Raw genomic sequence first — 57,671 nt, 5'->3', positions numbered from 1 at the left:
CAACTGGCTATGCCATTCTGATTCTTTCCATTGGTTATATTGGTTCGTTACTATCAGGGCTAATCGATCAAGAATTCATTCCAGATTTTTCTCCTTGGATACTGTTGTTATTATGTGTGATTTTCGCGCCCATTGCAGGTATTATTGGAACAGGATTCTCTGCCCTTTTAACATGGTTATTTGGTAAGCTTTTCAAAGGAACTGGTACAATCTCTGATTTATTCAGAAGCTTGAGCCTAACAGCCATACCTTTTATTGTTCTTATTCCATTTTATATTGTTTGGCTATTCACTTCACCTGAGTCCTTAATGGATCCAAATTTCATAGGCACCCTTCCTTGGATTTTCTGGCCAACAACGTTAGTGTCGTTTGTGGTTTTCATTTGGTCATTCGTGATTAGTGTAGGCGCTGTGGCAGAGGCACATCAAATCTCAAATTGGATGGCCTTCTTTACAATTTTAATTCCATCAATTATTTTATTTGTCATTTTCTTTGTACTTTTCTTTATCATCCTGATTGGCATCATTGGTGTTGGCATGATGTAAAAAAATCCCCCCTCTCTATTGAGAGTGGGGGATTTTTGCTTTAAAGTTTAAATTGTGAAACTAAGCCCTTCAATTTTAAGGCTAATTCCGATAATTGTTCAGATTTTCCTGTCATTTCTTCCATCGAACTACTTGTCTGCTCTGTTGTCGCAGTTGTTTGCTCAACACCAGCCGCTGATTCCTCTGCTACTGCAGCAATTTCCTGTATAGCGCTATTCATTTTTTGACCATCTTCTGATACAGCCGATAAATTTATTGAGATTAATTTAACACTTTCAACTACTTCATTGATGGATTCACTGATTGTGTTAAACGTTTCACTTGTAGCTTTTATTTGATTTGTTCCAGCTTGTACCTCTTGGTAACCACCCTCTAAAGAAGATGTTACAACATCAAAATCTTGCTGAATATTTGTGACAATACCTGTAATATCATTCACGGAAAACGCTACTTGCTCTGCTAATTTTCTAACCTCATCTGCAACCACTGCAAATCCTTTTCCATGCTCACCAGCTCTTGCTGCTTCAATTGCAGCATTTAACGCTAATAAATTAGTTTGATCCGCAATATCTTTAATAACAACGACTAATTTTGAAATTTCTTGCGCTTGAGCATCAAGTTTTTTTACTCTCACCACAGCGTTTTGCACAATGCTATCTATTTTAACCATCTGATTATTAGAAGTCGCCATCAATTGATTTCCCTCATCGGTTAGTGCCAACACCTCAACAGAAGATTGGTGTATGTGTCCACCATGTCGATTCGTTTCCAATAAATCTGAGGTGAAACGTTCCATCAATGATGTTAGTTCATTGGCATGGTGAGCTTGTCCCTCTGCACCAGATGCCAATTCATGCATCGTTATTGCTACCTGCTCGGTTCCCACCTTTACTTCTGTTGCAGATTGCGTTAATTCTTGACTGGAATGGTTAATCATATCTGAAGCTTGATAAATATGATGAATCATATCCTTTAGCTTTAGTTGCATTTGATTCATGGCACTCGCTAATTTTCCAATCTCATCTTTGGATTTAATTGTCATCAGCTCTTGAGATAAATCTCCTTCTGCAAAAAGTTCCATCGCTTCAGCTACTCGATTAATAGGCCTAGTCATGCTACTTGCGTACATCCAAATTACGAAAATACCAACAACAATTGCAATACCGATAACCACTAATGTTATTGTTAAAATACTATCTGCTGGTTTATTAAATTCGATTAAATATGTACTAGCACTAATCGTCCAACCCCAATTCGGTTCTGTTTCGGCATATATTTCTTTCTGCTCTAGTTTCTCTGAATCGGGCATTTTCCAGTCATATGTAACAAAGCCTCCACCTTTATTCCCAACTTTAATTGCATCTTGAATATATTTTACGCCATTACTATCCTGCTCTTCCCACACATTTGAGCCTTCTATACTGGGATGGGCAATTGATTTTCCCTCTTGGTCAACAATAAAAATATAACCGTTTTCACCTAATTTGATGTTTTTATTTATTGGCCGCTTTCCTTCGGCATCTTTCTCACCCAAAATTGCTACTTTCACTTTTTCTTGCGCTTCTGTTAACGGTATTTTCCCTGCCTGCACCTCTTTATTTAATTGCTCAATCATCACTATTGTCATTTCCACACTATTTTTCAAGTTTTCTTTCCCAACCATTTCCAGATTGGTCTTACTTTGTTGATAGCTGAAAAAGCCTAAAACAATTAAAGGAATCATTAAAAGAAGTAAAGAAAAAGCAATTAGTTTTGTTTTAATAGATTTGAATTTCATATTAATAAACCACTCTCCTTATCAAAAGACTAAAGACCTATTTTTCATTAAACTTTAAAATAAATAAATATTTTATACTTTCAAAACATAACTATAAATTATTACAATATACTCATATTTTATTACATCAAAAGACAAATAACAACATTTTTCGAGCGAGTTCTACGCATATTCCACAAATGCAAAAAACAGATGTGAAAAACGTATTGTTTTCCTACATCTGCTTTAAAGTTGTTACACAGTAAGCACTGTATTTTGTTGGAATAGCTCAGATACGCCAGATTCTACAGCAGCACCACTTACTGCACGTGATACTGTTTCAACAACACGATCGTCTAAGGATTTTGGGACGATATATTCTTCATGTATATCCTCATCACTTACAAGAGATGCAATTGCCTCTACTGCAGCTAGCTTCATTGCCTCATTAATATCTGTTGCACGTACATCTAAGGCTCCTCTGAAAATCCCAGGGAAAGCAAGTACATTGTTAATTTGGTTTGGATAATCAGAGCGTCCTGTTCCCATAACACGTACACCCCACGCCTTCGCATTTTCATACGTAATTTCTGGATTTGGATTCGCTAGTGCAAATACCACTGGATCATCATTCATTGAATTAATATGGGCTTCTGTTAACAAGTTAGCAACAGATACACCTATAAAGACATCTGCATCAACCAATGCATCATCCAAAGTACCATGTATTTTTTGAGGATTCGTTAAATGAGCAACCGTTTCCTTAATTGGATTCATGCCTTCAATGCGCCCTTCATAAATAATTCCTTTTGTATCACACATATAAATATTTTTATAGCCCATTTGCACAAGAATACGCAAAATAGCAATGCCCGCTGCCCCTGCACCGTTAATAACAACCTTCATTGTGGCCACATCTTTCTTTACAATTCGGTTGGCATTAATCATCCCTGCTCCTACAACAATGGCCGTTCCATGCTGATCATCGTGGAACACCGGAATTTCACATTCTTGACGTAGACGATCCTCAATTTCAAAACATCTTGGTGCCGAAATATCTTCTAAGTTAACAGCACCAAAGGTTGGAGCAAGCGCCTTCACAATGCTGACGATTTCATCCGTATTTTTCGTATCTAAACATATAGGAAAAGCATCAACATTGGCAAAACGCTTTAATAAAATTGCCTTCCCTTCCATTACTGGTAATGCTGCCTTTGGACCAATGTCCCCTAACCCTAAAACCGCCGTCCCATCTGACACAATCGCTACCATATTCCCCTTCATTGTATAGTCGTAAACAAGTGAAGGATTTCTCTCAATCTCTACGCATGGTGCAGCAACTCCTGGAGAATACGCCAAACTTAGATCATAGGAATCCTGTACAGGCACCTTTGAAATAACCTCTAATTTTCCATTATAGTGTGCATGCATTTCTAACGCCTTTTTCATAACATCCATTCTATCCCAACCTTTTCCCTGTGAATTTTTATTATATTTCAGAATCATAATACTTTGTGAAAATATAGTCAACGAAATTTTCTGTCAATTTTGAAATTTCTTTGAAACAGAAAGACTTACTATCATTTGTCACACTATTTAATCTTGTTATCAATTTCACAATCAATTATTTTTAAATAATTAATGTGTGAGGTACCTTTTTATTAAATGTATTTATACCGCGATTAAACCTGTTCAACTATTCACATAGTATTTTTCTTATGTAAATGAGAAATTTTTCACAAACTTATGTAAGCGCATCCATTACGAAATCTGGTTTTGTCACATTTTCTCCACATTTTTTCACAAACTTTTTTATTATTCTTTTTTAAGTATTCTGTTTTAAATTTAGAAGAGTGGCATGGATTTGAGTGGCTTTTATGGGAATAAGGGCAATTTTCGGTGGGACCTGAGCAGTTTTCTTTTGGATTTGAGCGCTTTTCGGTGGGACCTGAGCGACTTTCTCTTGAACCCGAGCGCTTTTCGGTGATACCTGAGCGACTTTCTCTTGGACCCGAGCGCTTTTCGATGGTACCTGAGCGCTTTTCGATGGTACCTGAGCGCTTTTCGATGGTACCTGAGCGATTTTCCCTTGAACCCGAGCGCTTTTCGACTGCACCTGAGCAGTTCTATCTTAAACCCGAGCGCTTTTCGCCATCACCTGAGCTACCCTCTCTTGAACCCGAGCGCTTTCTAGGGTTGAGAGCTTTTTTTCTCCATTAAAAAAAGAGCCCTATGTAAAGGACTCTTGCTTAAACTGCTGTATAAAAGCGGTAATGATATGCTTGGAAGACCACTGCTCCCCAGATACTTTTGTAATTGGATATTCGCGAGGGAAGATAGATTTAGTGATTTCTTCCACTGTATAACCTTGATTAAATAGTTGCTTAACTCGCCCTTCCATGTCCTCTAAATAAGCGATTTTATTTAGAATTTTCGATCGACCATCCGCAATATAGCCTGCATGGCAGCAATATATTGCCTCGAAATCATAGTTTAATAGCTTCTTTAATGATGCCAAGGTATGTACAATGTTTTCTTCATCCAGAACAACCTTGGTTTTTGTCTGTATAAATAAATCACCTGTGAACATGGCGCCGGTTTCTCGATTGTAAAACGAAACATGATCGGTTGTATGCCCAGGAGTTTCAATGACATCCCATATTGCTGATCTTGATTGTAAGGAGTCACCTAGTGGTTGAGCAACAAACGCAGGTCGTTCTCCCCATAGTGCCTGACGATAAAGTGGATACTCTCCATCTTCGGCACAAATTTGCACGGAATCACGATGAACAAAAATAGGGGCCTTCTTATACTGCTGAATCCATGCTGCATTTCCTGCATGATCCTCATGGGAATGTGTTAATGCTAATTGCTCAATCGGTATCTCTGAAAAGAAGGATTGAAACTCCTGTGATAGTGAGTATGAGCCTGCATCAATAAGTAAACCATCCACGAAAAAACTATAAACACTCATGCCAATGCCCTGTACTGCAACTTTACCTTGCGCACATTGAACATCCTGATTCTGTTGAATTTCTATACTTTTCTCTCGTTTAAACATCCATTTTCCCCCTTTGGCTTTCTGTAAAAAGAGTGTAACACAAAATGAATGGTCAGTCATTTTTACAAATATGTAACAACAAAAGATTTTTTCTTTACATGCTTTCTTAAAGATAAAACATGGAAGAATAGACGGATATTCACCACAAATAAAAGAAATGCCCCTAGCACCAACAATCCTATCTGCCAGTCTCTTGGTAAATTGCTTAACATTGTCCAACCTACAATAACAGCAAATACAACTATGACATATTTTTTTAGCACACGGGCAGTAGGACCATGAGCATCATAGCGCTGTTCTAAAGAAACTAATATTTTGCCAAACTCCATAATAATCAGTAAATCTATCCCTGCAATGAAAACAGTACTCCAATAGAACAACAGCTGCGGGGAAAAAAAATTACTTACTAATGCTAAAACAATAGCTATAACAATGTATTTTTTAATTGGTGTAACCTTTTTACAATATGAAAGACTCTTTAAATATGCCCCATAAACCAATATATCTTGAAGAATATTGATATACTTAAAACTATTGAGGTAAAGCAATTGTAAAAATAAAGCTATGGCAAACCATTGTAAAAGTTTAACATGTTCCTTTGTTTCATTCATTCATTTCACGCACCTTTTTCACCATACTTTCTGTAAAGTAGACTTGGGAAAATACTTTTGTTAATAAGTAACCATCTGGCCCACTTAAACCTACTGAAGCATTCATATCAAAAGGAGAATCCTTAAACTGAATAATCAGTTCAATACGTTGACCTTTTTTCAATGAAATCGGAAAATTTTTCGAAGTAAACGGTTGATTATTAACTATAAATTCCTTTAAGATGATTTGGTTTTCTAATAAGGATGGAACATAAAAATCATCAAATACAGCATCCTGCTCAAGTATAAAGGAAATCACATGCTCATCTTGGTCTCTAGAAGCACTAAAGCTTTGATGAGGTACCCCCTTGTCATTTTGATAAATATTTAGAGAAAGGGGAGCCTTTATTTTTGCATCATCACTTAGAATAAGATATACATTCTTACTTGCCATAATTTTTTCAATCTCTGATAAATCGGCTTGAAAATATGCGTCACGAATATACTGATAACGTAATGATTGGTAGGTATCGTATGGATAATAAAATCCATTAATAAGATTGTCTTGCTTTGATGTAAAATAAGCTATTGGTAGGATTACATCATCAGCCTGTAGAAATTTTACATAGCGATGGTCATTATGATTCGTTATATAACGTATCTCAAAACCATTTTGTTCATCTTTATTTACCTCTATTGATGTTGGAATAACTAAAGGGTTAACTAATTGATGTTGTAAAAATAGTGCACTGTTTCCGAGTAATAAAATCAATATTGCTGCAACGCCAAGCGTTTTTACTTTATCAGCTCCTGATCCTATTTTTCTTTTAGTTATTAACAATATTATCGATATACATAAAATAGTTATTCCCCAATATATATAGGAAGAAAATTGCTCTTGAACCAAGGTTGTACTTGCCTGATGATTGTTTGTCCCTCCCTGCTCTATGCTCAATGCAATAAAGCCCCCTGCGGCAAGTGTCACTGCAATCGTTATTATTTTTGGTAGCCAACGCTGAGACTTTTGCTGCTCTTTCCTTGCCTGTTCGATTCCTTGTAGACTACGCTTATGCAACGATTTGGGAATATCAATTTGATCCATCTGCTTTTTAAAATCGCTCATTCTTACCCCTCCTGTTCCAGCGCTTGTTTTAGTTTTTTTAATGCACGATACAAGATTGTTTTTGTAGTTCCTAATTTTAGCTGCAAAGCCTGCGACACTTGAAGTAATGTATAATCATTGTAAAATCGAAGTAATATCACGTCTTTTTCCTCTTTTGAAAGACTTGTTATGATATCCTCCATCACCCATTTTTGAGGAAGTTCCTCATGCGGCTCTTCACCTTGCTCTAGTTCCTCCATTTCAAATGGCAGGAATTGTCCCCGTTTTTTTAGTAAATCTGTTGCACAATTAATAGCAAACCTTATCAACCAAGTTTTTATATGAAACGAACTTTGCAAAGAGTGTATGTATTTAAAACTTCGGTAAGCTACCTCCTGCACGACATCCAGTGCATCTACCTCATTGCCCACGTATACATAGGCCATTTTATATAAATCAATTTCAAACTGTGAAAATAGCTGTGCGAACGCCTCAGCATCGCCCTTTTTCGCTCGTTGTATGAGAATTTCCTGCACTTGCTCACCTCCTCTATCTATTAGACCTGCATAGATGGAATTTGGCTTTCAAAAATAATTTTTTTCAAACATTATGTTTTTTCTTAGATATTCAATTTTAGAAAATATGGAATGGGTGCAAAGGGAACATAGAAGACGGATGAACCGTTGATGTATCAATGTTTTAGAATATAGCCTCCAATTTTGTATAATGCAGAATATTGCATATAAAGCTTTCTTGGGGTTGAAGGGGGCTAATAAAAGCTAGGCAAGCGTGTGGATAAGAATGTGTGAGTTGATTAAAGTCTTCATAAAAATCCTTAAAGATTTTGAAGAACTTTCGAAAGTATCTTTTCCTCATTTGTATTGTTATACCTGGGTAACAAATCATGTTATTTTGAGAACATCTTCTTAAAAGTAATTTAATGAAGATGATTAACTGAAATAAAAAAATCTTTACCATAAAAAAGACAGCAGTCTATGGTATAGAGTGAGTTGAAGCCCTGTAGAAGAGAGTCTACAAAAACCGCAGACTCTCACAGCACCTAATGCATGATTAAAAAGTCACCTTTTTACTACAATTGTAAAAACTTTAAAAGCTGATTCTAAAGTACTCGTTGGTTTACAAATTAAAATGGTTATTTCTCTCAATTAATAACTGATTTATCTTTGATTAATAATAAATAAACTGTCACTATGTTAGAACAATTTTCTCGGATAATCAATAATAAATCTAGGTCTCATTAATAAAAGAGCCATGTTACCCAATAATATAAAATGACTAACGTAAAGATGACTGTAGGTGGAATAACGATGATAGTAACTTTAATGTATTCCCACAATGTAATTTTTACCTTACCTTTCCTTATGATGTGCATCCACATTAGCGTTGCAAGGGTACCCATAGGAAGTAACAGTGCACCTATATCACTTCCAATAATATTTGCTAAATAAGCAACTTTCAGGGAAATAGGATCAAGCCCCATATTGGTTAACGTAATAGTTCCAACCATAAGCGCTGGATGGTTATTGAAAATATTGGATAGTACTGAGAGTAGAACACCCATTAAGACGCTTGTATTGAGTAGGTTTTCGGAAACCAGCGGACGCATAAATTTAATTAACCATTCCGTTAAGCCAATATTATTGAGACCATAGATAATGACATACATACCAAATGCAAAAACGATAATATACCAAGGTGTTTTTTTCAGCATATCACCTGGAGGTATTTTCAAATAAGCCCATCTCCATCCTAAAAGAACAAGGGATCCAATTACTGCCATAACGGAAATTGGAATTCCTAAAAACGATGCGAAGAACAGACTCAGCCTAACGCCAAGTACAAATAGAAGTACGAATAGCATGAACCTAGTACGCTTTTGCTTCGAATCTCCTAAAGCAATTTGTTTAAGTGGATGATAGGAAGGAAGTGACATCCCAGTTACATTTGTAGGAACAGTTTTAGGTATATTCTTTTTGAAATATAAAAACAGTAAGCCAACTAGTAGTAATAAACCGAGTGTTGCAGGAACAAACATCATCGCAGTATGTGAATACAAGCTCATATCGACAATTTTTAATGCAATTAGATTTACGATGTTACTTACCCCGATTGGAGCACTGGATGCTGTTGCAATTAATCCTCCGGAAAGTAAATATGGAATCTTTTGGTGATTTTCTAATCCCATATTGTTTAATAACATAATTAATATTGGTATTGCGATTAAAATGCTACCGTCATTATTAACGAAGAGTGTCATGAGAAAGCATAGGAGATTGACATACCAGAATAATCGAATACCAGATCCATTTGCTTTTTCAGCAAGTAGCTCTGCAACCCAGTTAAAGAACCCAAAGCTTTCTAATACAATTGCCATGACAATTGTAGCCATAATGGTAATCGCAGCATCACTGATAGTTTTTATAATTGTGAAGAGATCTGTCATGGTTACACTTCCACAAAGAATTACAATAATTGCACCGACCAAGGCAGGAATAGCTTCATTCATATTTCTTGGTCTCCAAAAAATGAAACCAAGAGTAACTAAAAATGTAATCACTGTTATTATATCTAATATTTGCATAGTAATTTCACCTTCATGAAATTTTATTTAACTCTGTAAAAATTTGTTGTAAGTCTATATTAGGTCCTTACCTCTCATTCATTAGGTTAGTGATGCTGTCGTAATATAAATATGTAAAAAATCAAAGTTCTCTTGGTTTTACACCTATTTTCTCTAATTTTTATACTAAATTATCCAAATATTAAAATAGTATATTGTAAAGAATTAGTCTTGATTTACTTATGTGAAGTTAAAAGCAAATCAATTTCGCCTTGGCGTAATTGTAGCTACCGCTGCCGCTACGCTTTCGCGCAAAAAACATCTGCCGCTTTGCTTTCGCTACAGATAAACATTGCTTCCGGATTTTGAATTGTGCCTAGACCTGCACGAGATCCGACATTATGTCGGTCATTTCGGTAATGGCACAGGACGTGGCGTTTTTACCGATGCAGGTCAGTTAGCCGTTTTCGCAGGATGCAAAGATTTTAGGCTAACACCCTTTTGTTCATTCCTTTGAAAATCCGGGACATCCGCCCAGGAGCTTTGGGCCAACAAATGTTTTTTATGCGAAAGCGTAGTGTTAACGTAGCGGCAGCAACATGATGTTGGTTACTCAGTCGTGTGTTGTTGTTGTTGTTCGTGTTGCTGTCGCTTCGCTTTCGCACCCACTGAAAAGAACGACCATCTTCGACATATCAAAAAATTTTTCCCTTTATAGGTATTTCCTCTTGAAAATTCAGAAAAAATTTTGTCGAAATATGTATAAAAAACAAGAGTAAAATCATATAAAAATTTTAATTACCATAGTAATCTTTTGTATCACCGGTCGGCAAAAAGAAGTATTAAATACCTACAAAAGTATTCTATCGTTATATTTTATTACATAATTTTCTAATTGGTGTTTACAAATGCATCTAGAGCATGAATGTCATTTTACGATGCGCTTTTAGTACAATGAAATTCTTCAAAAAATATCGACATAAAAGCAATTTGACATGAATAAGTTGTGTTGTGTTGATTGTAAAATATTCATTGGACTAATTTCTAACCAAGATGATGTACGTTGCGATTATGAATGTAGATATTTACAAGTTGAAATGTCTCGCAAATGTAAGTGAAGGAGGCATCAGGTACATTATTGATACTTATTGCCCCCTTGCAACAATAAAGTTGATGTTTATTTTTTATTTAAAAAAGTATGGAAAAGCCAAAATGGGGTTAACATTTTGTCATCTCAGTTAGCTTAATGGTTAACTTATTCAGTTAGTTTTTAGTGATAGTTTGAGTATTGAATAGAAAGCGAGGTAATTTTGATTATGTTATTGCGAAATCTAAATAAAGAAATTGTTGTAATTGGTCTCTCGGGCGGAAAAATACTGAAAGGTTCAGTAATTGATTCGAGTAGTGATATTATTGTGATTTATGATGGAAAAATGTTTGTCTATTTACCCATCGATCATATTCAAACTTTAGAAATAGATTATGACAATGAAGATAACGTTCAGGAACCTTCAGAAAGACCGATATTTACTTCTCAAGTATCTAATAATGATCTAACCCTTACAAATATACTTTCACATGCAAAAGGGGTACATGTGGAGATTTTGGTAACAAGAAACCATGCGCTACATGGGGTTATAGCGTCTGTTATGAATGATTATTTTGTATTTGAGTCTCCCATTTACAAAACAATGTTCATTTTAACAAAACATTTGAAATGGCTCATTCCATATTCAAAGGATCAGTTTCCTTATGGACTAAGTAAAAATGAGTTTTCTAGTCTGTTGCCTATTAAGAATCAATCACTAAACAATACATTCGAGTCCCAAATTGACCAACTCAGAAATCAACTGGTTGTATTAAATCTTGGAAAAGAATATTCCCATATAGGTAGAGTAATTAGTGTGAAAGATCAAATTATTGAGATACAAAATGGAAAATCTGATTCCATTTATTTTAACCTTTCTCATATTCAAACTGTTCATCAAGTGTAAGTTTTATGTACTCAGAAAAGTAGATTCTTCTAAGTCTCTTTTTCTGAGTATGTTTCTTTGTTGCTATGTAAATCACAATTTTTAAAGTAGGACATGATGTCAATAATGGCTTTGTCATGAGTAAAGCTATTGTTTTTTCGTTCCCTTTATCTAATTTCCCTCTGTTTGATAGTTGTCGTAAAACGGTAATTGGCAAAATAGTGATAAATGGAATAACAAAACAAGTTTTTAATTCTCGATGGAAGCATTTGCGATGAAAGAGCTAGGGGTGGCGGAGTATTACGGTTTGAAGGATGGCCAAATGAAGGAAAAGCAATTGGAAAAAGAGATACAAAAGAAGGATAAGGCTTGTGGAAGCTGCTACATTACTACTGCTTAAAAAGGCATTAGTGAGGATGACGTGGAAAAATGATTAGCTCGTTAAATCTAGAATCTAATCCAAGAAACCAATTAGAACGGTACATGATTAGCGAAAGCTAGGTTCGCTATAGGAGTTGGGCATTCAAATTTCGTCATGTGTAAGTAAAGATAACCTTTACTTAGAGGTTATGTTTCGGTCATTTGAATACCGATCAGATTTCCCACACAAAGGTTTTAAACACTTCGAAATGCAAGATTGGAAAAATCAACTTGTCCATTAATACAACGAGCTCCACCTACAATTAAATAATAGCGTTTAAAACGGAGCAATGAAAAAACTACTAAAGTCCCCATTTCCCTGGTGATTAAGCTTGAAAGCACACGTTTACTTTCAATCTTAATCACCAGGTCAGCAAGCTCAGTGTGATAGCCTTAACTGAACACGGGGATACACAGAAACTTTCATAATACTCAGGTAACTTTATATAAATAATTTATTATACAAAATTATTACCTTCTTCTATTATTCCTCACATTTCTTCCTCTGTTATTCATTGCCTTTTCATTATTTTGCATATCTTTGTTTCCTGTCTTATTATTTGAACTTTCATCGCCATCATTTGCCTCATTTTTGTTATTTTCATTAGTCTTTCCTTGTTCTTTCTTTTCTGCATCATTTTTTTCACTAGTCGTTCCTAAACTAATATTTCGAACATGATACATTGCTAGACGAATAATTTCTTCTTTAGAAAAGATAGTAATATAATCGTCCGAAACTTCATCCATTATTCCTTCTAACATTTCTGGACCACCACGATTCACTTTAACCCAATGGTGTCGTAGGCTACTTACTACTGTTTTAAAATCGGGTGCAAGTAAGTATGAATCTGCGGCTGGATCTTCAACACTAAATTCCATACCATCTCTTGAGTTAAGAGTAATGCTTTTAATGTGCTGTGTTTTGTAGTAAACAATCCCATCTTTTTCTGTTAATAATACAAAATGATCGTCTTCAGCAGCCATTAACTTCCCTATACGTGATTCAGGTCCTCCCCGATCCACCCTTATAACCTTATTCATTAACGTAAGTAGAAGATTTTTATTCATTCTTTTAGCCTCCTAATGGTATTGTCTTGTTATCTATATGTGTACTTGAGTAATGGATCTATGCAAAATGCCCATTTAGGTAAAAATAATACTTTTCATCGTCATGCATCTCTTTTTCTATATATTAAAGTCACGTCTAATCAGATGTATCGCATAATTTCTTTGAAGAAATGTGCAGCCACCAATAGTAATTGAGTAACTGAGAAAATTATGCTATACACCCCTTCCTGTTGAAAGAATACCCTTCCCTAAATCTACATAAAAAAACGCCCACCATCGTGAGCGCTTTTTCCATCATTTATTCATTTGTACCCTTCTCGATATCATATTGGGTAATCCAATCACTATAGCTTCCAACATATAATTGAATATTTTCGTAGCCTTCATCAGCTAGGACAGCATATAAAGGCGATGCCGTCACGCCACTTCCACAATAGACCACAACATGCTCGTCAGGTGACACTATACCTCGAAGGCTATCATTAGCATGCAATTGACCTTCTGATTTCAATTGCTCCCAGTCAAAGTTTTTGGCCGTTGGTATATGTCCTGCTACTTTATCTAACGGCTCCACCTCTCCCCGATAACGAGCTGCTGCACGAGCATCCAATAATGTTGCCTCTACCTCTCCATCTACAATCGCTTTTACTGCTTCACGTGGCGCATAGCGTTCTTCCTGCCAGTCAAACTCAATCGTAGTTGGCGGGTATTTAATAATATCCTTGGTGAAGGTTATCTTTTTCTCAAGGGCTGGTGCACCTCCATTGGCAATGACTACATTTGGAAAACCAGCGTATGTTAGCATCCACCATGCTCTTGCTGCAAATGGTGCAGCCCCTTGATCATATACGATAATCTGATCATCATAGCTTAATCCTAATCCTTGAAAAACGGCTGATAGCTTTTCTTTGTTTGGCATTGGATGACGGCCATTGTCAGACTCCATATCCGATAAATCCTGCTCAAGGTGAATATAAATAGCACCTGGTGCATGACCTTCATCAAATGCTTTTCTTCCCGCTTCACTATCTTGTAAATCAAAGCGAGCATCTACAAAACGAACACCCTCTAATGGAATTTCCTCTACTGATTTAAATACTTTCCCCATACGAATCACCTCATGCGTATTGTAATTGCGCGTAAATCGTTTTCCAAGAAGCCAATCGACTTTCTTCTTGCAGTACAAGTCTTTCTGTAGCAATTTGCTCAAGTGCCTGATGGTAAATATGCAGACGTAATCTCTCCGCTTCCTCAGCAATGTAGGAAATGGCCCATGTCATTAATGATACTTTCTGGGCATCCAGATAATTTTGTGCATCCGGCTTTGTTAAGGCCTCTAACGCCTCACTTAATTTTACCTTTTCATTTTTCTCAAAGAATGCTTTAGCATTACGGAAGTGCGTTTTTACGCTTGAATATTTTGCATTATCAGTAAACGGCCCCTCAAAATCAAGTAAATCTGGCTCAGCTGCCTCAAAGGCTAAAAATGAGAAGCTACGGTTTAATTCTTTTAACTCACGTACTTCGTCCTTAAAGCGCAATTGCATCTTCTTACTGATAAATTGTGATAAACGGAAGTTCGTGACACGCATTTCTTGTGTGAAATCAAATCGTAAGCTTTGTAAAACTTCCTTTAAAGCATGCTCCAATGCTTGCTGTGCTGGCATTGCTGCAAATGTTGAAGGATTATAGCCTTCTTTAAAGAACTCTGGATAACGATAGTATACGCGTTGTAGAACATAGTATAATAATTCATCCAGCTCTTGCTTTGTTTCACTTTCTACCATACTTGTATTAAGTGTATTGAACTTGGATTTGATATGCTGTTCAAGTGTTGTTAATTCCTCTAAACGTTCATCCTTGCGCTTTAAGTTTTCCTCAGTTTGCGCAATTAAATCGCCCAAACGTTGCTCCGTTTTATCAACTTCCTCTGCAAGTGCCTGCACCGCTAATGCACTTAACTCATCATTTAAAAAGGTATAGAAAGCGTCCTCAAATGGTGGCATACCAGAGGATAATTCAGCTTCTTCAACTTTTTCCTTTAACGCCAACAAACTGGAAACACCGTAAAGTCGAGGGAAGCGTATGCCAAAGCGCTGCAATTCTGAACGTACATAGCCCTTTACATCCTCTTGTTCTTCCTCTGTTGTTGCCAAATCAATGGCATTAACAATAAAGAACATCTTATCTAGCTCGAACGCATCTTTTACACGACCAAGCTGAATTAAAAATTCACGGTCTGCTTTTGCAAAGGCATGATTGTAATAAGTAATAAACAAGATTGCATCAGCATTTCGGATATACTCAAACGCAACACCTGTATGCCGTGCATTAATAGAGTCGGCTCCAGGCGTATCAACTAGTGTAACACCCATGCGTGTTAGTGGACTATCATAATAAAAATCAATATTATCAACAAAACATGATTTGTTTTCTTGCGCAACAAATTTTTCAAACTCTTCTCGGTTAACACGTAACACTTTGCCAAGTTCAGATTTAAATGTTGGGAACCCTTCTTTATATGCACGAATAAATGATTTATGGACATTTAAACGCTCATCAGAAAGCTGCACAGCAAGTCCTTCATCCGCACGGTTAAAGGCTTCTTCCAATGAGGAAACAGAAAGTCCGATTGCTGCATAGGAGCCTTTTATATCCTCTAGCATTTGCTCAGCATTTTTTAGCTGTACGTCAGCTGTTTCATGTGGATGGTCTGGAGTTACAGGACGTATTTTATTAATAGCCGCAGTTGTAGGGTTTGGTGAAACCGGTAAAACCTTTGCACCCATTAAGGCATTCGAGAATGAGGATTTCCCTGCACTAAATGCGCCAAACAATGCGATGGTAAAATCTTTCTTTTGCAATCGCTCTACCTTATTCTCTAAGTAACTTGCTACTTCGGCAAAGCCCTGAACCTCTTTTACGGCGTTCGCTGTATGCAAAGCTCGTTTAATAACACCTTCAATTGGAAGACTTGTTGTACTCACAGCTTGCTGTACCTCTTCTTGTTGAACAGCTTGCTCTTTTGGCTTCAGCATCGTTTCATCGAATAATCGAATTTCTGCTAAATCCTGCTTGAATGCGTTGTCCCAGTTTGTCAGTTGCTGATTCGCTTGTTTACGAATTTCATTGCTCGCCTGGTGCATAACACTTGCACTATATTGCTGGTAGCCTTCAATTTCAAGCACAGCCTGAATAGCATTTACCTTTGCCTGCATTCCTGCCATTTTTAATTTAGATGGTGCCGCTGTTTCTGTTGCTACTGACTCTAATAATGTTGCTTGTGCATCCTTCCATTGATCTGATTCTTGAATAAAGTAGCGCTTTGTTGCCTCCGCTACACGATTAGCAAAGTTTAATACGGCATCTCCTGTTAATAAAGCACCTACTTGCACCTGCTGTTCAATCAGTGAAAATGGTAAAGCAAATGGATAGGCATCAATTGCTGAAGCTCGCTCTTCATTTAGTGCACCAACATCCTTTAAAACCTTTTTCATTAAGGCCCTTAAATGGCCTGTAATTTGTGCATGTGCTACATTTTGATAGGCATTATAGGCATCTTCTTTACGGCGATTTCGTTCTTCTTCCGTTTTTTTCTTAGCCGTAAATAAGCCACCTACCTTAAAACCTTCCTGCTGGCTCTCTAAATACAAACGTAATTTATCTCGTAAATCGGCAGGCATAATGGCTGCATTTGCAAGTAACTCCTTACGCTCCTCTTCAAATGTCTCATTCCATGCCTCTACGGAAAATAACTCCACTTGACGGTTAAGCTTATTATATTGCTCTAAAATGTCCTTATGGTTTGCCCAGTCATCCGCACTTAATACATCTTCATCTATTTCTAAACGATCCTGTCTTTCTTCCATTAAATAAGTGTCATGCTCGCTTTGTAATAAACGCAGTGTATTTGTTGCAGTTAGTACAAGCTGATCCTGCCAATCATTCATACTATCCATCACAATTTTCTTCACAGCCTCAAAATCATTGTGAGGGTGCTCAGGCTCTCTTAAAGAAGTGAAAAACACACCTTTAGGAATAACTCCCCAAGCGGCAAATGATTGATGGACAGTAGCTTTAAATTCCTCAAAGCTTAATTCATTTTCCTTATGCTTATCAATCATATTAACGATTAAATAAACATTTGGATTGTACTTCATCAACTGCTTTGTAAATTGGAAATTTAATTCAGATTGCACGTGATTGTAGTCCATTGTATAAAATACGATATCAGCAATATGAAGAGCTGACTCTGTAGACATACGGTGTGCATCATCTGTGGAGTCCACTCCTGGTGTATCCATCACTGTGACACCGAATGGTAATGTCGATGCACTGTGCCCGATTTCAATTTGAGATACTAGATCCCCATTTTTACTTAGTTCTTTCACAGTTTTAAAATCATAGCCTGCTTCAAACTTGACAGGCTTTTCATTGTGCATATAGACAATCGCATAATCTTCCTCTGATTTATGGACCTTTACTATATTAGCGCTCGTTGGAATCGGGCTAGATGCAAGTAAATTTTCACCAGAAAGTGCATTAATCATACTCGACTTTCCTGCAGAGAAATGGCCTGCAAATCCAATAACATACTCTTTTTGCTGTAATTTCCGTGCAAAAAGTGAGGTTTTATCCATACGCTCTGTATCGCCATTATGCTGATATATTATGTATTGTAACGCTGCTTGTTTTAACAGCCCCTCCAATTGCTGATCAAAATCATTCATAAAACCAATATCCCCTTTATTTTTAATCAATTTCGCCTTGGCGCTTTCAACAATGCCGTCCGGTTTTGAATTGTGAGAGCACAAAACACTTCATTTAAAGTCTACGACATCCGCCAGAGGCTTGATCTTCATTCAATGGTGTTCGTCATGAAGATAAATTATTCATATTTAGTATTCTACCTTATTCGACAAGCAAAGTATAACACTAATTTACTTTAAAAAGCATATATATCAAGGTTTCAGACGTAATATTCGTCAACACAGGCATGTTTAACCATCGATATTAGGATGCTTAACAAAAACACTTAGAATTTATTTCATATTTTAAAGGGAATGTAATGATTTCAAGCACTTCTATTTTTGCTGTATGAACTAAATAGTAGATATAGGGGCATCAATAACTAAATGAAGGGATTAACATATGGTCAACAATGGGTATTACCAGAAAATTGAACAAACATGTGAATGTGGCTGTGAAGATCGATTTGTATGGCCCCGAATAAAAGCTAGTACAGCGTCTTCCATTACACCTCCAGTCATTATTCCTAGTGGAACGATTCTTCCAATAGTGAATAGATATTTTTATATTGTTACAGCTGATATTTATCTGACAAATGGAGCTACATTAAACGCTAATCTATTTTGGGACGATAATGGAAACCAAGTAACTGCATTTACAATTTTTCAACCAATTGGGTACGTCAATTTTTTTATTAATGGTGTCATGCAAGAGGGCGGGATTTATACTATAACCCCAGCCTCCTTAGTCCTAAATGCTGATAATGCAACCATCTATAGGGGAACGCCTATTATCATCGAATCGCTCGGTTTTATAAACCAAACGACCTAATATCCTTTGGAAGGAGGTGAATAGACGTGGCGCTTTCCATTATTAATATCAATGTGAATGTTTCAGGCACTTCAACACGATTTTTTAATATTTTAGCTACACCATTAGCAATTGTAGATGGAACAACTATTGCCGCTACTTCATTTTTAAATGATAGCGGTAGTATGGCAACTACTTTTCCAATCGTAACAAATGGATACTATAATTTATATATTAATGGTGTACTTCAGGAAGATGATTCTTATACAGTTTCTGCAATAGAATTAACGTTTAATACTGTTACAGGCGCTATTTCTGCTGGTACTCCAATTATTATTGAAGCTGTTGAATTAGTAACGGTTATTTAGTTCCTTAACTAAAAATGGATGCTCTAAAAATATAGGTTTTTAGGGCATCCACTTTTATAGTTATTTGATCTGACATTTTAACTCATAGATTTTTTTTGCATAATCCAGAGCATATGGGCCGTCTCCATGTATACATAAAGTTTGAGCCGAAATGTTGATTTTCTTTTGTTGTACTGACATCACTTCATTCGACATCAAAATTCCTTTGACATGTTCAAGCATTTCAGCTTCTGTTTGAATCAATGCATTCGATTCTTGTCTACTTACTAATGTACCATCATCATTATAATTACGGTCAGAAAAAACCTCTTCATAAACTTGTAAGCCCTTATTCTTCGCAATTTCTACCATTTTACTTCCAGATAAGCAATATAAAATAAAGGTTGGATTTACATCATAGATAGCATTGACAATTGCGGTGGCCTTTTCAATATTATTTGCACTCTGATTATAGAGCGCTCCATGTGGCTTCACATGATGGAGTGAACCCTTTTCAACTGTAACAAATGCTTGCAAAGCCCCTACTTGATAGACAACCATATTGTAGATTTCCTCTGCACTAAAATCCATATCTCGTCGACCAAAGCCCTTGACATCAGGATATCCAGGATGTGCACCAATATGAACATTTTTACGGATAGCGTTTCGTACTGTCTGATGCATGATTGTATGATTACCAGCATGGTAGCCGCAAGCGATATTAATGGACGTAACATAGTCTAAAATTGCTTGATCTTTCAAAACATCATTACTTTCTCCCATATCACAATTTATATCTATGGACATACATCTTCCTCCATTAGTACAAATTTTATCGTATTAAACATGCGCATCTGGGCAACTTTATGTAAATCCTCCTCATGGATTGTGGCAATGATTGGATACCCACCTACTGTCTGGGCATCTGCCATTAAGATAATAGGCTCACCATTTTGTGGCACCTGAATTGTTCCAAACTGTGTGGCCTCTGAAAAGATATCTTTCATTTTTTTAAGCTTAAGTATCGAACCTTTTAAATAATAGCCCATTCGATTCCCACCCGAAAACTGAAAGGCAACCTGCAAGAATTGTTGTTGACTCTCTTCTGTAAATAGCTCAAAATGAGGACCTTTAAAGATTCTTACAGTAATGTCGGATTTAAATATGGGACGGAAAGGAGCATATAGTCCCCTAGTATAATGTAAGGGTTCTGCGTTCTTTCCATATAGAATACTACCTTCATTAATAGCTTCACCTACAAGGGGAAAGCATGAACTACTGCCAAGTATTGGTTCTATTTGAAAGCCCCCTTTAGGTGTAAGGTAGACAACAGATCCGTGACTTACACTTTTTATGGACAAAACATCTCCCTTCGTTAATTGAAAGGTTTTCCACATTTCGATTGGGACACCATTCAATAAACACCTACATTTGGCCCCAGTCAAGACATAGATTCCATCATCGATCGCTTCAAATTCAAAACCGCCTATAAACATTTCAAATGTCGTTTGGTTTTTTTCGTTATTTAAAATATAATGCGCTGCTTGGAAGGACACTTTATCCATAGGTCCAGAAAGAGGAATACCATACTCACGATAGCCATATCTCCCTTTGTCTTGCAGACTTCCATATACACCTTGCTTTTTTACTATAAGAAGTGGCTTCAATTGCTACACTCCTTTACTTTTTATTTCATAAAACTCCTGTTTTGTTATCTCATAAAATTGGACTTGATCTCCTAGAGAAAAAATAAAAATTTCTTTCCCATGTATATCAAATAAATTGAGAGGTGTCTTACCTATAATATTCCATCCCCCTGGAGAATCAAGTGGATAAATCCCTGTCTGTAAGCCGCCTATTCCAACAGAGCTTGCGGATACAGAGCTACGTGGCTTTCTTAAACGTGGCACAAACAACGCTTTGTCTAAATCCCCTAAATAAGGAAATCCGGGTAAAAATCCAATTAAATAGACACTATATGATTTAGACATGTGTATTTTTTTTATGTCCTCAAAAGATAAACCTGTATAATTCATCACACAATCCATATCCAAAGCAAATTCCTCATCATAGCAAATCGGAATTTGCAATTTGCGACTTATTACTTCATTATCTTTAGTAGCAACTTGCATGATAAGCCATTGCTTTTGTAAAAAATTAATATCTATCGAATCTTTCGTTTGCTTAAGATAGGCTGTAACCGTATGATAGCTAGCGACACTTTCAATAAGGTTTTGTTGTAGATGTTTTTTCAAGAAACGGTTGAATTGTTGGACTGCCTGAAAATTTTCTTGTGATATTTCCTCCCTAAAAGCAAAACGAATTGTGTGTTGGCTAATCCACATAGTATGAGGAAAATCAATTTTTCGCTGCACGAATTGTCTCCTCAATACAGAGTTTAATGCATGTTATTAAATCCTGGATGTTCCAACCTGGTATTTTACCATGCTGGATTGCCAATTCAAATGATGCAGGAATATGGATGAATCCCGCTTTAACTCCTTCATTCTGTTTTGCATAAGCTAGTCCCTCATACATAATATTATTGCATAGATAGGTACCTGCTGTATTTGAGATTTCTGCTGGAAAGCCCTCTTTTTGTAAACGATTCACCATATTGCGAATAGGTAAATTTGTTAGATAGGCATCTGCACCATTCTCATAAATACTTTCATCAACTGGTGTATATCCGTTATTATCTGGCTCACCATCTTTTACATTAATGGCAATTCGTTCAGGTGTAATTTTATACCGTCCACCAGCTAATCCTAAAGAAATGATCATCTGTGGTTTTACTTCATCAATATACTGTTTCAATTGATCGGCAGATTGCTGAAAATCTACCGACAATATACGTCCAACTATTTCGTAACCATGCATTTCTTTGTTACTTAGTGCTTCTACAATTTGCATGGTTGGATTAATTTTATAATCAAGAAATGGTACAAATCCTGTTAATAGTATTTTTGTCATGTTATTCACCTAAATTTCTATAGGACGTTGCTTTATCGGCCATCCATTTTTATTTTTTTTATTCACTAGTGCAGATACTGTAGCTTGAATAATAGCTTGATTGAAAAGCTTATGAGCCTGAATACATGAATTTAATTCCTCATCATATACAATTTCATCTGCCACTTCAGAAATTATATCTAGTGCCACCCATTGAGGGTAACGCAAAATACTAACAGATGAATATGTTGGTGTCACTTCCATGCTTCGGTAAAAATTTATATTAGCCATTTCTTCAATTGGATACTTTTGAGGTTCCCATTTCGTACCATATTTATAATATCGATCGCGCCAGTAGGCATTATCTTGAGCGAAGGTTGTCCCTTCAAAAATAGCATTCACTTTTTCAGCTATATGCTCTAAATTTTTAGCCTGAATCTCCTTTGTCTCACTATCTGCATAGCGACCAATTCCATATATCTTTGCGCTTGGTAACGTGTAGGAGACAGGAAATATCGGTGGGCAAGCATATCCTGCAAAAGGCTGTACCCATTCTCGTGCAGGAATTCCATGATCGTCAATCATAACATCCGGTGCCCATTTTTTTAATATAATTGGTAAAATATTGGCCTCTCCAAATACACTTTTTTGAAATTTCACATGAGCAAATTCTAACCCTACTGCATTATATCTCGCAGCATGATGCTTCCATTTTGGATGCTCTTGTGTCAACATTTTCATAATCTCATAGCCATCTGGGTTTGCTAGAGGAATGACGATAAAATTAATTTTCTTTAATAGCTCAGGCTGCTGACGTATAACATCCTCCATTAACTCTAAAATAGCGGGTGTACTAGATACTTCATTAGGATGATGTCCTGCTTCAAAAATAATAGTATGCTTTTCATTCGATTTCTTTAATCCAGAGAAATATTCACTTGTAATAGGTTCTGTAACTTCAAAAAAAGGAATCAAATTCCCCTTATAGGATAAATCGGCATAATTTATCTTAACTTCAGGAAAATTTTTGTATTTGCTCGTTAATTGATAAGCATCAATTATTTTATTTTTTAATTGCTGCTTCACAGTGACTACTTTGTGCGTAGTTCCTACATAAATATCTGCACGATCAAATTGACCAGTTTCATCAAAAACAATTCGCTTAGTTATGCAGTCTGTGCATTCTCTTTCATGCCATTGATACACCTTTACAAAACTATAAATAGGGTCATAAATATCTTCCTGCCTATGAATATATGGAATAACTCCTCCAGGTGCTTTAAATGGTCTATTAACCATTTGATTACCTAATGTAATAAAGTAATCGAGAGTATTAAAATATAAATCTTCATACAATGCCTCGAATGATGAGTTAGCTTCTTGTTTAACAGGTAGCTCTTCTTCAATTCCCGAAGAAGTAAAGTCAATTTCAATTCTATCAAATAATGGAAAGAGTTGTCCTTGGTTGACATTACTTTTATCAATTGATAATTTTTTCTCCATACGTGGTAAATAATCATTAATATAATATTTATAAAAACGCTCCCGATCAGACAACACGGCTTTTTCTTGAATAATATCCTCATCTTTAAATAATCGATAGCCCGCTGTTGTTGGGTATGTTTTTTTATTGTTATCGACGTAATCTAATTCGCTAATAAGGGGATTTAGTACAGCTACTAATAAATCATCTACATAAACGCTATAAACATGCTGTTGTGTACATGAAATTTCAAATTGCACATTTTCTTTTGGTACTCCATACTGTAATTCGATTAATTCATCAATTGGATACAGTTCCATGATCCATCTATTCCGTTGTTCTAATCCTTTTTTCTTACTGCCATCCTTGCAAATAATTTTCACCTGTGTAAAGGGATTTTGAACAGAAGGGAGAACTTCCTCTAAAATCCAATATAATCCTGTTTTAAATGCAGAGCGCACTTTAATCGACTTTAATTTAGGAAATTTTTTAGACAAATCTAAACCATATCGATCTCGATTGTCCTTTATTGCAGTCATATAAATTTCTGCATCTACTAATAGTTCTTTTTCTTCTTGAAGTGCACTAATTATATACGATGCTTCGGATTGGTCTTGCCATGATTCTTCATATAAAAGTTGCGCTTCATTAACTTGTTTTTCATTGAATTCCCAAATACCAAGTAAACCACCTTCGGAAAAATGCTTTTCTTTAGCAATCGAATGAAGAGTAGTTGGTAGACTTTCTTTCGTTCCCAAAATATGAATTGTATTTTGATCAACAAGCTCCATCCTATTTTTCGTTCCATGCTTAATGGCGATCGCTAAATGACGTTCATCCTGAGTCACTACAGGAAATGAAACTGAAGTTGAATACAAACCTAAGCGAAGTCCAAGATAACAAATTTCTTTTAACATAGCATGGCTCTTAATGTCTAGCTGTACATTAATTTGTACGCTTAAATGCTGTAAGGGATGTGCTTCATCCTTTTCACCTGTACCATAGGCTGACCAAAGGTGACATAAGCTATTATAGTAGGTAGATGATGCTGTTTCATTACTATTCGTAATACCTTCACTGGCTAAATCCCTTAGCAAGTCTGATAATGTTTCCTCTGTTTCATAATAAACAATGAAAGTAGAATTCTTTTTCATCATGTATGTTGTATGATGCGGATAAAATATCATTGAATAGTTTTGATTGGCTGATTCAAATAAATCAAAATCAATTTCATTGGATTCTAAGCCTAATCGTACACAAAAATCAATTAACCCTAATGGTGCAAGGTGTGTAGGTAAATCTATATATAAAGATGGTTTTTTTAAGGGTTGGTCCTTATTAAATAAACTAGAATATATAGTAGTATTCACATGATCACCTAAACTTTCATATTCGGATCTAAGCGGTCTCGTAGCCAATCTCCTAATAAGTTAAACCCTAATACTGTTAACATAATCGCAATACCAGGAAATACCGAAATCCACCATGCAGATGTCATATAATTTCGACTATCCGCTAACATTCCACCCCAGGAAGGCACAGTAGGTTCAACGCCTAAACCTAAAAATGTTAAAGATGCCTCTAATAAAATGAACTCTGCGATACACATTGTCGCTAATACTAAAATAGAAGATGCAACATTCGGTAAAATATGCTTAAGAATTATTTTAAAATGAGTCCCTCCAATAGCTTTGGCAGCTTGAATGTATTCTTGCTCTTTTAATGCTAAAATTTCTCCACGGATTAATCTTGCAAAGCTAACCCAATATGTAAGTCCAAGAATAATAATAATTTTCTCAATGCCTGTACCAAAAACACTCATAATCACGATAGCTAATAGGATAAATGGTAATCCCATTTGAACTTCAGCTAATCGCATAATTAAATCATCCATCCATTTGCCGAAATAACCCGATATAATTCCTAAAAACGTGCCAAGAACCAAAGAGATTGCAACCCCACAAATACCAACTAAAAGTGAGATACGTGCACCATAAATAATTCTACTTAATAAATCTCGACCTACTTGATCTCCCCCAAGTAGATATTGCGATTTACCTGTGTCATCTATCCACCTGGGCATATCTAGACGATGCCCTAAACTTGCTGCACCAGGATCGTATGGAGCAATATACGGTGCAAAAATGGCACAAAGTACAGAAGCTAGTACTAGTAACAATCCAATTATTCCTGTTGGGTTTTTTTTGATAAAGTTCAAAACCTTTATTATTTTGCTTTTCTTTTTTGTAGTCACTGCCACTGTCTCGATTGCCTGTGTCATTTAATTAGTCACCTCTTCCCGTTCTTATTTTTGGATTAATTAACGAATAACATAAATCAACAATTAAATTGACCAAGATCATTAATAGTGCTAAAACAATAACTCCACCTTGTACAACCGGATAGTCCCGCTGATTAATGGAATCAACAATCAAACGGCCAATGCCTGGCCATGAAAATACTTGCTCTACAATAACTGCGCCTCCCAATAGACCTCCAAACTGCAAACCAACAAATGTCACTGTAGGTAATAAGGCATTTCTAAATGCATGTCTTATGATTACGAGCCATTCTCTAATTCCCTTAGCTCTTGCAGTTGTCACATATTGCATTTTAAGTACCTCTAGCATTGATGTACGAATTAAACGTACTAATATACCTGATAAAATAAGACCTAATGCAATAGATGGTAAAATTAATGAACTAAACCCATCAAATCCTGATACAGGAAGCCATTTTAGCTGTACAGCAAAAATTAAAATCAACATAAACGCTAACCAGAAGTTGGGGAATGAAATACCTAGCAATGAAAAAATACGGCCAAAAATATCAACGGGTTTGCCTTTATATACAGCCGATAGAATTCCAATTGGAACAGCGATTAACAACGCAACAGCCATACCACCAAAAGCAAGTACAATGGTTGGCCAAGCTCGTTCCAACAGCAAATCTAGGACTGGGCTATTTGAGCGATAAGACGTACCGAAATCAAGCGTTATTAAGTCTTTCAAAAAAATAAAATATTGTTCCCAAATTGGTTTATCCAAGCCTAATTTAGCCGTTAACTCATCAATTGCCTGCTGTGATGGTTCACCTGCACCGAACATGATACTTACGGGATCACCTGTTAAACGAATCGAGAAAAATATTATTAATGAAACTGCAATTATCACCAATACTGTATGCGATAAACGTCTCAATATATAGGAAAGCATAATTCCATCCTCCTTACTTAAATCAATTTCGCCTTGGCGTAATTGTAGCTGCCGCTATGCTTTCGATACTGAATGAAGATAAAAGAGATAGTATGCAAGCATACTATCTCATAGTTAGTACTTACTCGACAGTAACGCCTTCAAATCTAAAACGACCATCATGCGGAGGTTGGAAATTTTTCACTCTCTTATTTACTCCGTAAATTTCCACATCTGAATATAAGTTCACTTCAGTTGCATCTTCATGTAATACTTCTGTTAACTCTTTAAAGATTTTTAAACGTTCTGTGCTATCATTAGTAGCTCGTTCTGCAGATAATAATTTCTCAACTTTATCGTTTTTATAAGACGGGTTCCAGAATTCTCCCTCGTGATACATTAAATAGGCTGTATTATCGAAATCTAAAGTCCAGCCACCCCAGCCATTTTTATACATCTGTCCTGCTTCACCTTTTGGAATTAATTCAGATTGGAAAGTTGTATTCTCCACACTATTAATGGATACTTTTAAGCCTACTTCTTCTAAATAGAAGGCTACAGCTTGCGCAATCTCTTTAAATGTTCCGTCTGTACCAGGGATATAAAAATCTAAAGTCGTTCCCTCTGCAATATTTGCTTCAGCAAGAAGTTTTTTCGCCTTTTCAGGATCATATGGATATGGTTGTAAATCTTTGTTATAGCCAAAAGAAAGTTCACTTTGGAATGAGCTAATTAAGTTACCATAACCACTTAAAATTTCTTTCACAATTGTTTCCTTATCAATGGCATAGTTGATGGCTTGACGAACACGAACATCGTCTACAGGTGCTTTTGCTGTATCAAAGCGAATAGAGTATGCGGTAGGCGTTGATACATCCATTAAAGTAACGAAATCTGTGCTTTCTGCTGTCGCAGCTTGAGAAACTTCTAAGCGTGTCATAATATCAATATTTCCGGTTTGTAATTCTGCTAAGGCTGTCGCTGTTTCTGGGATAACCTTGAATGTTACTTTATCCAGTTTAATTTCGTCTTTATTCCAGTAATCCTCATAACGTTCAACAACAACCTGTTTATCACGCTGATAATCTGTCATTTTGAATGGGCCTGTACCTACAGGATTCATATCAAAGTTCTCAGCTCCATGCTCTTCAATGTATTTTGGTGGAACAATTACGGCACCATAACCAGATAATTTTGTTAATAATACTGGGTCAATTGTGTTAAGATACATTGTTATTTCATATTCACCATCTATTTCAACACGATCAATCGATGTATAGTTTGAATATTGTGGTCCTTTTTGACCCTCTTCACCTAGTAAACGATCAAATGTAAATTTAACCGCTTCTGCATTAAAAGGTTCCCCATCATGGAAAGTAACACCTTGACGTAATTTAAATTTAATTGTTTTATCATCTACGTATTCCCAAGATTCTGCTAACCCTGGTTGAATTTCTAAATCGAGTGAACGGCTTACTAAACCTTCAAATACTGATGTTGCAACCGTACTCCAAGCAATTAAATATGTATCGATTGGATCCCAGTTTTGCGGGTCACCCGGGACACGTACGACTAATTCATTGCCACGTGCTGTTGCTGAATTTTCTCCAGAAGCCTTTCCACTTTTTTTATTATCACCTTCTGTTGATGCTCCGCCACTACATGCTGATAATAAAAGCATCATACATACTAGTAGCATTGTTATCCATTTGTGTTTCTTCATTCTGTACATCCCCTTTGTTGTATTGTTATTTTTATAAGCCATAAGGATATGGCATTGAATAACCTAATTCAGCTGAGATTGAAGCCGCTGTACTCCATAATCCCTCTAAAAAAATATCAATTTTCTCTTTAGGTAATAGTGATTCTATGCCTGCGATACTGATAGAATATTCTACTTCTCGATTACTACCAAAAATCGGTACTGCTATTGATACGGTCCCTTCCTCTAATTCTGAAACACTGTAGGCATACCCATTAGTTTTTCCAAACTCAATATGTTCATGGATTTCCTTGTCTGTAACAGGTGTTCCACTTGCATATTTTTTACGCGGTTTCTGTAGCACATTATTTATTTTTTCCTCTGATTGGAAAGATAAAATGATACGTGAACAAGCACCTGCATATAGTGGCGCTCTTCTTCCCACTCGTGTATATAAAAGAACGGGTTTTAAGCTTTCAATTTTTTCAATGTAAAGACCATCAGTTTCATCTATCATTATTAGTTGAACTGCCAAATCAAATTTTTGCTGTAACATTTTCATATACGGCATAGCAAGCGATCGAATTTCAATAGAGTTGGATGCAATGGCTCCCAATTCTATTAATTTATTTCCCAGCAAATAATGATCACTCAGTACTAATTGACTACCACTTTGAACATAAGGACGCTTTAACACACCTAAATCTGTAAATGTCTTCAAAAATCTATGTAAAGTAGGTTTGGGAATATCTGTTACATTGGCTAGTTCATCTAAACGCCATGAAGGTTTTTCTTCAGTAAATAATGTTAAAATATTAATTCCTTTTTCTAGTGTTTTACTCATAATTTTCGCTCCATTTTCTCTTCATAAAGTAAACAGGATACGTTATGGTCATGCTTTTCACTAATACTTTTTAAAGTAGGAGGCGTCACTTTACATATCTCCATGCAATTTGGGCACCTTGTATGGAAGGTACAACCAGAAGGTGGATTTGCTGGATTCGGAACATCTCCTCTAAGCATGATTCGTTCTTTTTCTTTTGAAGGATGAGATTTTGGTAATGCCGATAGTAATGCTTTTGTATAGGGATGTTTTGGATTATTAAATAATTCATGCTTGTCCGCTACTTCCACTATCTTTCCTAGATACATCACCCCAATGCGATCACAAAAGTGATGGACTACACTTAAATCATGTGAAATGAAAATATATGTAAGATTCATTTCTTTTTTCAAATCTTTCATAATGTTCAATACCTGTGATTGAATAGACACATCAAGAGCAGAAACAGGCTCATCTGCTACAATGAGTTTAGGATTTGTCACTAGTGCCCTCGCAATCCCAATACGCTGTCTTTGACCACCTGAAAACTCATGAGGATAACGCTCTAGTTGCTTTTGTGTCAATCCCACTTGCGCAGCTACTTCATAAACACGTTGTTTTCTTTCTTCCTTTGTACCAATCTTAAAATTAACCAAAGGCTCTTCAATAATTTTAAAAACCTTCATTCGAGGATTAAGTGAAGCAAATGGGTCTTGGAAAATAATTTGCATATCACGTCGCTTTTGGCGCACTTTTTTGTGACTAAGGGTTGCAATATTTTCCCCATTCAGCAAGATTTCACCCTCTGTTGGTGTTAATAGCTGAATGAGTGTTTTTCCCATAGTGGACTTACCACAACCTGATTCACCAACTATCCCAAGAACCTCACCTTCATTTACAGTGAATGAAACATCATCTACCGCTTTTAAATAATCCACCTTAGATCCTTTTAATGGGAAATATTTCTTTAGGTGCTTTACTTCTAATAATGGACTGGCCATTTACATTCCCCCTTCTAAATCAACATTCTCTTTCTCATATAACCAGCATTGTACTTTTGTGCCAATATTAGTTGTAAATAAACTCGGTTTATTTCTGCATTTATCCGTTGCAAACTCGCATCGATCGAAAAATCTACAACCCGAGGGCATATCCGCTGGTGCTGGTACTACTCCATCGATTGATGGTAGGTATTCTTGTTCTACCTCAATATCTGGTAATGAGTTTAAGAGACCCTTCGTGTAAGGATGAAGTGGATGATTAAACAAATTCAGAACTGTTGCCTCTTCAACAACTTCTCCAGCATACATAACAATCACTCGTTCGCAAACCTCAGCTACGACCCCAAGATCATGGGTAATTAAAATAATAGACATTTGGAGTTTCTCTTGAAGATCTTTCATCAACTCCAGAATTTGAGCCTGTATAGTCACATCCAATGCGGTAGTAGGTTCATCAGCAATTAATATTTCTGGTCCACAAGCCAATGCCATGGCAATCATAACTCGCTGACGCATCCCTCCTGATAATTGATGAGGATATTCATTAACTACTCTCTCTGGACGAGGAATTCCAACAAGTCGAAGCATGTCAATAGCACGTTCATGTGCTTCTTTTTTAGAAATATTTTCATGGCTGAGAATCATTTCAACTATTTGTGAACCCACTTTGTAAACTGGATTCAATGAACTCATCGGCTCCTGAAAAATCATTGAAATTTTTTTTCCACGTATTTTTCGCCAATCTTTTTTTGATTTTTTGTTTATTTGAGCTTGATCTATGTATATATCTCCATTTTGCCAATCGACACCAGGAGGTAACAATCCCATTAGTGATAGTGATGTCATACTTTTGCCGCAACCTGATTCACCAACAATTCCTAAAGTTTTACCTTTTTCAAGTTGTAATGATATGCCGTTGACAATGGTAATTTCCTTTTTATCTTGTTTAAAACCAATTTTCAAATCTTTTACTTCCAAAATATTTACGCCCATTTTTGACCCCCGTTCCAAAATATGAAAAGCGATTTCATTTTTTAAAATGTTACAGAAAAATTTTCATAATTTCAATAGATTTCAGAAAAAAATAAATATTTGTTTTAGTTAAATTATTCTATCAAAACAAAATAATCTTCTCTCATTTGTAATTTTTTTGTGAAAATCTTAATCAGGTTCGTTTTCTTTCCTGCTAGTCATTGGTTCATCTTCTACCTAATTTCTTTTTTGGTTGAATGTTGAGGCGGGCGTATTTTAACTGAATTTTACTTTTGGTACAGATAAATTAATAACTGTTTAAAAGAAAGGATTAATAAATTTTTTCCATAAAAAAAGAGTATGACTCAACAAACTACATTGAGATCATACTCTTTTTAAAAATGAGCTAAACATCTAGCGTTTTTATTATTTTAAATGTGCAGTCGCCTGTTTCATGACGTATTTTCCTACTCCAACATAGATTACCACTGCAGCTCCAATAAATACGAAAGTCATTGCTGACCGCTCCTTTTAAATAAAAATTTTGAATTAAAAACAACGTTTTGAAATGAAAAAAGCACTAATTGATTGAATTTGAAAATCATTCTCATTAATATAATATAAATTTCCCTTTAATTCGTCAAGACATACTTTCATCTTACCCTTTTAACATGGTAAGATGTAGAAAAGTCGGAAAAAGGATGCGGTAATGATGAGTAATTCGAAGTACTTTCAAACTATTTTAAACGGGACAATTCATGCTTTAAAATCAATTCTACCCATGGATATTGAAGTGAAAACGCCAAGTATTATTTCAGAACCTTTCCAACAGCAGCAAATGGGCGTATTAATTGGCTTAATTGGAGATTTAAAGGGCCGTGTCATTATTGATTCTTCTCCTGAAATATTTAGTGGCATCGGTAATACGATGTTCGGAATGCCGCTTGAGGGAGAAATGTTAGAATCCTTCACAGGGGAATTTGGTAATATGATTGCAGGTAATTTATGTACTACTGTAGGAAAAGAAAGCTTAGAAATTGATATTACACCTCCAACTGTGATGGTTGGCAATACAAAATTGTACGGGTTCGAAAAAGCGTTTGTACTCCCTGTTACAATTCCTAGCATTGGTGCATTAACAGTTCTATTAACAATTGAGGAAGAAGCGTAGAATTTAAGAATCTTCAACTGGTCCAAATGATATATCCTATGCTACTGTGTCGAGCATTTATGAATACGTTCTGCGCTTTGCATTCGTTGCATCTAAAGGCTTACACAAAATTTTAATTAGTAAAATTTCTTGAAAAATAAGTAGTTTTGATAAAAATAACGCCAAACTCTATACAACAGAAGCTATCTCAATGACTTTTGAGATAGCTTCTTTTTTATTTAAGCTTATATTTCACACTTTTTTCACATAATCCCCTCCATTGTGTGATTTTTTTCACATCTAAAAAAGATTTATTTTTATATTATGGCAATAAGAAAGATCACTATAAAGCGGAGGAGGAGCAGAAATGGCAAATAAAAAGAAATCCGACGAGAATTTGAAAGGGTCACTCTATGCAGTATTTGGAGTAGGCATCATTATTATCTTGCTTTGGGTGTACTGCTTCGATTTGTTCATCGGACGTTTTTAATCTACTAAGAAAGGACAGAGACATATGCACATACATAAGTATGAGAAGTATTGGCTTGTGTTTGGAGTCACTACTTTAGTAGCATTCCTAATTATTCTCGGCATCGGCGCATTCCATCAAGGTTCACATCCGAACAACGGTAAAAAAACACTAGATTATGAGAAGGTAAAGGAATTTGCGCCTTTTGATAATCCAGGTGTTCATAAAGTGGAAGGTAAAGATTGGGATTATGAGGTTGTTGTTTTAGCTTCTGCATTTTATTACAACCCTCCTGTCATTGAAGTTCCACTTGGAGCAAAAGTTAAATTTATCGCAACAAGTGAAGATGTGATGCATGGCTTTGAGGTTGCAGGTACAAATATTAATATGATGCTTGAGCCTGGTTATATTTCTGAATATGTAACAAAAGTAAATGAAGTAGGCGAGTTTTTAATTGTATGTAATGAGTATTGTGGTACTGGACATACAATGATGCACTCTATGCTAAAGGTGGTGGATCCAAATGAGTCTCAACAGTAATTTGACAATGGATCGGCAAATAAGCGATAAACAACTTGATCTCCATACCCAAACGAGTCTCAACAGTAATTTGACAAAAGTGGATCGTCGTGATGCAAAGCTAGCAATGGCACATATTTACGTGGCTTTTATCGCATTATTATTAGGTGGTCTTGCAGGATTATTACAGGTTTTCGTACGCTCTGGTCAATTTACATTGCCAGCGGGCATAGGCTATTATCAAATTTTAACTGTACATGGAGTATTACTCGGTCTTATTTTAACAACATTCTTTATTTATGGTTTCCAGATTGCTAGTGTTAGCCGTACTTCAGGGACATTTTCAGCTAGTCAACGACGCCTAGGCTGGATCGGATTTTGGTTAATGACCATTGGCACAGCCGCTGCTGCTGCAATGGTTTTACTGAACAAAGCAACTGTTTTATATACATTTTATGCTCCACTAAAAGCTCATTGGATTTTCTATTTAGGCCTGACATTAGTCGTGGTTGGTTCTTGGGTTGGCGGCGCAGGTCAAATTTTACGATATGTACAATGGCGGAAAGAGAACAAAGGAAGCGGACAACGTAGCCCATTATTATCATTTATGGTTGTTGTAAATAATTTAATGTGGTTTGTGGCAACATTAGGTGTTGCTGTTTCTGTTCTATTCCAGCTACTTCCATGGTCCTTAGGTTTTATCGAACGTGTTGATGTAGCATTATCACGTACATTATTCTGGTACTTTGGTCATGCACTTGTATACTTCTGGTTATTACCAGCTTATATGATTTGGTATGTCATAATCCCAAAAGTTATTGGAGGGAAAATTTTCTCAGATTCATTAGCACGACTTTCATTTATGTTATTTTTAATCTTCTCTGTCCCAGTTGGGATTCATCACCAATTAACAGAGCCAGGGATTGATGGAACATGGAAGTTTATTCAGGTGGTTTTAACATTTGCAGTAATCGTACCATCCTTAATGACAGCCTTCTCTATGTTTGCCATGTTCGAATTACGTGGCCGTGAATTAGGTGGTAAAGGGCTTTTCGGTTGGTTTAAAAAATTACCATGGAAGGATGCTCGCTTCTTTGTACCATTTATCGGTATGGTGTCATTTATTCCTGGTGGTGCAGGTGGTATTGTAAATGCATCCTACCAAATGAACCAATTAATTCATAATACAATTTGGGTGACGGGACATTTCCATTTAACGATTGCAACAGCCGTTGTTTTAACTTATTTTAGTGCTGCCTTTTGGTTAATACCGCATTTAACAGGTCGTACACTCACAAAATCATTAAACAACCTCAGTAATTTTGCAGGAATTTTATGGGCTGTTGGTATGACAATTATGTCTGGAGCAATGCATATTGCAGGTTTAATTGGGGCACCTCGTCGCTCAGATTACTCAGAATATGGTGGCGCTCAGCAAGCCTATGATTGGATTCCATATCAAATTGCGCAGGCAGTGGGCGGAACTATTCTCTTTATCGCAATCTTAGTGATTATTTATATCGTTGTTAAATTAGCTTGGTTTGCACCTAAGGGTGAGGAAGAATTCCCAGTCGGTGACGTACATGAACAAAGTGGCCCAACACCAGCTATTTTAGAGAATTTTAAAGTATGGGTTGTTATTTTAGTCGCATTAATTTTATTTGCTTACACAGTTCCAATTATCGATATTATTTCAAATTCACCACCAGGCTCAAAAGGCTATCAGTTATGGTAAGAAAAAAGCGATTTCTCTGTATTCGAGAAATCGCTTTTTCTTTAAAGTTTATATAATGTTGTGTACTTGTCTTGTAGATAGTTTGCTAAATAGTTGGCATTTAAGGTCTCTCCTGTCGCCTCTTGCAGTAATTCAAACGGCTTTTTCAAAGCACCATATTGATGGACCTTATCTGTTAGCCATTCTCGAATTGGAAGGAGCTCCCCCTTTTCCAGCAGCTCATCAAAGTTTGGAATATCTTTATCCATGGCATGCTTCCATTGTGCAGCATAAATCATTCCTAAGGCATAGGATGGGAAATAGCCAAACATGCCTCCAGACCAATGCATATCTTGTAATACCCCTTGTGCATCTGTCTCAGGTCGGATACCTAAATACTCCTCGTACTTATCATTCCATACTTGCGGGAGATCCTTTGCCTGCAAATTGCCATTAAATAAATCACGTTCGATTTCATAGCGAATCATAATATGTAATGGATATGTCAGTTCATCCGCTTCAATACGAATAAAGGATGGCTCCACCATATTAATGGCACGTAGGAAATCAGCCAATGCTACCTCCCCAAACTGTGCTGCTGAAAAGTGCTGTAATCTTTCGTAGTTATGCTCCCAGAACTTTTCATTTCTACCGACAAAGTTTTCATAAAATAATGATTGGGATTCATGAATTCCCATTGATGTACCGGTTGCTAACGGCAAACCATCCAGCTTTTCATCAATATTTTGCTCATACATCGCATGACCACACTCATGAATCGTACCGAAAATCGCTGAGCGGAAATCGTTTTCATCATATTTTGTGGTAATTCGATTATCACCATGATTTAAGCCAATCATAAATGGATGTACACTTTCATCTAAACGTCCTGCATCAAAATCATAGCCAAGCTGTGCTAGCATTTCTAGTGATAATGCACGTTGTGACTCACGAGGAAAGTGCTTAAATAATACGCTTGTCTCTGGTTTATTGGGTGAAGCTGCGATTTTTTGTACAAGTGACATAATTGTTTGACGTAATTCACCAAAGACATGATCTAACACATCTGTCGTCATATCTGGTTCATATAAATCTAGCAGGGTATTATATGGGGAGCCATTTTTTATACCCCAATAGCCAATAAATTTCTTCTGCCAGCTTATGATTTGTTCTAAATAAGGTAGAAATAATGCGAAATTATCAGTTGCCTTAGCTTCTTCCCAAGCTGTTTCTGCTTTAGATTGAAGAATAACGTATTCCTTATATTCATTTGGTGGTATTTTCTTATTTTGATCGTATTTTTTACGCACTTCCTCTACTAAACGTAGGGTTACGAAATCAAGATCAGCCTTTTTTGACTCTAGTGTATTCAATAAGTCTCCTAATTCTTCACTAGTTTCCATATCAAATAAGGAGGCTGATAATGTTCCAACTACCTCTGAGCGTTGTGCTAATCCTTTTTTTGGCGCACCTGTACGCATGTCCCAATAAATCACATTCAGTGCTTCCTCATAATGCTTCATTTTCTTCACATAGTCTGTAAATTGTTGTACAGTCATGCTATCATCCTCCTTTTTCACGCTATTAGTTTATCATATTTTCGAAAATTTTGTATATTATGGACTTTGTGGAAGTATAAGAAACAAAGCCCAATCCGTTTTTCGGAAAGGACCTTAATGGAATGTGAACCATTTAGTCATGTATCATAGGAAGTATATGTTCTTTAATAAAGATCCATCTATCCTTTGGCTGCAACATAAATTCTGATGCAATGGCAACCACCATATTCAGCTGAGGTATACAACAAATTATATTTCCTCCATCCCCTATTGCGGAATAAGTAAAGAGGTCAGCATCTTCTCTTAGCCACCATAAAAAGCCATAATTGTTTGGGTTCCTCTTCGTTGAATCTGTTATCCAATTCTTCGAAAGAATGCTGTTATTCCCCCATGTGCCATTGTTTATATAAAGATAACCGAAACGTGCCATATCACGTGTTGTAAGGGTTAACCCCCACCCTCCTGTAGAAATACCGTTTGGATCATGCACCCATCCTTTCACGTTTTTTCCGAATAAATCATCAAACTCATAGGCCCCCATTTGAAAATCAGGTATTTCTTTCATACCAAGTGGTTTAAACAAATGCTCATTTGCAAAAGCTCGAGCACTTTTGCCTGTGCTTCGCGTTATAATAGCAGAAAGTAAATGGGCTCCAGCAGTAGAATATTTAAAAGTACCTAAATCTCCCTCATTCCCCATACTATCAAGGATATACGTTACCCAATCCTGTTGTTGGCATAGAACATCAAGTGGCTCATGCCAGTCCTCAAAGGGATAGGGTACTGTCATTGTAAGAAGATGGCGAATCGTAATATGTTGTTTGTACGAATCTACAGCATTATATTCAGGAAAAAAATCCAGCACCTTCTGTTCAGTGCTTTGAATATATCCTGCCTCAATTGCAATACCGATAAGAGCAGATATGATGCTTTTTGTAACAGATGCTACATGCTGCATATCATCTGGTCCTTTATCATTAAAATATTTTTCATAGGCTAAATAGCCATCTCTAACAATCACAAGACCATTTATATTGCTATAGTCATTTTTTATAATTGATTCAAGCTTTGAAAGCTTATCACTGTTCACTCTGACGATTTCCGGCTCAATCCCTTGCCAATTAATGGTTTTTCGCATAATGACCTCCAATTATTTTTTCTTTATGGGAAAATACACCTCTGTCACATAATTCTCAGGGCTCTTTGTTTGATTTGGGTCTGTTAGATATACTTCATATGGTGGCTGTATTAATTCATAGCCCTCATGATCTATCCACTTCATCAAATTAGCATATACAGAAGTTAATTCTGGATAAGCTCCCTTTATGATTGATTTGGCACAAAGTCTACCCGGTAAATCTCTCGACCCATTTACAACCTCTTTAATTGGAATAGCAAACTCTGTATCATTGCCAGCAGGATTATAGTCAGGACTATGATAAATCGTCATTGGCTTACCAAGTAATGTAAGTTTTTTCGTCGCAATCTTTTCATATAGCTCATTAAAATACCTGCCATATCCAATCGCATAATCATCACTTCTCATCATTAGTCGCTTAAATAAAATATTCATCGGCTTTGTTTCTACAAGCTGTACTTCAATATCATCAAGATATGACATGATTGGTACGCCCTTTTCTAAGTCTGAAATATCATGATTTAGTTGCTGTAAAAGATATTCAAACGCCTTTAGTTTTTCCTGTATTTCATTCCTTTTGCGATGAAGAGTAATACAAAGCTTTTCTTCGGACTGATCCTCCTCTAACTCCAAAATTGTTTTAATTTCTTCTAGCGAAAAATGATAGGATTTTAATCGGTTGATAAAAAGCATTCTTTTTAATTGCTTAATCGAATAATATCGATACCCATTTTCAGTGTTGATCCCATCAGGTTTAATCAACCCAATCTCATCGTAATATCGAAGGGTTTTTGTAGAAACACCACATATTTTCGAAAATTCCCCAATTGATAACACAACATCACCTCACTCCATTCATTTATACACCTTCCCCTTAGGGCAAAGTCAATCAGGATTTATGAGTATAGCAATCGTTCTATCCATCACTTTTATGATTCTATCCGTCAGTTTTCTTTTTCTATCCACCACTTTAACTATTCTATCCAAAACAAAAGAAGCTCTCTTCATTTAAAGAGAGCTTCCTATTCTATATAAATTCGGGGAATTTTTACTAGCTTTCAAGTGTAATGTTCGGTTTCCAATCAAACATTTTAGCATCAATTACGCCCCAGCATTAATTGCGTCTGGATTTTTTCGAGCTCGCTCGAAAAGCTCCTCTTCAAAATCCGCGACATCCGCCAGGGGCATTATCTTGATTCAGTGAGTGTTTGTACGCGCCCATTGAATAGGAAAAAAATTGCATCCATCTCGCCACCTATAGAGGTGAGAGTATTCTGCTGAATCAAGATAAAAATTTATATCGATATATATTGGGGATCTATATATCCATAAGGTAGCATTAAATAGGGTCTCTGACCTCCCTAATTAAATGTTTTGACAGATGGTTAATACCTGTTGTACGGCCTCTGCTGATTGATGGAGTGCCGTTTTTTCTTCATTTGTCAGGTGTAGTTCAATGACAGATTCAATGCCATTGCCACCTAATATTGTCGGTACCCCTAAAAATAAATCGTGGTACCCGTATTCTCCTTCTAATAGAGCAATTGACGGAATAATTTTACGTTGATCCTTCATAATAATTTCGACCATCTGTGCACATGCAGCAGCTGGTGCGTAATAAGCACTACCATTTCCTAGCAACCCAACGATTTCTCCGCCGCCTTTTCGTGTGCGTTCCACGATTTGCTGGAGTCTGGCTTGTGGAATTAGTTTTTCTAATGGAATACCACCAGCATAGGAATAGCGAATCAATGGCACCATTTCATCTCCATGGCCACCTAATACGAAGCCTGAAACATCCTCTGGGGCAATTTGAAGCTCTTGCGCGATAAAAGTGTTAAAACGTGCTGTATCTAATACACCTGACTGACCGATGATTCGATTTTTGGGGAAGCCTGTTTCTTTATAACAGACATATGTCATCGCATCAACAGGGTTACTCAATACAAGGACGATACTGTTAGGTGCAAAGTGCTTAATTTGTCTTGATACTTGTTGAATAATTTTTGCATTCGTTGTGACTAAATCATCACGACTCATGCCTGGTTTACGAGGGATACCTGCTGTAATTATGACAATATCAGCACCGGCAATATCCTCGTAATTGCTTGTCCCTTTAATGGACACATTAAATTTTTCAATGGGACCTGTTTGTAATAAATCCAACGCCTTTCCCTTTGTTGGATTTTCTGCATCTGGAATATCAAGCAGGATCACATCACCTAGCTCTTTTTGTGCTAAAAATAGACTTAATGTTGCGCCAGTATGACCAGCTCCAATAACAGCTATTTTACTTTTACGAAATGCCATTATGCTTCACCTCGATTATCTGTCGCATGTGTGGCTTCGGTTGTTTTTTTAGCACGTGTTGTAGGTGTAGAAGCCGGCTTTTTCTTCGGTGCCTCTGGTCCTTTAATCATTTGAAAAACATCTTCATCAGGTCTCGGAATAACATGAGCACCTAATAATTCTCCAACGCGTCTGGCTGCCTCTTTTCCAGCCTCAACTGCTGCCTGTACAGAGCCAACATCGCCCTTCACGACAACTGTAACAATCCCACCATCTACAAATTCTTGCTTTACAATAGTGACATCAGAAGCCTTTATCATCGCATCGGCCGCTTCATAAGAACCAACTAATCCTTTAGTTTCAATCATTCCAATTGCGCTACTCATTTTCCTCACCTCGCATCACTTCAGTAGAATCAATAATACCTATGACAACTGCATCGATTGGTAACGGATTTTCTTTCATAATATAGCGTGATGATCCGCCACTTGTAATGAGCACATCATCACCGATACCCGCTCCTATACGATCAGCTGCAACAATTTCTGTGCGAATCGGCTGTTGATTGGAGTCTATCGGTTGAATGATTAGAAGTTTTAAACCATTCAGCCCCTCCTCCTTACGTGTTGCCCATACACTGCCTATCACTCTTCCCATTTGCATGAACTTCACCCTCTTTATGCTACACAGATTGTCTTCCTACTCTGAACGGATTGTTAATGTTTTATTTAACTCTCGCAACTTATCATAAGCCAATGCAGTCACAATGGTTTTCTTTGGTACGACAATTTCTTGCGCATCTATTTCTAACACTTCTATTTGTGAAAGTAGCTTTTTGTCATAATGATAGACGGATGGTTGCTCTACCTTCTGTACAATTGAAGACTGCTCTTTCACAGGTTTAGGCTGCTCATTCACTTGATGATAAACGATTTCAGCAAGTGTTCCTTGTTGAATTAAACCTGCATTGGCTTCATCTGTATCAATGTGCATCTCTAATCGATAACGCTCTGACACACGGATGACCACATTCGATAAAATAATTGGGCGAATACCTTCTACCTTGATTTGTACAGACTGTCCATCTATTACATTGAATTTCGCACTATCCGCAGGGGACATATGAATATGTGCCTGTGCAATAATAAGACCTTCATTTAACACAACACTTCCCTTTGGACCAATCAACGTAACAGGACTAGAGCCTTGTATATCTCCTGAAATTCTTAATGGAGGTTTGAGCCCTAATTTCATGGCATCTGTCCAGCTCACTTCCACTTGAGATAATGAACGAGCGGGACCGAGAATACGTACACGCTCAATCGATCCTTTTGGACCAGCAACCACGACTGTTTCCTCCGCAGCGAATTGCCCTGGCTGTGAAAGTTCAAATTTAGGTGTTAGCTGATAATTTTCACCAAATAGCTGTTCTACCTCTGCTTGCGCAAGATGAACATGACGTGCGGATACACCAATCGGAATTTTACCGTCATGTGGAGGGGAAGATTGATTTTTTAAAACTTGTTGCAGAACTTCTTCCACAATTTTTTGCACTAAATTTTCTTGCATCCTGCCTCCTCCTTACGATAATACTTTTACTAATTTTCCCTGTGCCTGCTGTTCAATAAAACCAGCATTTGCTTCGTCTGTATCAATATGCATTTCAAGACTAAAGTCATTTGAAACGCGTACGACAACACCACGGAATGTAACAGGTCGATCACTGACTACTTCCACAGAAACTAATTCATTATTTTGTACTTCCAATGCTTTAGCATCTTCTTCAGTCATATGAATATGTGCTTGAGCAATGATAACACCTTGTTGAATAACTAACTCTTTATCTTGGTGAATTATTTTGATGCCTGCAGAGTTGTCAATATCACCTGATTGTCTTAAAGGAGGTGTTACACCTAGCTTCATTGCATCTGTTCGGCTTACTTCCAATTGTGTTGCTGGTCTTACTGGACCCAGTACACGGACATTATGAATAATGCCTTTAGGTCCCTCAATCGAGACACGCTCTTTCGCAGCAAATTGCCCTGGCTGTGATAGGTCAAATTCCTTTGTCAGTGTTGCATTTGGACCAAAAAGCACTTGTAAATCCGCTTCACTTAGATGGATATGACGAGCCGAAACGGCCACTGGAAATGTTTTTGTCGCTGTTGTCACATTAGCCACCTCTATATCTAGTTATTGTTTCGTAACATTACAGGACGAGAGCTGTCCTTTGTTTTAATCAGCTCTCATCCTGATCAATTTCACCTTGGCGTGCTTTCGCACAGTAACAAATTGCTGGATGAAGATAAAATTAAGCTTCAGCTTTTGGTAAAATCATTTCTAATTCGTGGTGCGGACGTGGGATTACATGTACTGATAATAGCTCTCCTACACGTTGGGCTGCTGCTGCACCTGCATCTGTTGCTGCTTTTACCGCACCTACATCTCCTCGTACTAGAACTGTTACGATACCGCCACCAACATGTACTTTTCCTACTAAGTTAACGCTTGCCGCCTTTACCATTGCGTCTGCTGCTTCGATTGCTCCTACTAAACCTTTTGTTTCTACCATTCCTAATGCTGTACTCATTTGTCATTCCTCCAAATTATTTATTTTGTAATGTGATTTGTTTTAATACCTGATCAACGATTTGTTGAACCATTGTTGTATCGAGAGCAGGCTCTTGTGATACAACTGACTCAACAAAGGATTGTACTTCAAACTCTGGTTTTGGCACTTCTACATCTTTAATGCCATAAGCCATACGTTTGATATTTAAAAGATGTCTTGCTGTAATGTTATCCGACGTAATATTTCCGCCAAATGTACCACAACCTAATGTAAATGATGGTGCTAATCCTGTTGTGCCACCTACTGCGCCAATCGATGATAATGTATTGACTACAATACGTGAGACAGGTAATTCAACAGAGAATTGTTCAGCTAATGCTGTATTTTCAGTGTGAATCGAGCATGAATGTCCACGTCCACCAATATTTAATAGGTCAATCATGACTTGCTTCGCTTCTGTACTGTTTTCTACTATATAGAGAGCAAAGATTGGTGATAGTTTTTCAAGCGAAAACGGAATATTTTTACCAATCATCGTTTCCAATCCAACAAGTACTTTTGTATCTTCTGGTACAGTGATGCCAACTGAATCCGCTAAGCAAGTAGCTGATTTACCGACGATTTGTGGATTTACCTTTCCAGGAACAGGTGAAATCAATTTTTCCATTTTAGCTTTTTCTTCAGCATTTAATAGATAGGCACCGTTTTTCTTTAATTCTGTCTGTACTTGTTCAGCAATCACCCTATCCACAATAATGGCCTGCTCTGTTGCACAAATCGTACCATTATCAAATGATTTACTTTGCACAAGTTGACGCACAGATTTTTGAATGTTTGCAGATTTTTCGATATACGCTGGAACATTTCCTGGTCCTACGCCATAAGCAGGTTTTCCTGAACTATAGGCAGCTTTCACTAATGCTCCGCCACCAGTCGCTAGAATTAAGTGAATATCTGGATGCTTTATTAGTTGCTGGGTAGCCTCCATTGAAGACATTGTTAAGCATTGCAACAATCCTTCTGGTGCACCTGCCTTCTCAGCAGCTACTCGGCAAACATCTAACGCCTCTTTTGTACATTTCACGGCATATGGATGTGGACTAAGCACTAAACCATTTCTTGTTTTCAATGAGATTAGCGTTTTAAAGATGGCTGTAGATGTTGGATTCGTTGTTGGCACAATACCTGCGATGACCCCAAAAGGACTCGCAATCTCTGCCACTTTTTTAATCCGATCATAGCCTACAATACCAACCGTTTTTAATTCTTTAATATCTTCATAGACATCTCGTGAAGCTACTTCATTTTTCATTTTTTTATGATTAGGGATACCCATCCCTGTTTCCTGCACAGCCATTTTTGCTAAACGGTCTGCTTCCTTAAAGGCAGCATCTGCAACAGCCTTCACAATGCTGTCTACTTGCTGCTGTGAAAATTGCATGTAGGCAGCCTGTGCTGTATTAGCATGTTTAACGGCATCTCTCATTTCTTGAATTGCTAATAAATCTTTGTCTAACGTGGCCATAAAGCCGCCTCCTTTCTAAATCACTGGATTTCTAGCTATATTTTCAATAGCTTCTCTGAAAGCATTTGCCGCAGCCTCACAAGATGATTGACTACCACTTAATAAGCCGCCACCAAAATTGGTTTCAGACGGAGGGCCAAAGAAAACCTTTAACTCTACATCTGCCGCCTTTAATGCTGCATCTAATCCAACTACTGCCTCTAGTGGCGGTGCGATTAAATAGGCAAGTGGTGTGCCAACATTTACATCCGCCAACTCGGCAAGATATGTCCCACAGCTTGCCACTGTATGGGCAAATAGGGCGTGATTTTCATTGTTATTAATCGCCTCGAAATACGTATCAAACTCAATTTTTTGTTGAATAGCATCAAGACCGCTACGAATCTCGTCAGGCGAGCTTCCAGCAATGATGCCAATCATTTCCCCTGACAATGGGCCAGATGCATGAGCTGCTCCCGCATAGAAACTTTTCGCATAGACAACATCGACATCTGCCTTTTTCGTTGCTTCATCAATGGCAACATACCCAACATCATCAATTGTCAATGTGACAAGCCCAATGCTATGGTGATAAGGCTTTAAATCTAGCTGCTCTGCTAATTCACTATTCACTCTTGGAATGGTTTGCATCGCCAAAATTTGTGCCATTATTTTTTGAGGTGTCATCTTTTGGCCCCCTAACCTTCTTTAGCGACAAGATCTACGCCACTTGCCTGGTATTGCAGGATTTTTTGTACGACTGTACCTAGATACGCTCCAGCCTCTAATGGTGGAATTCCACCTTTGTGAATGTTTGAAATCACCATTCGCTCAGCCTCCACTGTGCCAATTCTCGGCTTATAGCATAAGTAAGCACTCATGGATTCAGCTGATACAAGTCCTGGACGCTCACCGATTAAATAAACGATGACCTCTGGCTGTAAAATCTCACCAATCTCATCCATTAGTGCTACGCGCCCTTTATCAATATAGAATGTCGTACCAATTTCAATATTTAAATTGCTAAGACTTTGCTGTAGCGCTAAATAGACATCTTGTACATTTTCTTCAATCGCACTAGCACTTAACCCATTTGAAATAATAATTTGAACCTTTGGATTTAGTTTGCATTTGGATTGAATCAATGCTTTTCCTTCCTCTGATAAACGGCGACCTAAATCTGGTCTTGTAATGTATTCTTCCTTATCTGTTACCTTCGTTGTCACTTGAAAGACATTCAGCTTTTGTAACAGCTCTTCTGTCACTTCACCATATACTGCATCAACTGCTGCTGCATGATCGAGTCGAAATTTTAACCATGTTTTTGTTTTAGGTCTTGTTCCAGCTCTGCCAACACCTATTCTTGCAGGGGTATGCTGTTTAGCTGCTTGTACACTTTCAGACACTTCATCAGCTTCAAAGCTAAAGGGTTGAATAGCTCCTCCGTTATAGGGAGGGTCAAAGTAATTTGCCTGGCCTTGCGAACCCTCTGACTGGAACGATTCCTGATGATAAAGCTTAATTAATGGTTCATTTGTTTGGATTAGACTTGGGACTTCCTCTTGTTGACTTGTTACTGTATCATAAAATTTTATAAGTGTTTCCTTTGGTTCCTCAGCATCTACAGTTGTTTGATTTGTTGAATTATCTGACACATTATTCCCCAGCTTTTCTACCACAAGCTGTGTAATCATTGATACTAATTGTTCATTCAATGGACTCACCTACCTTTCAAATAAAGATAAATCGCCAGCTCTTGCTGAAAGACGACCATTTTCATAAATGCCCATTTTCTCAAGCCATGCTAAAAATTCAGGCGCTGGTTTTTTACCAAATGTTTGAAGTAATGTAGCAACATCATGGAAGCTCATTGACTGATAGTTCAGCATGACATCATCGCCCATAGGTGCAGCAATAATGAAGTTGACACCAGCCGCTGTGAGTAAAACACTTAAATCCTCAATATCATTTTGATCTGCCTTGATATGGTTTGTGTAACAAATATCAACTCCCATTGGAATGCCATGCATCTTGCCCATAAAGTGGTCTTCTAAACCAGCACGTATAACCTGTTTGTTATTGTATAAATACTCAGGTCCAATAAAGCCAACAACCGTATTAACGATATAAGGATTAAAATGTCTTGCAAAACCATAGTTACGTGATTCAAGGGTTACTTGATCAATTCCCATATGTGCCTCTGCTGAAAGCTCCGAGCCTTGTCCTGTTTCAAAGTAAAATAAATTCGGACCAGTACCAGTGCCCTGCTTCTTCACAAGCTCCTCTGCTTCCCTAATTAAGTCAGCTGAAATACCGAAGGAACGGTTAGCTATTTCTGTTCCAGCAATACTTTGGAAAATCATATCTGCTGGAGCGCCTTGCTTAATGGCCTTCATTTGTGTTGTGATATGTGCCAACACACAGTTTTGCGTAGGAATCGACCAATCATTGATGAATTCTTTTGTAGCAGTTAATACTTTTTTAACACTTTCAACAGAATCATCCACTGGATTTATGCCGATAACAGCATCCCCAATACCATAGGACAAACCTTCTTTTAGGGAGGCAATAATGCCGTCTATATTGTCTGTTGGATGGTTGGGCTGTAATCGAGATGAAAGGGTGCCCTTTTGTCCGATGGTAATATTACAAGTTGACAGTATTTCTACTTTATTGGCTGCATGAACCAGGTCTAGATTGGACATAAGCTTAGTGACAGCAGCAATAATTTCAGAATTCATGCCTTTGCTTAAACGCTTTAATTCACGATCACCTGTATCATTCGATAAAATATATTCGCGAAGCTGCTCGATACTCCAGTTTTTGATTTCTCCGTATATTTGCTCATTTATGTCGCCCTCGATAATGCGTGAAACCTCATCATTTTCTTGCGGCACTAATGGATTTTCTCGGATATCCTTTACTAAAAGCTCACTTAGCACAGCCTTTGCTGCGATACGTTGTTGAACGGTTTCAGCTGCAATACCAGCTAGCTGATCGCCTGATTTTTCTTCATTGGCCTTAGCCATGACATCTTTTAATGATTTAAAATTATATTTTTCTCCACCAAATATCACTGATAGATTCACATTCATCCTCCTTACTTTGAGTGGAAGGCAAGAGTTTTCACAACAACAGGAACAACGCCAGATGGCAGAACCTCTCCTATATCGATGTAATCACCTGTCTCCACTTTGATTTGATCGATGCAAATAATTGGAACCGTTGAATTAATTGCCTGAATGGTTTGCCCAATAATCTTTGCATAATCTGATTGAATGACTATGATAATTGGCATTTCCTTGGAGCATCTTGTTGCCAAGTGCTGTAAAATGGCCTCGCCTAATGCATGTACATCATGAAAGCTTAAATACGGTAATTCGCTAAAATAGAGGGCAAATGGTGAACGATTGTCCTGTGTGGAAAATAGGGCATCTGCTCTTTCCACTGCCATCTTCACCGTCTCATCAAATACTTTTGTAGCTGTATTCATATGGCAATTGAACACTGGTACATTTTTCAGTGGTAGTACATCTTCATCCACCTGAATGGTTGCCCCGCTTATTTCTGTTGTTTGCATACCTGCACCCGTTACCGTAGCTCGAGCAGTTTCTTCAGGCTGTAGCCATAAAAATGATTGTAGCTGCTCGTGCTGTACTAACATTTTCGCTAAACTTTCGCCGATATCATCGTACTGACGCTGTGTACAATCATTTTCATAGATACAGGAAGCTACACCACCAGAAAAGACAATAGCGTCAACTGGCTTAACCCAGTTAGGTAAATGACCTAACAGTAATGGATGGTGCTCATCTGTTAATTGACCATTTAGCGTTTTTACTAATGTGCTTACCAATTCTTGAATAAGCTGTGCCACACGAGCATCACTAGCTGAATCACCAAGCTGTAAAGGGTGTGACCATTTTTCCATTAGCTTCTTAATCGGTGGTGAAATTGATTGAATTTTCCCATTGTGAAATTCTATGAGTCTACCACCAACATGAAGTGTGCATGTACCAATAACCTCACCAAACTGCATAACTGCAATATTCGCGGTACCGCCACCGATATCAATATTCGCAATAACTTTCGCAGTATTTTTTGATTGTTGCACTGTACCTGCACCTTTAGCAGCAATAATTCCTTCTAAATCAGGACCGGCAGTTGCCACTAAAAAATGACCGGCTGAGTCCGAAATTGCGTGGATAACCTCACTGGCATTTTCCTTTGTAGCAGATTCACCTGTAATAATAATGGCTCCTGTAGAGATTTCTGCTGGTGAAATTTGAGCAAGTTGATATTGCTGAAATATAAATTGCTCGATCTTTGCCATATCAATAATTTCGTGATTGATAAATGGCGTTTTAATAATAGGGCTTTGATGTAACACCTTTTTTTCAATTATTTCGATCCGTGGCACATGCGTTATCCCTGCAACATTTTTCAACAGAAAACTACTAACAACCATTTTTGTTGTACTAGTTCCAATATCAATACCTGCACTATAAATTTTTTCTGTCTTCAACTTACTCCTCCCTCTCGCCGCTAAGAGCTATATATGAGATAAGGGCTATCACGATCCTTGACAAATTGGCGAATTTCTTCGTCAGTATTAAGCTGAATTAGTGGTGCAATCAACTCAATACCAAGATTTTGCCATGAAGAAGTTTTGACAATAGGACCGTGTGTCATGACATTTTGTAATAATGCTGTTGCTCTATCAACATCTGCAAGAGGCGCATCAATTTTTGTAATCACGCCAATTTGAATCTTTGGTATGCCTAAACTAAATTGTGGAGGAAAAACACTCCTCGATGACGTGGCATCCTGCAAATAAATCACATGTGTTACTTCAAGTGATGTCGCCATAATATTTCTGTAATACATTGGATTTTCAATATATTCTCCGGGCGTATCTACAATCCAATCATCAAAAACGAGAGCTTGCGTTTTTTTGGCTTGTCTATCTTTCCCTAATAATGCATTCATTAGCGTTGACTTACCTGCTTGCACACCGCCTATTATCATTACTCGATTTTTCATACGGCAGCACATCCTATGACTTCGTTATTTTTGATGGTGTATACCCCAGCTTCTCTGATAAAAAACGGTTAATTTCTAACATCGCCATTTCCACCTCAGAGACACTACCAACAATCACTAGACTGCCTGTAAAGCGATCTAAAAAACCTAGTTTTACATTGGCTGACTTTGTGGCTAAATCACCAGCAATAATCACTGTTTCACTAGGCGTACATGTCATAATGCCAAGCGCACCTGCTTCTTGAATACCAAGCTTTTGAAACATATCTGGATCTGGATTTGCGATTAGATGACTTAATGTTAGTTGCTTACCGGGCACAAACTCCTGTATAAACCGCTTTTTTTCTTCACTCACACGTCATCACCTCTTTCTTCAAATTATTAAGACTTATTGTCTGTTTGGTATTCTCCTTCTTTAATAATGCCTGCCTTGCGATCTTCCTGTTCCAATCTTAAAGCTGTTGGTACAGACAATTTATAGGCTAGAATAATCGCAATCACACCAGCTAAAAACTTCCCAGCGATAACAGGTAAAATAATGGTTGGCTGGAAGTTAGCCGTAAACGATAAATGATCTCCGAGTAAAAATGCCGAACACACCCCAAAGGCAATATTAATAACTTTATCTTTTGGTGGCATATGACGAATCAGTGTAAACATCGCTAAGATATTAGCAATTGTTGCCAAAATACCAGCACTTCCTACTGATGATAAGCCTAATTTTTTCCCTGCTGCTTCTAAAGGTTTAGAGGCATATTTTCTAATTAAGTACACCATCGGGAATGCACCCGCTAGCATAATGCCGATGTACCCAGCTGTTTCTAACGCTCGGAATTGATCGATCTCATCTGCCATAATCGGATCAAAGCCCCACGCTCCAAAAACCTTCGTAAAGATTCCTGTGAAAATTTCTACAATAGAGAACACCAGCACAAGCTTGATACCAGCATCCATAACACGCCCAAAAATCATGAAGCCCTTAATCATGCCATTTGGAATTAACTTTAGTCCTAACGCAATTAAGATAACGAAAATAAATAAAGGCAATAAATTAATTAAAATTTGTAACACAGAAATAGCAAATACATATGTTGGTGCCTCAGTTGTACTAATTACTTCACGAACCTCTGTATTGAAAAGCACAATCATGATAGATGAAATAAATGCTCCAATTGGAATTGTTAAAACGCCTGCCATAATACCTAATGCCATATATTTATGATCACGTTTATCTAACATCGCAAGACCCATCGGAATTGAGAATACAATGGTTGCCCCTGACATAAACCCAACAACTAGAGCCATTACCCATCCCTCATATGACTCTTTTAAAGCATTGGCTAATTGGTAGCCGCCCATGTCCGAAGCTAAAATAGTTGTCGCTGCAATGGCAGGATCTGCACCAATTAACTCAAAAATTGGACTAATAAAATGACTAATAAACCATGTTAAGTAAGGTATAGCAGCCATGATCCCTGCTGCTGGGACGAAAATATGACCAACTGTATGGATACCATTCATAAATTCCTTACCAATCCCATACTCAGCATCTCGAATCGCTCCGATTGCCCCTAAAACAGCACAAATCATAATAATATAAACGATGATCGTTCCTATCATTGCCATCCTACTCATCACCCCTTTGTTTTTGATAAATCTATATAAAAAAAGACGCATTAAAGAAGAAATCTCTTTAAAGCGTCTTTGCTTCAACTATTTACTTGTAAGGTATTAATAATTCGTTTCGCGATCGTCACCATTTCCTGTTGAGTCTGCATGCTTTCATTTCGAATTTTTTTATACGCCTCATCCTCGCTAAGATTTTCTGACTGCATCAGTAAACCTTTTGCACGTTCGATAATTTTGCGTTTTTCTAATTCTGTTTGTTTATGCAGTAATTCTCCGTTTAAACGGTTGAATTTATCAATTTGATGAAATGCTACTTCCAACGCTGGAAGGACATTTTTCTCAGAAAACGGTTTCATAACATATCCTAAAATATTATCTTGCTTCATGTATAGGAGCAATTCTTTTTCACTATACGCTGATATAAATAGCACTGGAATTCCCAATTGCTGTTCAATAATTTTGCTAGCCTTTAATCCATCTAGCTTAGGCATTTTAATATCCATTAGGATTAACTGAGGCTTGTGTGCAAAAGCCAGCTCAATTGCCGATTCTCCATTGTTTGCTTGTGCCACTACCTCGTAGCCATTATCTTCAAGCATAAATTTTAAATCAATAGCAATTAGTGACTCATCTTCGACAATCATTACTTTCCTAGTCATTTAGGATAAATACCTCCTCACTTACAGGAAACTGAATTTGAGTATGTGTACCTTCTTCACTAGGGATAATTGTAAATGTGCCAGCTAAATCATATTCAACAAGTCTTGTTATTATCTCCATTCCAAATGATGCCTTCACCTCTTGCATCCCAACGCCGTTGTCAGAAATATGAAGTGAAATGACGGAAGCATCCTGTAAAAATTGAATGTCGATTGTACCTTCCTCACGACCAACAAAAGCATATTTCAATGCATTTTGTAGTAGCTCACAAATGATTAGCGCGAGAGATACAGCCTTCTTCGAATGACAGAATAACTGAATGTCTTCATGATGAAAGACTAATTGAATGGAAGGTGTATTGGCTGTTCCCACCATCTTATGTCCAATTTTCTTAGATAACGCGATAACGTCTACTTTCTCTTCCGCATTATCCTCATTCTCTAAAATTAGTTCATAGACCGATGAAATACTATATATTCGATTTAATGCCTCTTGAAAAGCACTTGCATTGGAAGCTGACAAGTCATTTCGCATTTGCAAACGCAATAGGCTTGTAACTGTTTGTAAATTATTCTTTACACGATGATGAATTTCTCGTATAGCAAATGTTTTCATCATCAGTTCATTTTCTTTCAGCTTTAGCTCTGTCAGATCATGAATAATGAGAAGTGTTACTTTATCATTTTGACTGCGAATAGGAATTTTTTTCACAATGAAGGATTTACGATCAATCGTAATTTCTAAGAAAAAGACATCATCGCCTTTATCATAAACCTCTTGTAAAAATGGCAAAATCTTATTCAATGCAACATTATCAAAATGTTCCAACCCTGAAAGCTCTGAAATAAATCGATAGCCTGCAGGATTACTATAAATTACTTTGTTCTCATGATTAGTAAGAATAATAGATTCTACTAACAAATCAGAAACGACTGGTATTGGTTGAGAATTTGGTTCGACAATATGCTCAATTAAAGCAAAGGGCATATTTTGAAAATCATCTTTCGGTGTTGTTTTCATTTCCACCTTTTTTTCCTGAATTAACACGGCAATAACCTGTTGCTCGTTATTAAAGAGAGGGACAACATTTTGTTCAACAGTTATACCTTCTTGTGTGATGGCTCTAGAAATGGATGATTTTTCTTTATTTTTAAAAGCAGCAAATACTGCTGGCTCAAAACTCTCAAAAACAAATTTTCCAATAACAGACTTTTCGTATAAATGTCTTTCTTTTTTGGGGAATGCTTCTGCCACGACAATTGCATGTGGTAGGTTCTCCAACATACAATCTATAAACATATAGCAATCTGTCAATTCTGCATAATAGGAAAGTGTAGTTTCTATTTCTAATAGCTTTTCTATATCTGTTGAAGATAAGTTTGTATATTGACTACACAATGTTCGAATGTTCGACAGGTTCAACACCCCTATCATAGAATAATCAAACTTGAAAATGACTATTCATATAATTTCTTGTCATCATTATAAACCTTTTGCAAAATTATTTTCAACAAAAAAAATAATTTATTTTAATAATTTTCGTTGCATTACAAAGAACTATATAGCTTAAAAGAGAAATATTCAACACTTTTTTCATTTCCATCTGCATTTCATACCAATTTTATTATTTCAATATAACAAAAAAGCAGGCTTGCAAACTTAAGCAAACCCGCTTTTTCTTACTTTATTTCTGGTGTAACAGCTAAAATATTTTCAAATGTTTTACGCTGAGAAACCTCTTGTTCATTTAATAAAATATGAATATCCCCATGATCGTTTGAAGTACGGATTAAGCGCCCCATTCCTTGCTGTAAACGCAATTGCATAAATGGTAATTCTACCTCTTCATACGGATTTTCTGCAAACGTACGTTTTGCGTCAAATAATGGATCATGTGGTGGGAAAGGCAAGTCATAAATAATGACACGTGTTAATGCCTCCTCTGGTAAGTCAAGACCCTCCCATAAATGATAGGAGCATAATATTTTGACGGTATCATCCTGGAAATCACGAACAATGGCTGAAAGCTCACGATCTCCTTCAAAAGCCATATACATCCTTTCCATAAGTGGTAATTCAGCTTTAAAATCTAGCATAGCTTGTTTGGATTTAAATAATATTAACGTTTTTTCTCCATCACGTAAAAGCTGTTGAACACGCGATGTCTTCTCCTTTTGAGAAAGCTCATGTAAATAAATTCGCATGACTTTTTCATAGTCAAAAGGCGATGGAACAGAAAATGATTGATAGTCCCGAATTCCTAAGCTATAGGAAATATATGAAAAATCCTTATTAACAGACAATGTCGCTGATGAAAAGACAATTGGAAGTTTTTTAGAGAATAATTTTTCTGCTAAAACTTCTGTAATAAGTCGTGGCATGATAACGAGTGTTTCTTCTCCGTCCGTTTCCTCTAACCAATCAACAGCATCACCCTGCGCTATAAAAATACGTAAGGATGCTTGGTATTGTTCTAAATATTCCTCAGCCATATTCAATTCGTATTCTGGAATCATATACATTTCTGATTCAAAAACAAATTCTTCAAGTAATGTTTCTACATCGTCAACTAATTGTTTTCCATACTTTAATAGTGTTGGCGATTTATTGATACGTTTACGCTCCTCTTTAGAAGCAACTAAATCATCACGAAGCTGATCGAAAAATAACTCATGATCATCTTGTAGTTTTTCCATCGCATACAGTGTCCGCTCTCGCACACCATCTACCATTAAACGCTCTAAAAGTTTAACTATTGTTGTCGCCTGTACTTTATACGTCATTGCTTTTTGGGCAGCATATTCTAATAGATGCCCCTCATCTAGCACAATCATAGATACTTCCGGTAATAGCGCCAATTGCCCTTCACGTTCACGGGATTCCTTTGTAGCCAAATGCTCCATCAAAAAATCTTGTGAACATATAATAAGATCCGTTGATTTACGATAATGTGCTCGATGTAGTGTTTGACCACATCGATTACGTTGATCACATACAGAGCACTGCATAATGGCATTATAGTTCACCTTTTGCCAATCTTCATCACTGACTGTTGGATAATCACTACGCTCTCCATAGGGCTGAATGGCAATCATCGATCCTTGAGCATATACACCATCAGGTATAGAAAATGCAATATCATCAATCCATTCATCAGTCTCTACTTTTTCTGCCTCTTCAAAGCGCTTTAGGCATAAATATTGATCTCTTGATTTTGCTAAGCGCACATCAATGTCAAGCCCTAACGTTTTCTGTAATTTATAAATATCTCCGCCCTCTTTTACTAGCTGGTCGATTAAAGTTTCATCGGCACAGGCAATAAGGGCTGGTTTACCAGTATAACGTGCATAGGATACAGCTGGTAGAAGATAGGCAATCGTTTTCCCAGTTCCTACACCCGCCTCAGCAAAAAGCACATTTTTTTCTTTTAGAGCCTGCTCTATTTGATAGGCCATAAAAATTTGCTCATCACGGCATTCAAAGCCTTTTTCAGGCAATTCATCATAAAGGACGTCGCCCATCCAGTCACCTAATGACTCAAAAAATGAACGATCCTTTGTTAATGCAAAAGGTAAAGATTTACGCAATTGACGTTCCCCCTCTAACTATCTGGTCCTATTATACGCGACGAAACGGAAGATAAGAAAAAAATCTTATCTTCCGTTATCATTGTTTAATCTCTTTTAGATTTTTGTCCCCAGAATTGATAATAATTCGTTTCAATGAAACCATTGAATAATTTACGTTTCTTCGTCGCTTGACGACCATACAATTCCTCAAAGTTTTTCATGGAGGACAACATATACACAGACCAGGTTGGATTACTCTTCATGATTGTTCCTAAGTCACGAATCACCTGCTCTACAACTTCAACATCACCAATACGTTCACCATATGGCGGATTACCAATCATGACGCCATCTGTAAGCTGTGTCGTAAAATCACGTGCTTGCATTTGCTTAAACGTAATTATTTCACCAAAGCCAGCCTCAAGTGCATTTTCTTGCGCGATACTCACCATACGATGGTCAATATCAGACCCGAAAATTTCCAACGGTTGCTCATAATTTGCTAAGCTGTCTGCCTCGTTCCGTACCTCGTCCCAGATTTTTGCCTTCATCCATGGCCAAGCCTCTGAAATAAATTCACGGTTATAGCCAGGTGCAATATTTTGCCCAAGCATAGCAGCCTCAAGAGCAATTGTGCCCGAACCACAAAATGGGTCAACGAACGGTCGATTCGGATTCCATTTTGAAATTTGCACAAGAGCAGCCGCTAATGTTTCTTTTAATGGCGCTTCACCTTGTGCTTGACGGTAGCCACGCTTATGTAGCCCAGCACCGGATGTGTCAATAGTAAGTGTAGCCATATCTTTTAAGATTGAAACTTCAATTTTATAGGTAGCACCGGATTCATCCAAAAACCCTAAACGCTTATAGTGCTGCTTCATACGCTCTACAATTGCTTTTTTTGTAATTGCCTGGCAATCCGGTACACTAAATAATTTTGATTTGACAGACTTGCCCGATACTGGAAAAGCTGCATCTACTGGTAGGTATTTTTCCCAAGGTAAAGCCTTTACACTTTCAAACAATTGCTCAAAAGATGTTGCAGGAAATTGACCCACAACAATTTTTACACGGTCTGCCACACGTAGCCACAAGTTTGTTCGTGCAATGGCTGTTTCATCACCTTCAAAATAGACTTTTCCATTATCTACTGTTGTTTCATAGCCAAGTGCCTTGACCTCTTGCGCTACAATTGCCTCTAAGCCCATCGCAGCCGTTGCTACTAATTTATAATTTGCCATATGCTAATTCCTTCCTTGATGCTCAATTTCCCAAAACTCCATAAATTCAATTAGCTCATTTAATGGTAGTGGTTTGCTGTAATAGTAGCCTTGAATAATATCACAGTTCATTTTACGTAGTATATCCACTTGTTGTGCCTGTTCTACACCCTCCGCAACCACTTTCATTTTTAGGCGGTGGGACATTTGGATAATCGCATCTACTACAGCCTGTTTTTCATCGAGCGAGGCAATATGTTGAATAAAGCTGCGATCAATTTTTAAACAATCAAGCGGGAATCGCACTAAATAGCTCAGAGATGAATAGCCCGTTCCAAAATCATCAATTGAAATTTTAAAGCCCATTTTTTTAAGTCGCACTAGCTTGCTTATCGTTTCATTTGCACTATTCATAACCGTGCGTTCTGTTACTTCTATCTCAAAATTATTAGCAGGCATATTGTAACGCTCTAATATCGCTTGAATCGACTCCAAAAAGTTTTGTTGTTTAAAGTGAATGCTTGATATATTGATGGCAATAGGTAACTTGCGTCCATGCTGTTGCATCTCCAATACTGCCTCACAAGCTTTTTCTATAATGACTTCACTTAATGGAATGATTAATCCCGTTTCCTCGGCATATGGAATAAATTCTGCTGGCGATACAAAACCTAGCCGTTCATTATTCCATCTTACTAGTGCCTCTAAGCCCTGAATCTGTTCATTTTTAACAAATATTTTTGGTTGAAAATGAAGGTCAAATTCACGATTTTCAATAGCTTTTCGTAGTTCTGAATCCAATAATAACACGCGCTGTGAATCAGTTTGTAATTCTTTAAAATAAAACGAATAGCCGTTAAGACCATTCTTTTTAGAATAGGTCATTGCTTTATCTGCACAATGAATTAATTGCTCTGTAGTTTCGCCATCTACTGGATACATACTTACGCCGACACTTGTAGAGATAAAAACATTCTGCCCATTTATATCCAAAGGCTTTTCAATTATACCAATAATTTGCTCAGCAAATTTTGCTGCTTCTTTAACATTTTTTACATTGGTTAACGTAATAATAAACTCATCGCCACCGTACCTTGCAATGATATCTTTATTCTTCAACAATGTTTTAATACGTTTTGCCACTTCTACTAAAATCGTATCACCAACCGCATGGCCTAATGTATCATTTATTTGCTTAAATCTGTCTAAATCTAAAAAATAGACAGCATGTTGAACTGAATGGGAGATAGTAGAAGTAGATTCTAGAAGACCATCCATTCTTTCAATATAAGCAAATCGATTGGATACTTCCGTTAATGAGTCTGTTAACAAACGTTTCTCTAACTCATTCTCAACTATTTTTCTTTCAGATAAATCCGTGAAAATACCACAGTAATTTGTAACTTCACCCTTATCATTGGTTACACCAATAATTGTTAACCATTCTGGATAAACGTCTCCGGTTTTCCGACGATTCCATATTTCTCCCTGCCAAATGCCATCTTGT

General features: G+C 37.0%; 52 protein-coding genes and 1 pseudogene (2 of these 53 only partly in view). 10 read left to right on the top strand and 43 right to left on the bottom strand.

Annotated elements, in window-relative coordinates; all coding sequences use genetic code 11:
* Positions 1-545 carry the 3' portion of a Yip1 family protein gene (locus AC2CGN_RS04935; RefSeq protein WP_429984961.1) on the top strand. Its footprint begins 106 nt before the window's first position, so the window shows 545 of its 651 coding nt (coding positions 107-651); its start codon lies beyond the left edge, outside the window; the stop codon is at positions 543-545.
* A 40-nt stretch (positions 546-585) separates the two neighbouring features.
* Here AC2CGN_RS04935 and AC2CGN_RS04930 read toward each other — a convergent pair whose 3' ends face one another.
* Entirely contained in the window at positions 586-2,322 is a 1,737-nt protein-coding gene (locus tag AC2CGN_RS04930; protein ID WP_484512479.1) for a methyl-accepting chemotaxis protein, read from the bottom strand.
* A 234-nt stretch (positions 2,323-2,556) separates the two neighbouring features.
* Positions 2,557-3,759, bottom strand: coding sequence for an NAD(P)-dependent malic enzyme (locus tag AC2CGN_RS04925; RefSeq protein WP_484512477.1), 1,203 nt, complete (start codon positions 3,757-3,759; stop codon positions 2,557-2,559).
* 441 nt (positions 3,760-4,200) lie between these two features.
* Between AC2CGN_RS04925 and AC2CGN_RS04920 the strand changes: the two genes are divergently transcribed.
* Entirely contained in the window at positions 4,201-4,521 is a 321-nt protein-coding gene (locus AC2CGN_RS04920) for a hypothetical protein (RefSeq protein ID WP_484512475.1), read from the top strand.
* Positions 4,522-4,531: 10 nt separating this feature from the next.
* Here the strand turns inward: AC2CGN_RS04920 and AC2CGN_RS04915 are convergent, their stop codons facing one another.
* From AC2CGN_RS04915 to AC2CGN_RS04895, 5 genes are all read right to left on the bottom strand, one after another.
* Positions 4,532-5,362 carry an MBL fold metallo-hydrolase gene (locus AC2CGN_RS04915; RefSeq protein WP_429981254.1) on the bottom strand — a complete coding sequence of 277 codons (831 nt, stop codon included), beginning with the start codon at positions 5,360-5,362 and terminating at the stop codon, positions 4,532-4,534.
* 62 nt (positions 5,363-5,424) lie between these two features.
* Positions 5,425-5,973 (bottom strand): hypothetical protein, encoded by a 549-nt coding sequence (locus AC2CGN_RS04910; RefSeq protein ID WP_429981253.1) that lies wholly within the window; start codon positions 5,971-5,973, stop codon positions 5,425-5,427.
* The gene (locus tag AC2CGN_RS04905) at positions 5,966-7,075 is read right to left on the bottom strand and encodes a hypothetical protein (protein ID WP_484512472.1); all 1,110 of its coding nucleotides are present in this window, start codon (positions 7,073-7,075) and stop codon (positions 5,966-5,968) included. The genes AC2CGN_RS04910 and AC2CGN_RS04905 overlap by 8 nt, the downstream gene beginning before the upstream one ends.
* Before the next feature lie 2 nt (positions 7,076-7,077).
* Positions 7,078-7,590 carry a sigma-70 family RNA polymerase sigma factor gene (locus tag AC2CGN_RS04900; protein WP_484512470.1) on the bottom strand — a complete coding sequence of 171 codons (513 nt, stop codon included), beginning with the start codon at positions 7,588-7,590 and terminating at the stop codon, positions 7,078-7,080.
* Between the two features lie 722 nt (positions 7,591-8,312).
* Positions 8,313-9,656, bottom strand: coding sequence for an arsenic transporter (locus AC2CGN_RS04895; protein WP_429986975.1), 1,344 nt, complete (start codon positions 9,654-9,656; stop codon positions 8,313-8,315).
* Positions 9,657-10,951: 1,295 nt separating this feature from the next.
* Between AC2CGN_RS04895 and AC2CGN_RS04890 the strand changes: the two genes are divergently transcribed.
* Both AC2CGN_RS04890 and AC2CGN_RS04885 read left to right on the top strand, forming a co-directional pair.
* The gene (locus tag AC2CGN_RS04890) at positions 10,952-11,629 is read left to right on the top strand and encodes a DUF2642 domain-containing protein (protein ID WP_429981249.1); all 678 of its coding nucleotides are present in this window, start codon (positions 10,952-10,954) and stop codon (positions 11,627-11,629) included.
* Between the two features lie 238 nt (positions 11,630-11,867).
* Positions 11,868-12,008, top strand: coding sequence for a hypothetical protein (locus tag AC2CGN_RS04885; RefSeq protein ID WP_484512468.1), 141 nt, complete (start codon positions 11,868-11,870; stop codon positions 12,006-12,008).
* Positions 12,009-12,499: 491 nt separating this feature from the next.
* On the opposite strand, the gene AC2CGN_RS04880 is transcribed toward AC2CGN_RS04885, so the two are convergent.
* The 3 genes from AC2CGN_RS04880 to AC2CGN_RS04870 all read right to left on the bottom strand — a co-directional run bounded on the left by AC2CGN_RS04880 (position 12,500) and on the right by AC2CGN_RS04870 (position 17,826).
* Positions 12,500-13,096: a hypothetical protein gene (locus AC2CGN_RS04880; protein ID WP_484512466.1), complete on the bottom strand. Its 597-nt coding sequence runs from the start codon at positions 13,094-13,096 to the stop codon at positions 12,500-12,502.
* Between the two features lie 298 nt (positions 13,097-13,394).
* Positions 13,395-14,204, bottom strand: coding sequence for a sulfurtransferase (locus AC2CGN_RS04875; protein ID WP_484512464.1), 810 nt, complete (start codon positions 14,202-14,204; stop codon positions 13,395-13,397).
* Positions 14,205-14,214: 10 nt separating this feature from the next.
* Complete coding sequence (locus tag AC2CGN_RS04870) at positions 14,215-17,826, bottom strand: dynamin family protein (protein ID WP_484512462.1); 3,612 nt, start codon at positions 17,824-17,826, stop codon at positions 14,215-14,217.
* A 421-nt stretch (positions 17,827-18,247) separates the two neighbouring features.
* On the opposite strand from AC2CGN_RS04870, the gene AC2CGN_RS04865 reads away from it, so the two are divergent.
* Positions 18,248-18,676 (top strand): DUF4183 domain-containing protein, encoded by a 429-nt coding sequence (locus AC2CGN_RS04865; protein WP_484512460.1) that lies wholly within the window; start codon positions 18,248-18,250, stop codon positions 18,674-18,676.
* Between the two features lie 26 nt (positions 18,677-18,702).
* On the top strand, positions 18,703-19,023 hold the full coding sequence (locus AC2CGN_RS04860; protein WP_484512458.1) for a DUF4183 domain-containing protein: 321 nt from the start codon (positions 18,703-18,705) through the stop codon (positions 19,021-19,023).
* A 60-nt stretch (positions 19,024-19,083) separates the two neighbouring features.
* On the opposite strand, the gene AC2CGN_RS04855 is transcribed toward AC2CGN_RS04860, so the two are convergent.
* From AC2CGN_RS04855 to AC2CGN_RS04805, 11 genes and pseudogenes are all read right to left on the bottom strand, one after another.
* Positions 19,084-19,809, bottom strand: a complete 726-nt coding sequence (locus tag AC2CGN_RS04855) for a 5-oxoprolinase subunit PxpA (RefSeq protein WP_429981243.1) — start codon at positions 19,807-19,809, stop codon at positions 19,084-19,086.
* Complete coding sequence (locus tag AC2CGN_RS04850) at positions 19,800-20,669, bottom strand: 5-oxoprolinase subunit C family protein (RefSeq protein ID WP_429981242.1); 870 nt, start codon at positions 20,667-20,669, stop codon at positions 19,800-19,802. Before AC2CGN_RS04850 ends, AC2CGN_RS04855 begins: the two co-directional genes overlap by 10 nt.
* Positions 20,670-20,672: 3 nt before the next feature.
* Complete coding sequence (pxpB, locus tag AC2CGN_RS04845) at positions 20,673-21,377, bottom strand: 5-oxoprolinase subunit PxpB (RefSeq protein ID WP_429981241.1); 705 nt, start codon at positions 21,375-21,377, stop codon at positions 20,673-20,675.
* On the bottom strand, positions 21,361-21,975 hold the full coding sequence (locus AC2CGN_RS04840; RefSeq protein ID WP_283871740.1) for a pyroglutamyl-peptidase I: 615 nt from the start codon (positions 21,973-21,975) through the stop codon (positions 21,361-21,363). Before AC2CGN_RS04840 ends, pxpB begins: the two co-directional genes overlap by 17 nt.
* 9 nt (positions 21,976-21,984) lie before the next feature.
* Entirely contained in the window at positions 21,985-24,807 is a 2,823-nt protein-coding gene (locus tag AC2CGN_RS04835) for a M14 family metallopeptidase (protein WP_484512454.1), read from the bottom strand.
* Positions 24,808-24,815: 8 nt separating this feature from the next.
* The gene (locus AC2CGN_RS04830; protein ID WP_286926265.1) at positions 24,816-25,718 is read right to left on the bottom strand and encodes an ABC transporter permease; all 903 of its coding nucleotides are present in this window, start codon (positions 25,716-25,718) and stop codon (positions 24,816-24,818) included.
* Between the two features lie 4 nt (positions 25,719-25,722).
* Positions 25,723-26,652 (bottom strand): nickel ABC transporter permease, encoded by a 930-nt coding sequence (gene nikB, locus AC2CGN_RS04825; protein WP_429986967.1) that lies wholly within the window; start codon positions 26,650-26,652, stop codon positions 25,723-25,725.
* A 121-nt stretch (positions 26,653-26,773) separates the two neighbouring features.
* Complete coding sequence (locus tag AC2CGN_RS04820) at positions 26,774-28,354, bottom strand: ABC transporter substrate-binding protein (protein ID WP_429981239.1); 1,581 nt, start codon at positions 28,352-28,354, stop codon at positions 26,774-26,776.
* A gap of 31 nt (positions 28,355-28,385) precedes the next feature.
* Entirely contained in the window at positions 28,386-29,177 is a 792-nt protein-coding gene (locus AC2CGN_RS04815) for an IclR family transcriptional regulator (RefSeq protein ID WP_429981238.1), read from the bottom strand.
* A complete protein-coding gene (locus AC2CGN_RS04810) occupies positions 29,174-30,157 on the bottom strand; it encodes an ABC transporter ATP-binding protein (RefSeq protein ID WP_429981237.1) in 984 nt (327 codons plus the stop codon). The genes AC2CGN_RS04815 and AC2CGN_RS04810 overlap by 4 nt, the downstream gene beginning before the upstream one ends.
* A pseudogene (locus AC2CGN_RS04805) lies at positions 30,096-31,150 on the bottom strand (ABC transporter ATP-binding protein). The gene AC2CGN_RS04810 and the pseudogene AC2CGN_RS04805 overlap by 62 nt, the downstream one beginning before the upstream one ends.
* A 691-nt stretch (positions 31,151-31,841) precedes the next feature.
* Here AC2CGN_RS04805 and AC2CGN_RS04800 point away from each other — a divergent pair.
* The 4 genes from AC2CGN_RS04800 (at position 31,842) to AC2CGN_RS04785 (ending at position 35,002) form a co-directional block, all read left to right on the top strand.
* Positions 31,842-32,300 (top strand): chemotaxis protein CheX, encoded by a 459-nt coding sequence (locus AC2CGN_RS04800; RefSeq protein ID WP_054770406.1) that lies wholly within the window; start codon positions 31,842-31,844, stop codon positions 32,298-32,300.
* Between the two features lie 346 nt (positions 32,301-32,646).
* Positions 32,647-32,769, top strand: coding sequence for a hypothetical protein (locus tag AC2CGN_RS04795; RefSeq protein WP_009370491.1), 123 nt, complete (start codon positions 32,647-32,649; stop codon positions 32,767-32,769).
* Positions 32,770-32,793: 24 nt separating this feature from the next.
* On the top strand, positions 32,794-33,288 hold the full coding sequence (locus tag AC2CGN_RS04790; protein ID WP_283871733.1) for a cupredoxin domain-containing protein: 495 nt from the start codon (positions 32,794-32,796) through the stop codon (positions 33,286-33,288).
* Positions 33,289-33,394: 106 nt separating this feature from the next.
* Positions 33,395-35,002, top strand: coding sequence for a b(o/a)3-type cytochrome-c oxidase subunit 1 (locus AC2CGN_RS04785; protein WP_429983957.1), 1,608 nt, complete (start codon positions 33,395-33,397; stop codon positions 35,000-35,002).
* A gap of 41 nt (positions 35,003-35,043) precedes the next feature.
* Here the strand turns inward: AC2CGN_RS04785 and AC2CGN_RS04780 are convergent, their stop codons facing one another.
* The 22 genes from AC2CGN_RS04780 to AC2CGN_RS04675 form a co-directional block, all read right to left on the bottom strand.
* A complete protein-coding gene (locus AC2CGN_RS04780) occupies positions 35,044-36,540 on the bottom strand; it encodes a carboxypeptidase M32 (protein ID WP_484512449.1) in 1,497 nt (498 codons plus the stop codon).
* A 133-nt stretch (positions 36,541-36,673) separates the two neighbouring features.
* Positions 36,674-37,678, bottom strand: a complete 1,005-nt coding sequence (locus tag AC2CGN_RS04775; protein ID WP_429990533.1) for a serine hydrolase domain-containing protein — start codon at positions 37,676-37,678, stop codon at positions 36,674-36,676.
* A gap of 12 nt (positions 37,679-37,690) precedes the next feature.
* Positions 37,691-38,515, bottom strand: coding sequence for a MerR family transcriptional regulator (locus AC2CGN_RS04770; RefSeq protein WP_429984945.1), 825 nt, complete (start codon positions 38,513-38,515; stop codon positions 37,691-37,693).
* Between the two features lie 528 nt (positions 38,516-39,043).
* On the bottom strand, positions 39,044-39,988 hold the full coding sequence (gene mdh, locus AC2CGN_RS04765) for a malate dehydrogenase (RefSeq protein WP_429981232.1): 945 nt from the start codon (positions 39,986-39,988) through the stop codon (positions 39,044-39,046).
* Positions 39,988-40,353 carry a BMC domain-containing protein gene (locus tag AC2CGN_RS04760; RefSeq protein ID WP_429981231.1) on the bottom strand — a complete coding sequence of 122 codons (366 nt, stop codon included), beginning with the start codon at positions 40,351-40,353 and terminating at the stop codon, positions 39,988-39,990. The genes mdh and AC2CGN_RS04760 overlap by 1 nt, the downstream gene beginning before the upstream one ends.
* Complete coding sequence (locus tag AC2CGN_RS04755) at positions 40,346-40,630, bottom strand: EutN/CcmL family microcompartment protein (protein WP_053593749.1); 285 nt, start codon at positions 40,628-40,630, stop codon at positions 40,346-40,348. The genes AC2CGN_RS04760 and AC2CGN_RS04755 overlap by 8 nt, the downstream gene beginning before the upstream one ends.
* A gap of 36 nt (positions 40,631-40,666) precedes the next feature.
* On the bottom strand, positions 40,667-41,536 hold the full coding sequence (locus AC2CGN_RS04750; protein ID WP_429986962.1) for a phosphate propanoyltransferase: 870 nt from the start codon (positions 41,534-41,536) through the stop codon (positions 40,667-40,669).
* A 12-nt stretch (positions 41,537-41,548) separates the two neighbouring features.
* Positions 41,549-42,139 (bottom strand): phosphate propanoyltransferase, encoded by a 591-nt coding sequence (locus tag AC2CGN_RS04745; RefSeq protein ID WP_286926251.1) that lies wholly within the window; start codon positions 42,137-42,139, stop codon positions 41,549-41,551.
* A 139-nt stretch (positions 42,140-42,278) separates the two neighbouring features.
* The gene (locus tag AC2CGN_RS04740; RefSeq protein WP_004269321.1) at positions 42,279-42,557 is read right to left on the bottom strand and encodes a BMC domain-containing protein; all 279 of its coding nucleotides are present in this window, start codon (positions 42,555-42,557) and stop codon (positions 42,279-42,281) included.
* A 16-nt stretch (positions 42,558-42,573) separates the two neighbouring features.
* On the bottom strand, positions 42,574-44,064 hold the full coding sequence (locus tag AC2CGN_RS04735; protein WP_484512444.1) for an aldehyde dehydrogenase family protein: 1,491 nt from the start codon (positions 44,062-44,064) through the stop codon (positions 42,574-42,576).
* Positions 44,065-44,079: 15 nt separating this feature from the next.
* Positions 44,080-44,730 carry an ethanolamine utilization microcompartment protein EutL gene (gene eutL / locus AC2CGN_RS04730; protein ID WP_286926249.1) on the bottom strand — a complete coding sequence of 217 codons (651 nt, stop codon included), beginning with the start codon at positions 44,728-44,730 and terminating at the stop codon, positions 44,080-44,082.
* An 11-nt stretch (positions 44,731-44,741) separates the two neighbouring features.
* The gene (gene eutC, locus AC2CGN_RS04725; RefSeq protein ID WP_429981228.1) at positions 44,742-45,767 is read right to left on the bottom strand and encodes an ethanolamine ammonia-lyase subunit EutC; all 1,026 of its coding nucleotides are present in this window, start codon (positions 45,765-45,767) and stop codon (positions 44,742-44,744) included.
* Positions 45,768-47,138, bottom strand: coding sequence for an ethanolamine ammonia-lyase subunit EutB (locus AC2CGN_RS04720; RefSeq protein WP_283871722.1), 1,371 nt, complete (start codon positions 47,136-47,138; stop codon positions 45,768-45,770).
* Between the two features lie 5 nt (positions 47,139-47,143).
* Entirely contained in the window at positions 47,144-48,568 is a 1,425-nt protein-coding gene (locus tag AC2CGN_RS04715) for an ethanolamine ammonia-lyase reactivating factor EutA (protein WP_429981226.1), read from the bottom strand.
* Between the two features lie 20 nt (positions 48,569-48,588).
* Complete coding sequence (locus AC2CGN_RS04710) at positions 48,589-49,086, bottom strand: EutP/PduV family microcompartment system protein (protein ID WP_286926246.1); 498 nt, start codon at positions 49,084-49,086, stop codon at positions 48,589-48,591.
* 13 nt (positions 49,087-49,099) lie between these two features.
* Positions 49,100-49,441, bottom strand: a complete 342-nt coding sequence (eutS, locus tag AC2CGN_RS04705; protein WP_283871719.1) for an ethanolamine utilization microcompartment protein EutS — start codon at positions 49,439-49,441, stop codon at positions 49,100-49,102.
* Positions 49,442-49,467: 26 nt separating this feature from the next.
* A complete protein-coding gene (eutH, locus tag AC2CGN_RS04700) occupies positions 49,468-50,712 on the bottom strand; it encodes an ethanolamine utilization protein EutH (RefSeq protein ID WP_429981225.1) in 1,245 nt (414 codons plus the stop codon).
* 83 nt (positions 50,713-50,795) lie between these two features.
* Positions 50,796-51,374: an ANTAR domain-containing response regulator gene (locus tag AC2CGN_RS04695; RefSeq protein ID WP_283871717.1), complete on the bottom strand. Its 579-nt coding sequence runs from the start codon at positions 51,372-51,374 to the stop codon at positions 50,796-50,798.
* Complete coding sequence (locus AC2CGN_RS04690; RefSeq protein WP_429981224.1) at positions 51,367-52,809, bottom strand: sensor histidine kinase; 1,443 nt, start codon at positions 52,807-52,809, stop codon at positions 51,367-51,369. The genes AC2CGN_RS04695 and AC2CGN_RS04690 overlap by 8 nt, the downstream gene beginning before the upstream one ends.
* Positions 52,810-53,054: 245 nt before the next feature.
* Positions 53,055-54,962: an ATP-dependent DNA helicase gene (locus tag AC2CGN_RS04685; protein ID WP_484512440.1), complete on the bottom strand. Its 1,908-nt coding sequence runs from the start codon at positions 54,960-54,962 to the stop codon at positions 53,055-53,057.
* Positions 54,963-55,048: 86 nt separating this feature from the next.
* Entirely contained in the window at positions 55,049-56,185 is a 1,137-nt protein-coding gene (locus AC2CGN_RS04680; protein ID WP_429981222.1) for a THUMP domain-containing class I SAM-dependent RNA methyltransferase, read from the bottom strand.
* Between the two features lie 3 nt (positions 56,186-56,188).
* Positions 56,189-57,671 carry the 3' portion of an EAL domain-containing protein gene (locus tag AC2CGN_RS04675; RefSeq protein WP_484512438.1) on the bottom strand. Its footprint extends 263 nt past the window's final position, so the window shows 1,483 of its 1,746 coding nt (coding positions 264-1,746); its start codon lies beyond the right edge, outside the window; it ends in the stop codon at positions 56,189-56,191.

This window comes from Lysinibacillus sp. DFXJR4 (genome assembly GCF_057196045.1).
This window is presented reverse-complemented; position numbering and strand designations above follow the sequence as displayed.

What these genes read in the sequence shown, in the direction of transcription:
- AC2CGN_RS04930 (WP_484512479.1), bottom strand. Translation starts at nt 2,322, where the DNA reads ATGAAATTCAAATCTATTAAAACAAAACTAATTGCTTTTTCTTTACTT.
- AC2CGN_RS04925 (WP_484512477.1), bottom strand. Translation starts at nt 3,759, where the DNA reads ATGGATGTTATGAAAAAGGCGTTAGAAATGCATGCACACTATAATGGA.
- AC2CGN_RS04915 (WP_429981254.1), bottom strand. Translation starts at nt 5,362, where the DNA reads ATGTTTAAACGAGAGAAAAGTATAGAAATTCAACAGAATCAGGATGTT.
- AC2CGN_RS04910 (WP_429981253.1), bottom strand. Translation starts at nt 5,973, where the DNA reads ATGAATGAAACAAAGGAACATGTTAAACTTTTACAATGGTTTGCCATA.
- AC2CGN_RS04905 (WP_484512472.1), bottom strand. Translation starts at nt 7,075, where the DNA reads ATGAGCGATTTTAAAAAGCAGATGGATCAAATTGATATTCCCAAATCG.
- AC2CGN_RS04895 (WP_429986975.1), bottom strand. Translation starts at nt 9,656, where the DNA reads ATGCAAATATTAGATATAATAACAGTGATTACATTTTTAGTTACTCTT.
- AC2CGN_RS04890 (WP_429981249.1), top strand. Translation starts at nt 10,952, where the DNA reads ATGTTATTGCGAAATCTAAATAAAGAAATTGTTGTAATTGGTCTCTCG.
- AC2CGN_RS04885 (WP_484512468.1), top strand. Translation starts at nt 11,868, where the DNA reads ATGGAAGCATTTGCGATGAAAGAGCTAGGGGTGGCGGAGTATTACGGT.
- AC2CGN_RS04880 (WP_484512466.1), bottom strand. Translation starts at nt 13,096, where the DNA reads ATGAATAAAAATCTTCTACTTACGTTAATGAATAAGGTTATAAGGGTG.
- AC2CGN_RS04875 (WP_484512464.1), bottom strand. Translation starts at nt 14,204, where the DNA reads ATGGGGAAAGTATTTAAATCAGTAGAGGAAATTCCATTAGAGGGTGTT.
- AC2CGN_RS04870 (WP_484512462.1), bottom strand. Translation starts at nt 17,826, where the DNA reads ATGAATGATTTTGATCAGCAATTGGAGGGGCTGTTAAAACAAGCAGCG.
- AC2CGN_RS04865 (WP_484512460.1), top strand. Translation starts at nt 18,248, where the DNA reads ATGGTCAACAATGGGTATTACCAGAAAATTGAACAAACATGTGAATGT.
- AC2CGN_RS04855 (WP_429981243.1), bottom strand. Translation starts at nt 19,809, where the DNA reads ATGTCCATAGATATAAATTGTGATATGGGAGAAAGTAATGATGTTTTG.
- AC2CGN_RS04840 (WP_283871740.1), bottom strand. Translation starts at nt 21,975, where the DNA reads ATGACAAAAATACTATTAACAGGATTTGTACCATTTCTTGATTATAAA.
- AC2CGN_RS04830 (WP_286926265.1), bottom strand. Translation starts at nt 25,718, where the DNA reads ATGACACAGGCAATCGAGACAGTGGCAGTGACTACAAAAAAGAAAAGC.
- nikB (WP_429986967.1), bottom strand. Translation starts at nt 26,652, where the DNA reads ATGCTTTCCTATATATTGAGACGTTTATCGCATACAGTATTGGTGATA.
- AC2CGN_RS04820 (WP_429981239.1), bottom strand. Translation starts at nt 28,354, where the DNA reads ATGAAGAAACACAAATGGATAACAATGCTACTAGTATGTATGATGCTT.
- AC2CGN_RS04815 (WP_429981238.1), bottom strand. Translation starts at nt 29,177, where the DNA reads ATGAGTAAAACACTAGAAAAAGGAATTAATATTTTAACATTATTTACT.
- AC2CGN_RS04810 (WP_429981237.1), bottom strand. Translation starts at nt 30,157, where the DNA reads ATGGCCAGTCCATTATTAGAAGTAAAGCACCTAAAGAAATATTTCCCA.
- AC2CGN_RS04800 (WP_054770406.1), top strand. Translation starts at nt 31,842, where the DNA reads ATGAGTAATTCGAAGTACTTTCAAACTATTTTAAACGGGACAATTCAT.
- AC2CGN_RS04795 (WP_009370491.1), top strand. Translation starts at nt 32,647, where the DNA reads ATGGCAAATAAAAAGAAATCCGACGAGAATTTGAAAGGGTCACTCTAT.
- AC2CGN_RS04790 (WP_283871733.1), top strand. Translation starts at nt 32,794, where the DNA reads ATGCACATACATAAGTATGAGAAGTATTGGCTTGTGTTTGGAGTCACT.
- AC2CGN_RS04785 (WP_429983957.1), top strand. Translation starts at nt 33,395, where the DNA reads ATGGCACATATTTACGTGGCTTTTATCGCATTATTATTAGGTGGTCTT.
- AC2CGN_RS04780 (WP_484512449.1), bottom strand. Translation starts at nt 36,540, where the DNA reads ATGACTGTACAACAATTTACAGACTATGTGAAGAAAATGAAGCATTAT.
- AC2CGN_RS04775 (WP_429990533.1), bottom strand. Translation starts at nt 37,678, where the DNA reads ATGCGAAAAACCATTAATTGGCAAGGGATTGAGCCGGAAATCGTCAGA.
- mdh (WP_429981232.1), bottom strand. Translation starts at nt 39,988, where the DNA reads ATGGCATTTCGTAAAAGTAAAATAGCTGTTATTGGAGCTGGTCATACT.
- AC2CGN_RS04760 (WP_429981231.1), bottom strand. Translation starts at nt 40,353, where the DNA reads ATGAGTAGCGCAATTGGAATGATTGAAACTAAAGGATTAGTTGGTTCT.
- AC2CGN_RS04755 (WP_053593749.1), bottom strand. Translation starts at nt 40,630, where the DNA reads ATGCAAATGGGAAGAGTGATAGGCAGTGTATGGGCAACACGTAAGGAG.
- AC2CGN_RS04750 (WP_429986962.1), bottom strand. Translation starts at nt 41,536, where the DNA reads ATGCAAGAAAATTTAGTGCAAAAAATTGTGGAAGAAGTTCTGCAACAA.
- AC2CGN_RS04740 (WP_004269321.1), bottom strand. Translation starts at nt 42,557, where the DNA reads ATGAGTACAGCATTAGGAATGGTAGAAACAAAAGGTTTAGTAGGAGCA.
- AC2CGN_RS04735 (WP_484512444.1), bottom strand. Translation starts at nt 44,064, where the DNA reads ATGGCCACGTTAGACAAAGATTTATTAGCAATTCAAGAAATGAGAGAT.
- eutL (WP_286926249.1), bottom strand. Translation starts at nt 44,730, where the DNA reads ATGACACCTCAAAAAATAATGGCACAAATTTTGGCGATGCAAACCATT.
- AC2CGN_RS04720 (WP_283871722.1), bottom strand. Translation starts at nt 47,138, where the DNA reads ATGAATGTGAATCTATCAGTGATATTTGGTGGAGAAAAATATAATTTT.
- AC2CGN_RS04710 (WP_286926246.1), bottom strand. Translation starts at nt 49,086, where the DNA reads ATGAAAAATCGAGTAATGATAATAGGCGGTGTGCAAGCAGGTAAGTCA.
- eutH (WP_429981225.1), bottom strand. Translation starts at nt 50,712, where the DNA reads ATGGCAATGATAGGAACGATCATCGTTTATATTATTATGATTTGTGCT.
- AC2CGN_RS04695 (WP_283871717.1), bottom strand. Translation starts at nt 51,374, where the DNA reads ATGACTAGGAAAGTAATGATTGTCGAAGATGAGTCACTAATTGCTATT.
- AC2CGN_RS04690 (WP_429981224.1), bottom strand. Translation starts at nt 52,809, where the DNA reads ATGATAGGGGTGTTGAACCTGTCGAACATTCGAACATTGTGTAGTCAA.
- AC2CGN_RS04680 (WP_429981222.1), bottom strand. Translation starts at nt 56,185, where the DNA reads ATGGCAAATTATAAATTAGTAGCAACGGCTGCGATGGGCTTAGAGGCA.